Origin of the sequence: Pseudomonas sp. S35 (assembly GCF_009866765.1) — a bacterium.
GTDB lineage: Bacteria > Pseudomonadota > Gammaproteobacteria > Pseudomonadales > Pseudomonadaceae > Aquipseudomonas.
Genome location: NZ_CP019431.1, coordinates 2810000 through 2867670, shown reverse-complemented (window position 1 = coordinate 2867670; position 57671 = coordinate 2810000). Strand labels below are relative to the sequence as shown.

Here is a 57671-nt window from a genome sequence, read left to right as displayed (position 1 = left end):
ATCGCGATAAACACCAGGTTGTCGATACCCAGTACCAACTCCAGCACAATCAAGGTCAACAGGCCGAGCCAGGCCGTTGGATCCGCTAACCATTCCATTTAATAAAGTCTCTTGATTGATTTCAGAATGCCGGGCACAGCGAAGCGCGGTCAGTGGACCGGGACAAGACTGGCAGTCGGAACAAGGGGGATTTCAGCGGGAACAGCGGCAGCAAATGTCTTGGGGAAAGACGACTGGGAGGCTCCGAGAGGGTGTTCATGCAAGTCCTGTAATGAAAAACGGACTTGGATCCTACAGTCCAAGCACGGTTTTCCTTAAGCGCAAAACTATTACAAAATTTGTAACCGATCACGATCATATGTTCATCACATGAAAATAATATCGAACAACAAACCGACAAAAACCTCACAAAACCTAGAAAACTCAATAAATCATGCTTTTTTAGGCTTTTGGAGGAAAGTATTTGACTGATCAGATTTTCATTTGCTAAACATATGAACACATAGCGACATGACAGATCACGACCACAACAATAAACGGGGTTCTCATCATGAAACTGAGTACAACCTTCGCCGCCGCCGCGGCCCTTTCCCTCCTCGCCAGCAGTATCGCCCTGGCAGCCGATGGCAAGACCTACAAGGTCGGCGCTGCGGTGTACGGCCTCAAGGGCCAGTTCATGCAGAACTGGGTGCGTGAGCTCAAGGAACACCCAGCCGTAAAAGACGGTACGGTGCAACTGACCGTGTTCGACGGCAACTACGACGCACTGACCCAGAACAACCAGATCGAAAACATGGTGACCCAGCATTACGACGCCATTCTGTTCGTGCCGATCGACACCAAAGCCGGCGTTGGCACCGTAAAACAAGCCATGAGCAATGACGTGGTGGTGATCGCCTCGAACACCAAGGTCGCCGATGCGTCGGTGCCGTACGTGGGCAACGATGACGTGGAAGGCGGCCGCCTTCAGGCCCAGGCCATGGTCGACAAGCTCAACGGCAAGGGCAACGTGGTGATCATCCAGGGGCCGATTGGCCAGTCGGCGCAGATCGACCGGGAAAAGGGCGAGCTGGAAGTGCTGGGCAAACACCCGGACATCAAGATCATCGAGAAAAAGACCGCCAACTGGGATCGCGCCCAGGCCATGACGCTGACCGAGGACTGGCTCAACGCCCATCCCAAAGGCATCAACGGCGTGATCGCCCAGAACGACGATATGGCCCTCGGCGCCGTACAGGCATTGAAATCCCACGGCCTGACCTCAAAGGATGTGCCGGTCACTTCCATCGACGGTATGCCGGATGCAATCCAGGCGGCAAAAAAAGACGAAGTCACCACCTTCCTTCAGGACGCTCAGGCCCAATCCCAAGGCGCCCTTGACGTAGCCTTGCGCGCACTGGCCGGCAAGGACTACACGCCAAAATCCGTGATCTGGGAGCGCTACGCCAAGGACCTGAAATGGGCCGATGGCACTGCCAAGAACTACATCCTGCCGTGGGTACCCGTGACCAACGCCAATGCCGACGCGCTGTACCAGCAAGTCAGCGGCGCCAAATAGCCAGTGGTTGAATCGCTCCCACGCGGGAGCGATACGTTCATCTTTGCCGTGAGGTCAGTCATGTCCACCGTTCCTGAGCGCTCGCCTGAGCAACTGTCTGTAATCATCCCGAAAACCATGCAGGCCGTGGTCTGTCACGGCCCCGAAGACTATCGCCTGGAGACCGTCGACGTACCGACGCCCGGTCCCGAGGAGATTCTGACCAAGGTCGAGCTGTGCGGTATCTGCATGGGCGATATCAAGACCTACCGCGGCGCGCCTTCGTTCTGGGGCGATGCCGAGCAACCGCGCTACGTTAAACCACCGATGATCCCAGGCCATGAGTTTGTGTGCCGCGTGGTCGCCCTGGGCCCTGGCGCCGAAAAACGCGGTGTGAAAATCGGCGATCGAGTCATCTCCGAACAGATCGTGCCTTGCTGGGGCTGCCGCTTCTGCAACCACGGCCAGTATTGGATGTGCCAGAAACATGACCTGTATGGCTTCCAAAACAATGTGCAGGGTGCCATGGCCCAGTACATGATCTTCACCAAGGAAGGCATCATCCATCAGGTGCCGGACTCCATTGCCCCGGACGAAGCGATCCTGATCGAGCCGCTGGCCTGCTCGCTGCATGCCGCCGAACGAGCCAATGTGGATTTCGATGACGTGGTGGTGGTCGCCGGTGCAGGCACTCTGGGCCTGGGGATTATCGGTGCAGTCCGCATGCGCAACCCGAAGAAACTGATCGTGCTGGACATGAAACCCGAACGCACGGCCCTTGCCCTGCGCATGGGCGCCGACGAGGTGTGGAACCCAGCCGAAGTGGACGTGCTGGCCAAGATTCGCGAGATCACCGAAGGCTATGGCTGTGACATCTACATCGAAGCGACCGGCCACCACAAGGCCGTGAACCAGGGCCTGGCAATGCTGCGCAAGCTGGGGCGCTTCGTTGAATTCAGCGTATTCAACGACGAGGCCACGGTGGACTGGTCGATCATCGGCGACCGCAAGGAACTGGACGTACTCGGCTCACACCTGGGGCCCTACATGTACCCGCGCGCCATCGACTTCATCGGCAACCGCAAGATCGACATGCGCGACGTGGTGACCCATAAGTTTGCCCTGGCGGACTTCAAGGAGGCGTTTGCAGTGATGGAGCGGGGGGACAAATCGCTCAAGGTGGTGCTGGAACCATAACCCACAACACCGGCTCGATAGGGCTGCCCGTGGCGAGCAAGCGTCCTCGCCACGGGTGGTTTTTTACGTCTTAACTGACTGGCCACTCACCAGAACCGTTGCTGAGTCAACCGGCTCCACCAAGTCAAAAACACACGATCCACCGACCCACTGGCCGCAAGGCCGACGCGCTCTTGCAGGCTTTTGCGCTCGGCATAGTGCAGATGGAACACCTCGGCAGTCTTGGCCTTGGTGGCCAGGTACTCGTCGCTGGTTTGCAGCTCGTCGACCAGTTGCTTGTCGAGGGCGGCAACACCTAGCCACACCTCTCCAGTCGCCACCTCGTCAATCGCCAGCTGCGGGCGATACCGGGAAACGAAGTTCTTAAACAGTTGATGGGTAATGTCCAGGTCTTCCTGGAATTTCTCGCGGCCCTTCTCGGTGTTTTCGCCAAACACGGTGAGAGTCCGTTTGTACTCACCGGCCGTCAGCACTTCAAAGTCGATGTCGTGTTTTTTCAGCAAGCGGTTGACGTTGGGCAACTGCGCCACCACGCCGATGGAGCCGAGGATCGCGAACGGCGCGCTAATGATCTTCTCGCCGATGCACGCCATCATGTAGCCGCCGCTGGCGGCGACCTTGTCGATGCACACGGTCAAGGGCACGCCGGCCTGGCGAATGCGTGCCAATTGCGAGGACGCCAAGCCATAGCTGTGCACCATTCCGCCGCCGCTTTCCAGGCGCAGAACCACTTCGTCCTTGGGTGTGGCCAGGCTCAACAACGCCGTGATTTCATGGCGCAGGCTCTCGGTGGCCGAAGCCTTGATGTCACCGTCGAAATCCAGCACGAACACCCGCGGCTTGGCCTCGGGCTTCTTCTTGCTGTTCTTCTTTTCGGTTTTGCTTTCAGACTTGCGCAAGGCCTTGAGCTGGTCCTTGTCGAGCAACGTCGACTCCAGGCGTTCACGCAAGCCCTTGTAGAAATCATTGAGCTTGCTGACCTGCAATTGGCCGGCAGATTTGCGACGACCTTTACTGCGCAATGCCGCGAAGCTGATCAGTACCACCAGAATAGCGACCACCAGGGTGACGGTCTTCGCCAGAAAGCTGGCATATTCGGCCAAAAAATCCATGTGACTCCTTACAAGTGCATTTTCAAGAGCAGTGCGCCAGGCGCGGATTGCCCCAGCATACCGGCGGCACTGCATTCGGGCCAGTGATCAAAACACCCGCACGCAAGCCCTCCAACGAGCTTTTAAAACAAGCGTATGTTTTTTCATTGACAGCTCCCTGGCATCCTCATAACCTCGCCAGACTTTCAACGTACCGGGAATACGGACGTGGGCAGCATCTATTTGATTCGACATGGCCAAGCCTCCTTCGGTGCAGACGACTATGACGTGCTGTCTCCCGTTGGCGTGGAGCAGGCGCAAGTGCTCGGCCGCCACCTGGCGGACATGGGCCTGGTGTTCGACCGCTGCGTGGCCGGCGACCTGCGCCGCCAGCAGCACACCGCCACCGCTGCCTTCGAACAATACAGCGCCCTGGGCCTGTCGGTCCCCATGCTGGAAACCGACAGCGCCTTCAACGAATTCGACGCTGACGCGATCATCCGCGCCCTGCTTCCCGACCTGCTCACCCGCGAACCCGACGCCCTGGACATCCTGCGTAATGCCGCGCAAAACCGCAGCGAATTCCAGCGCATCTTCGCCTTGATCATCGAGCGTTGGCTGGCTGGCACCTACGACCCGCCAGGGCTGGAAAGCTGGCTGGGGTTCGTCGAGCGTGTCCAGGGTGGCTTGCAACGTATTCTTGAAGCGGCGGACAACACACAGAAAATCGCAGTGTTTACCTCCGGCGGCACCATTACCGCCCTGCTCCACCTGATTACCCGGATGCCTGCCGCCCAGGCCTTCGAATTGAACTGGCAAATTGTTAACACCTCGCTCAACCAGCTTAAATTCCGTGGTCGCGAGGTGGCACTGGCTTCCTTCAACAGTCATGCCCACCTGCAACTGTTGAAGGCGCCGCAACTCATCACCTTCCGATGAAGTGCGGCCAACCGTGACCCCAAGGTCACTGGACTCTACCCTAAAGGATCGAAACCATGACTGACGTAGCCAAAGCTGTAGAAGCAATGAAAGCCAAGTTCCACCCAGCCGCAGCCGAAGGCTTGGACCTGGTGTTTGGCTTCCGTATCGACGACACCAAGAATTTTTCCCTGATCGTCAAAGACAAGACCTGCGAACTGCAAGAAGGCGAAAACCCTGACGCCCAAGTGACCCTGGTCATGGACAGCGAAACCCTGGAAGGCATCGTCGACGGTTCGACCGACGGCATGCAGGCCTTCATGGGCGGCAAGCTGCGCACCGAAGGCGACATGATGCTGGCGATGAAACTGAGCGAACTGTTCCCAGCTTGATTCTTCACTGTGGAAGGGGGCTTGCTCCCTTCCACATTGGGTTCGCGGTGGTATTTAGTTTCTGGGCTGCAGCAACAAGGCCACTAATGCACTCCACCCTGTCTGGTGTGATGCGCCCAACCCGCGCCCGGTTTCGCCATGGAAATACTCATGGAACAGCACCAGGTCACGGCTCAGTGGGTCAGCTTCCAGTTGCGTATACCCGGCCATCGATGGTCGACAGCCATGTTCATCCCTTAGAAACAAGCCCGTCAGCCGCTGACTGAGACTGTCAGCCACTTCCTCCAGGGATGACAGATAACCACTTCCCGTCGGGTACTCCACCGAGAAGTTATCCGCGTAATACCGATGAAACTCACGCAGCGATTCAATCAGCATGTAGTTGACCGGCATCCACACGGGCCCCCGCCAATTCGAGTTGCCGCCATACAAGCGTGAATCGGACTCGCCAGGCTGGTAACGCGCACTCAGGCAATCGCCATTCATCTTCAGCGCCAGCGGCTGCTCAGCGAAAGTCTTGGACAAGGAGCGTACGCCAAACGCCGACAGAAACTCACTGTCCTCCAGCATGCGCCGCAGTAGATCCTTGGTGCGCTCGCCCCGCAACAACGCCAGCAACAGGCGATTGCCCTGCCCCGGCTCGTTCCAGCGCGAGACCAACTTAGCCAGATCCGGTCGGTGTTTCATAAAGCCCAGCAACCGCTCGCGCAACCCCTGTAGACCTTCATGCTCGTGCTGCTCCAACACCAGCACGGCGAACAGTGGCATCAGCCCAACCATCGAGCGCAGGCGCACCGGCTCGCTCTGGCCGTCGGGGCGGTGCAGCACGTCGTAGAAGAACTGGTCCTGCTCATCCCACAGGCCTTCGGCGCTGTCGTCGACGCGGTTGATCGCGCCAGCGATATACAGGAAGTGTTCGAAAAACTTCACCGCGATATCCACGTACACCCCATTGCGCTTGGCCAGCTCCAGGGCGATGCGCATCAAGTCCAGGGCATACGCGGCCACCCAGGCAGTGCCATCGGCCTGATCCAACTGATACCCCGGCGGCAATGCCGCCGAACGGTCGAACAAGGCGATGTTGTCCAGCCCGAGGAAACCGCCCTGGAACAGGTTGCGGCCCTCGGCGTCCTTGCGGTTGACCCACCAGGAAAAATTCAGCAGCAGTTTGTGGAAAATGCGCTCCAGAAAATCCATGTCGCCTACGCCCGTAAGCGCCTTGTCCTGCTGATACACCCGCCAACTGGCCCAGGCATGCACCGGCGGGTTGGCATCGTCGAAGCGCCATTCATACGCCGGTAGTTGGCCGTTGGGGTGCATGAAGCGGTCCTTCACCAGCAGCAACAACTGTTGCTTGGCGTACCCCGGATCAATCAGCGCCATGGCCACCGCCTGGAAGCCCTGGTCCCACGAGGCGTACCACGGGTATTCCCAGGTATCGGGCATCGAGAGGATGTCGAAGTTGGACAGGTGCCGCCAATGGGTATTGCGCAGATGCAGGCGTTCTGGCGGTGGCGCGGGTTGGGCCGGGTCGCCGTCAAGCCATTGGTTCACGTCGAAATAGTAGAGCTGCTTGGACCACAGCAAACCGGCCAGGGCCTGGCGCTGCACGTTGCGCGCATCGGCATCGGCGATGGCGTGTTGCAGGCTCGCGTAAAAGTCATCGGCTTCCTGGCGGCGTTGTTCGAACAACTTGCGAGCGTTGACCGCAGGCGCATCCACGGGAGCGAAACGCAGGTACACCGTTCTACTTTCCTGCCCCGCCAGTTCAAGGATGAAACGCGCCGCGACCTTGGTGCCAGTGTCCCGGCGAATCGCCGATTGCCTGCCGCTCACCACAAAATCGTTGATGCCATCCTTGAACGGCCCGCAGGCCACTTGCCCGTCCAGCTTGACGACATTGCTGTCGTTCTCGCAGAACAACCACTCCACGCCATCCTGGCCCCAGGCGCTCAGATGCCGATCTGGCAATTCAGGATGACGGGCGAGCACCCGCTCGCCGTCCAGCCACACCTGCGGCTTGGGCGCATCAAAGGTCCAGCTCCAGTCATTGCGTGCCCACAGCTGGGGCAACACGTGCAAACGGGTCGGCTGCTCCGAGCGGTTATGCACGCTGACACGCATGAAGATGTCGTCAGGCTGATGCTTGGCGTATTCGACGCTGACATCGCAATAGCGGTTGTCTTCAAACACCCCGGTGTCGAGGATTTCATACTCGGCATCACCCAGCCCGCGACGCGCGTTCTCGGTGATCAGGTCGGCATAGGGAAAGGCGGCATGGGGGTATTTGTAGAGCATGCGCATGTAGGCATGGCTCGGTACGCCATCGACGAAAAAGTACAGCTCCTTGACATCTTCGCCGTGGTTGCCCTCGGCATTGTTCAGGCCAAACAGACGCTCCTTGAGAATGGCATCGCGCTCGTTCCACAGTGCAAGGCCCAGGCACCAGCGTTGCGCCTTGTCGCTGAAACCGGCCAGGCCATCCTCGCCCCAACGGTAGGCACGGCTACGGGCGTGTTCGTGTGGGAAGTAGCGCCAGGCATCGCCGTCAGCGCTGTAGTCTTCGCGCACCGTGCCCCATTGGCGTTCGCTGAGGTAGGGCCCCCACTCGCGCCAGCGCTCGGCGTCTTCGGTGGCCAGGCGTTGGCCTTCAATCGTTTGGGTCACGGGCGTGGCCGTCATGGGTTCCTCCATCACCTACACAGTGAGGTGCAGTGTAGAACCCCTCGACGTTCGCTTGCACATGAAGACTTAGAAGGACATGCCATTCATTCATTTGCAGAATGAAGTCCAGAGGATTCTTCGTTTGCAAGCGCAGCTTGAGCCCAACAAAATCCAGTAAAAGGCCATCACCCTCTCCACCGTCATCAGGAATTTTTCTATGCCCAGTACCGCACATGTGAGTCCAGACGAGATCCGCAAGGGTTTTTCCAAGGCCATGTCCGATATGTACCGCGATGAAGTTCCGCTGTACGGCGCGCTGATGGAACTGGTGGCCGACACCAACAAGCGCGTGCTCGACAACGAGCCGGGTTTGGCGCAACAGCTGCAACGCACCGGCGAAATCCAGCGCCTGGACATGGAGCGTCACGGCGCCATCCGTCTCGGCACGGCAGCGGAACTGGCCACCATCAGCCGTCTGTTTGCGGTGATGGGCATGCAGCCGGTGGGCTACTACGACCTCACCCCAGCGGGCGTGCCGGTGCATTCCACCGCGTTTCGCGCCGTGCATGAACAGGCGTTGCAGACCAGCCCCTTTCGGGTGTTCACCTCGCTGCTGCGCCTGGAATTGATCGAGAACCTCGAACTGCGCGCCTTCGCCGAAACCGCCTTGGCCAAACGTTCGATCTTCACCCCCGGCGCCCTGGCGCTGATCGAACAAGCGCAAACAAACGGTGGCCTCAACGCCGAGGATGCCGCTGAATTTATCCGTCAGGCCCTGGAAACCTTCCGCTGGCACCACACCGCCACCGTCACTGGCGCGCAGTACCAGCAACTCAGTGACCAGCACCGCCTGATCGCCGACGTGGTGGCCTTCAAAGGCCCACACATCAACCACCTGACCCCACGCACCCTGGACATCGACCAAGTGCAAGCCTCCATGCCAGGCAAAGGCATCACCCCCAAGGCTGTGATCGAAGGCCCACCGCGCCGCCAGTGCCCGATCCTGCTGCGCCAAACCAGCTTCAAGGCCCTTGACGAAGCCATCGCCTTCACCGACGCCCGAGGCAGCCACAGCGCCCGCTTTGGCGAGATCGAACAACGTGGCGTCGCGCTCACGCCCAAAGGCCGCGCACTGTACGACCAACTGCTGAATGCCGCCCGCGACGAGCTGGGCGCGTTCCCCAACGAGGGTAATGCCGCGCGCTATACGCAATTAATGGAACAGCACTTCCAGGCCTTCCCCGACCACCACGGGCAGATGCGTGAGCAAGGCCTGGCGTACTTTCGCTACTTCACTACGCAAACAGGCCTGGCGGCACGTGGCCGCGCCGATCAGCCACGCACATTGGAAGCGCTGATCGCCGCTGGCCACGTGGACGTGGAGCCGTTGGTGTATGAGGATTTTCTACCGGTGAGTGCGGCGGGGATTTTCCAGTCGAACCTGGGCGATGCGGCGCAGAGTCACTACGCAGCCAATTCAAACCAGGCGGAGTTCGAGAAGGCCCTGGGACGCACGACCATTGACGAATTGAAGCTATATGGCGAGACGCAGCAGCGATCGATGGATGCGTGCACTGCGGCACTGCTGGCCTGAAAGACAGTGCCCACCCGGCTCACCAACGCAATCCTTGCGCTGCGATAAGTCCCCAGAGCCGGGTGGACGGGGCGCATCATAAGGATTGGTTCCCATGATGTCCCCCAGTCAAATCTGAATAAAACTCACCGCGCTTCAGGCGTCCAATCGCCCCGCGATTTCGTCTTTTAGCAACAGGCGTTTCTTCTTCAACACCTCCACCTCCATGTCGTCGGCCTTGCGTGATTCCGCCTGTAGCACCTCCCCGTCGGCAGCGTCGTATTGCGTGAGCAGCGAGTCCAAGCGTTTATCGCTCGCCCTGCGTTCGTGAACGACTTCCTTGCTCAACCCCAAATCCTGATACAGGTCGTGTTTCACTGGCATGGCGTACCTCCGCAAGTTGATCAATGGCCTACGCCTTTGAAGCTAGCCCATTGCAGCGGTTCTTGTCATGTTTACGGTCAATACAGCCCCGTTCGTCGCGGCAAAGGCAATGGGATCAAACCTTCGCGGCGCCGTGCCCTCCACACTAGATCGTCACTTGAGGGAGACCGGGTTCATGACTATTGCTGCCACCACTGTCGACACCCTATGCATCAACACCCTGCGCACCCTGGCGATGGATGCCGTGCAGAAGGCCAATTCCGGCCACCCAGGCACGCCCATGGGCCTGGCGCCAGTGGGGTACACGCTGTGGAGCCGGTTTTTGCGCTATCACCCCGAGCACCCCGACTGGCCCAACCGTGACCGGTTTGTGTTGTCGGTGGGGCATGCGTCGATGCTGTTGTACTCGCTGCTGCACTTGGCCGGGGTGGTGGAGATTGATGCCCACGGCCAGCGCACCGGGCAGCCGGCAATCAGCCTGGATGATATCAAGCAGTTCCGCCAGGCCGACTCCAAGACCCCAGGGCACCCGGAATACCGCATGACCACAGGTGTAGAAACCACCACCGGGCCCCTCGGCCAGGGCTGCGCCAACAGCGTGGGCATGGCGATGGCCGAGCGTTGGCTGGCTGAGCGTTTCAACCGCGACGACCAGGTGGTGTTCGACTATGACGTCTACACCCTGTGCGGCGACGGCGACATGATGGAAGGCATCAGCAGCGAAGCGGCGTCGATGGCCGGGCATTTGAAACTGGATAACCTGTGCTGGATCTACGACAACAACACCATCAGCATCGAAGGCCACACTGAGCTGGCGTTCAGCGAGGACTTGATCAAGCGGTTCCAGGCCTATGGCTGGCACACCTTGCACGTCACCGATGCCAATGACTTGCAGGCCCTGAGCGCGGCCCTGGAAACCTTCCAGGCGACTACCGGCGCGCCGACCCTGATCGTGGTCGACAGCGTGATCGGCTACGGCTCGCCCCACAAGCACAACACCGCCGCCGCCCATGGCGAGCCATTGGGTGACGAGGAAATCCGCCTGACCAAGGCCGCGTATGGCTGGCCGCAGGATTCTAGCTTCCTGGTGCCCGATGAAGCGCGCACGCCGTTACGCGATGCACTACACGCACGCGCCGAACCGTTGCTCCAACAATGGAACCAGACCGTGTCTCGCCTCGATCCACAACTGGCCGATGAACTGCGGCGGATGCGCGCCGGGGAGATGCCCGAGCACTGGCAGGCTGAGCTGCCGAGCTTTGCCGCCGATGCCAAGGGCGTCGCCAGCCGCGCGGCGGGTGGCGAGGTGCTGAATGCCTTCGCCCAGCAGATCCCCTGGCTGCTTGGCGGCTCGGCGGACTTGTCGCCGTCGACCAAGACCAACCTCACCTTCGACGGCGCGGGGCGCTTCAGTGCCGACGACTACAGTGGGCGCAACCTGCATTTCGGTATTCGCGAACACGCCATGGGCGCCATCGCCAATGGCATGGCGCTGTCATACCTGCGGCCGTACACCTCGACCTTCCTGGTGTTCAGCGACTATATGAAACCGCCGATCCGCCTGGCAGCGATCATGGAGTTGCCGGTGGTGTTCGTGTTTACCCACGACTCCATCGGCGTGGGCGAAGATGGGCCGACGCACCAGCCTATCGAGCACCTGACGCAATTGCGCGCCACGCCGGGGCTGCTGACCCTGCGGCCGGGCGATGCCAATGAAACCCTGGAACTGTGGAAAGTTGCCCTGGCGCAAACTTCCCGACCAAGCTGTGTGGTGCTGTCACGCCAGCCGCTGCCGACCTTGGACCGCACGCGTTATGCGACGGCATCCGGGGCGGCCAGGGGGGCTTATGTGTTGGCAGGGGCGGATGAGCCCAAGGTGATCCTGATCGGCACCGGCAGCGAAGTCAGCCTGACGGTGGCGGCCTATGAAAAGCTCAAGGGTGAAGGCATTGCCGTACAGGTCGTGTCGATGCCAAGTTGGGAATTGTTCGAAGAACAGGACCAGGCCTATCGCGACAGTGTGTTGCCGCCTGCGGTGAAAGCGCGGGTAGTGGTGGAACAGGCGGGCCCGTTAGGGTGGGACCGTTATGTGGGGCAGACTGGCGCCAAAGTGGTGATGAACAGCTTCGGGGCTTCCGCGCCGCTGGCCAAATTGCAGGAGAAGTTTGGGTTTACTGTGGAGAATGTTGTGAAACAGGCCAAGCAACAAATCCAACTGACTGGACACTGATCCCTGTGGGAGGGAGCAAGCCCCCTCCCACATTTGGACCTCTTGGGCTGTTAAATCAGCTCTCGGGCGAGGAATGGCGCGGTCCGGCTTTTCTTGCTCTTGGCAACTTTCTGCGGCGTACCACTGGCCACCACCTGCCCGCCCAAATCCCCTGCCCCAGGCCCGATATCGATCACCCAGTCACTCTGGGCTACCACGCGCATTTCATGCTCGACCACCACCACCACCGTGTGCCCCGCATCCACCAAGTGATTGAGCTGGCTGAGCAGGCGATCCACGTCCTTTGGGTGCAAGCCTGTGGTCGGTTCATCCAGCACATACAAGGTTGCGCCACGAGCGTTGCGTTGCAGCTCGGTGGCCAACTTGATGCGCTGCGCCTCACCACCGGACAGTTCAGTCGCCGGCTGGCCCAGCCGCAAGTAACCCAGTCCGATATCCCGCAGCACCTGCAACGAGCGCAACACTGCTGGCTGCTCGGCAAAGACCTCGACGGCCTGTTCGACGGTCAACCCCAGTACCTGCGCGATGCTCAAGCCCTGCCATTGGATGGCCAGCGTTTCGGGGTTGTAACGTGCGCCATGACAGGTCGGACATGGTGCATACACGCTCGGCATAAACAGCAACTCGACGCTGACAAAGCCCTCGCCCTCGCAGTTCGTGCAACGGCCTTTGGCGACGTTGAAGGAGAACTGGCCCGCATCGTACTGGCGCTTCTGCGCCGCGGGCGTGGCGGCGAACAGTTTGCGTACGTTGTCAAATAGCCCGGTATAGGTTGCCAGGTTGGAGCGCGGGGTGCGGCCGATGGGTTTCTGGTCCACCTGCACCAGCCGGCGGATGTGCTCCAGCCCCGCGCTGATGCGCCCACCGCTGGTGTACGGCGCGTCATCTTCCAGGTTTGGTTCTTCGTCGTTTTCCACCACGCGCCCGAGGCCGCTGCCCACCAATTCCAACAGTGCCTGGCTGACCAGGCTGGACTTGCCCGAGCCGGAAATACCGGTCACGGCGGTGAAGCACCCCAAGGGGAAATCCACGTTCAGATCGTTGAGGTTATTGCGTGTTACGCCTTCCAGCTTCAACCAGCCGCTGGGCTCGCGGCGCGGCGGGTTCGAGGGGCGCTGCTCGGCAAACAAATACTCGCGGGTCTGCGACGCCTGTACGTCAGCCAACCCTGCAGGCGGCCCGCTGTACAGCACTTGCCCACCATGCTCACCGGCGGCCGGGCCTACATCGATCAACCAATCGGCGCGGCGCATGGTTTGCAGGTCATGTTCCACCACAAATAACGAATTGCCCGCTGCCTTCAAGCGCTCCAGCGCGGTGAACAGCGCCTCGCCATCCGCCGGGTGCAAACCCGCCGACGGCTCATCCAGCACATAGATCACCCCAAACAGTTGCGAACCCAATTGGGTGGCCAGGCGCAAACGTTGCAACTCCCCGGAGGACAAGGTCGGCGTGCTGCGTTCCAGGGACAGATAACCCAACCCCAGCTCGGTCAAGGTACTGACTCGCTCCAACAAATCCTGGGCGATGCGCTGCGCCGCCAGGCGTTTTTCCACGGACAGTTTCATCCTGTCCTGACCCGCTGCCACCGGCCGCAGCAGCGCGGCCAATTGTGTCAACGACAGCTGGGACAACTCGCCGATGTCGACCCCGGCAAACTTCACCGACAACGCCGCCTGGGTCAGTCGTTTACCGTCGCACAACGGGCAGGCACTGCCCTGCATGAACTGCGCGACGCGCTTTTTCATCAGAGCACTTTGGGTGTGGCTGAAGGTGTGCAAGATATAGCGCCGCGCGCCGCTGAAGGTGCCCTGGTAACTCGGCTCCAGCTTGCGTTTCAACGCTTCGCGGGTTTGTTCAGGGGTGAAACCGGCATACACCGGGACGGTGGGGGTTTCTTCGGTAAAGAGGATCCAGTCGCGCTGCTTTTTGGGCAGATCGCGCCACGGGATGTCCACGTCATAGCCCAGGGTCACGAGGATGTCGCGCAGGTTCTGGCCTTGCCACGCCAACGGCCAAGACGCCACTGCGCGCTGGCGAATGGTCAGCGAGGGGTCGGGCACCATCAGCGCCTCGGTCACTTCATACACGCGCCCCAGGCCATGACACTGGGGGCACGCGCCCTGGGGCAGGTTCGGTGAAAAGTCCTCGGCATACAACATTGCCTGCCCCGCCGGGTAGCTACCGGCGCGTGAGTAAAGCATGCGAATCAGGCTCGACAAGGTGGTGACGCTGCCCACCGACGACCGCGCACTCGGCGTGCCGCGCTGCTGTTGCAGGGCCACGGCGGGCGGCAGGCCTTCGATGCTGTCCACATCCGGCACACCCACCTGATCGATCAAGCGGCGCGCATACGGTGCCACCGACTCGAAATAACGCCGCTGGGCCTCGGCATACACCGTGGAAAACGCCAGTGACGACTTGCCCGAACCCGACACACCGGTAAACACCACCAGGGCATCCCGAGGGATATCCACGTCGACGTTTTGCAAGTTGTGCTCGCGGGCGCCGCGCACCCGGACAAAACCTGGGCGCTGGGCAGTGATCGCAGGGATGTTGCGCTGTGAAGTCATGGTCAACCTTATCGTGCGGTGAGCACACTGCGCACCCGTAGCGTCAGGGCTTCGGGGCTGTAGGGCTTGCTCAGCAGATGAATGTCGGGGCTCAGCAGGTGGTTGCTGGAGAGGATGTCGCGGGTGTGGCCGGAGGTGAACAGCACCGGCACCGGAGGGGTTTGTGCGCGAGCCCAGGCCGCCAGGTCAGTGCTTTTAAACCGGCCGGGCATGACCACGTCGGTAAAAATCAGCTCGGGTTGCAGGCCGGCGTTGAGTTTCAACATGGCCTGGTCGCCATCTTCGGCGGTGATTACCGTATAGCCTGACTGTTCGAGCACATCCACCACGGTCAGGCGCACGCCTTCATTGTCTTCGACCACCAGGATGGTTTCCTGGCCGCCCAAGGAGGCGACGGGCTCGGGGGACGCCTCAAGGCATTCCTCGCCCAGGCTGCGCGGGAAGTACAACTGCACCACAGTGCCCTGGCCCTCTTTGCTGCTGACGTCGACATGCCCGCCGCTTTGACGCACAAAACCGAACACCATGCTCAAGCCCAGGCCGGTGCCGTGGCCGTCGCGCTTGGTGGTAAAGAACGGTTCGAACACCTTGGCCTGGATCGCCGGCGGCATGCCCACGCCGGTATCGGTCACCGCCAGGCGCACATATTCGCCGGGGCTGATGCTTTTGCCGATGCAATCGCCGGGGTTGAGGATGATGTTTTCACCGCTGATGCAGATCACCCCTTCGCCTTTCATGGCATCGCGGGCATTGATCGCCAGGTTGAGCAGGGCATTTTCCAATTGGTTGCGGTCGACGTTGATGTGCCAGGAATCCTGGGGCAACTGCACGTCGATATGAATGGTTTCACCCAGCGCACGCTGCAGCAGCTCGCCAAGGCCGGCATAGATGCGTTGCGGGTTGTACACCGCCGGCGACAACGGCTGACGCCGGGCAAAGGCCAGCAGTTGCGCCGACAGCTTGGCCCCTCGCTCCACCGCCGCAATGGCCGCGCTGACACGGCGCTGCACCTGGGGGTTGTCCGGCTCATGACGAGCCAGCAAATGCAGGTTGCCGGCGATCACTTGCAGCAGGTTATTGAAGTCGTGGGCCACGCCACCGGTCAGGCCGCCGATGGCTTCCAGCTTCTGCGACTGGCGCAACTGGTCTTCGGCGGCTGAGCGCGCCTGTACTTCGGCAGCTACGCGCTGTTCGAGATTGTGCGTCAGTTCCTGGCGCACCTGCTCGGACTTCACCAGTTCGGTGGTCTCCACCACAATCGCCAGCACCCCGGCCGGTTGCTGGTTGTCGCCAGCGACGGGGCTGTAATAGAGGTCCAGCCACACGGTTTCCGGCCGGCCGTTGCGCAGCAACACCAGGTCTTTGTTGTTGAACGACAAGGTGCCGCCGGCCAGGCAGGTGTCCACCACATGCCGGTTGAAATCTGCCACTTCCGGCCAGCCCAGCTCCACAGGCGTGCCCAATAGGTAAGGATGGCGGCCACCGGCAAACACCGAGTAACTGTCGTTGTAGATCATGTAGCCGGCACGCCCCCACAGCATCACCATCGGCACCGGTGATGCCAGCAGCATCTGCACGGTACAGGCCAGGCTGGTGGACCACTGATCAATGGGACCGAGGTCAGTGGTCGACCAATCGAATGCGCGAATACGCTGGGCCATTTCACCGGCCCAACCGTCACAGCCATGGGGGTTGGATAGAAATTGCATCGTTCGGCTCAGTGCAAATAGAGAGGACAGTCGCCATTTTTTGAGCTTACACGGCGCGGATGGTTTCATCTGGTATAAATTTGGGTGGGCCTCAGTGAAAATCCCGGCTGCGCACCTGCATGCCATCCAGCAACGGCGAGAGGTCGGTGAGCCGCCCCGCGATCAGGTGCCGTACTTCGCCCACCGCCTCCCAGCGCCCGTCCACCTTGAGCAGGCGCGAGCCCACCAACGCCTGGCGCTGACGTTCGGCCAAGTCGCGCCAGACCACCACATTGAGGTTGCCGAATTCGTCTTCCAGGGTGACAAAGGTCACGCCGCTGGCCGTGCCCGGACGCTGGCGCCCCGTGACCAACCCCGCGACACTCACATTGCGCCCATGCTCCACCGCCATCAGCTCGCGGGAACTGCGACAGCGCCGCTTGCGCAACTCATCGCGCAACAACGCCAGCGGATGCGGGCCAAGGGTGGTGCCGATTGTGGCGTAATCGGCCTGCAGGTCCTCGCCGACCGTGGGTTTGGGCAACGCCACCACGGCTTCGTCGGGGCTGGGCAAGCCGGCAAACAGCCCCAGTTGTTTGTGCACCCCGGCCACGTCCCAGCGCGCCTGGTGCCGGTTACCGGCCAGGGTGCGCAAGGCGCCTGCATCGGCCAACAAGGCCTGGGCGCGGGCATCCAGCCCCGCACGTTCGTCCAGGTCGGCAATATCGCTGAATTGCCGGCGTTGGCGCGCAGCTTCAATGCGCCGTCCATCCTCTTCACGAAACCCGGCAATCATGCGCAGGCCCATGCGGATCGCCGGTTGCTGGCCATCGATAGGCTCCAGGCTGCAATCCCAGTCGCTGGCCCGCACATCCACCGGGCGTATCTGCAAACGATGGCGCCGCGCGTCCTGCAGGATCTGGTCCGGGCTGTAGAAACCCATAGGCCAGCTGTTGATCAACGCACAGGCGAACGCCGCCGGTTCGTGGCATTTAAGCCAGCAACTGGCGTAGGTCAGCAAGGCAAAGCTGGCCGCATGGGACTCCGGGAAGCCATAGCTGCCAAAGCCCTTGATCTGCTCGAAAATCTGCGCGGCAAAGGCCTCGGTGTAGCCATTCTTGAGCATGCCGGTGCGCAGGCGTTCCTGATGGGGCTCCAGGCCGCCGTGACGTTTCCAGGCGGCCATGGAACGGCGCAACTGGTCGGCCTCGCCAGGGCTGTAGTCGGCAGCGACCATAGCGATCTGCATCACTTGTTCCTGGAACAGCGGGATGCCCAAGGTGCGCTTCAGTACGGCTTTCAACTGTTGCGAGGGGTAGGTTTCCTCTTCCTCTTTGTTCCGACGCCGTAGATACGGATGCACCATGCCGCCCTGGATCGGCCCGGGGCGCACGATCGCCACCTCAATCACCAGGTCATAAAAAGTCTGTGGCTTGAGCCGGGGCAACATCGACATCTGCGCCCGCGACTCGATCTGGAACACGCCGATGGTGTCGGCCTTGCTGATCATCGCGTAGGTGGCCGGGTCTTCCTTCGGGATCGTCGCCAGGGCCAGGTCAAGGTTGCGATGGCGACGCAGCAGGTCAAAGCAGCGACGAATCGCGCTGAGCATGCCCAAGGCGAGGATATCGACCTTGAGCAGGCCCACGGCATCCAGATCATCCTTGTCCCACTGGATGATGGTGCGCTCGGCCATCGCCGCGTTTTCCACCGGCACCAGGGTGTCCAGCGGGTATTCTGAAATCACGAAACCGCCGGGGTGCTGGGACAGGTGCCGGGGAAAGCCGATCAGTTGCTGGGTGAGCGTGAGCACACGGCGCAGGAGTGGGCTGTCCGGGTCGAAGCCGCCTTCGCGCAGACGTTCCAGCGGCGGCGCATCATCACTCCAGCGCCCACAGCAGTCGGCCAGGGCGTTGATCTGGTCCGGCGGCAACCCGAGGGCCTTGGCCACGTCACGGACTGCGCCAGCCGCGTGGTAACTGCTGACCACCGCCGTCAGCGCCGCACGGGTGCGACCGTAGCGCTGGAACACGTATTGCAGCACTTCTTCGCGGCGTTCGTGCTCGAAGTCCACGTCGATATCCGGCGGCTCGTTGCGCTCCTCTGACAGGAAGCGCTCGAACAGCATATTCGTCAGGCTCGGGTTGATCTCGGTGATGCCCAAGGCAAAACACACCGCCGAGTTGGCCGCCGAACCACGGCCCTGGCACAGGATCGAACGGCTGCGGGCGAAACGCACGATGTCATGCACGGTGAGGAAGTAGCTTTCGTAACCCAGTTTGCTGATCAATGCCAGCTCGTGATTGATCTGCCGCAAGGTCTGGGCGTCGATACCTTCGGGCCAACGCTGGGCAATGCCTTCTTCGGTGACGGCGCGCAGCCAGGAACCGGCGTCATGCCCCTCAGGCACCAGCTCGCGTGGGTAGTGATAACGCAATTGGCCGAGATCGAAGGTGCAGCGGCGCGCAATGCTCAGGGTTTCGTCAAGCAAGGCTTGGGGGTACAGCGCACTCAAGGCATCAAGGCTGCGCAGGTGCCGCTCGCCGTTGGGATGCAGGCGCGTACCGGCTTCGGCCACCGGTACGTGATGGCGGATGGCAGTCATGGTGTCTTGCAGGGCGCGGCGGCCGCGCGCGTGCATATGCACATCGCCGCAGGCCACTGCCGGGATATTCAGGCTGGCCGCCAACTGCAGACGCTGCTGCAGATGACGCCCATCGTCCTGGCCGCAATGCAGTTGCACCGCCAGCCACAGGCGTTCGGCGAAGGTGCGATGCAGCCATTGGATCGAGGCCTGGGTGTCACTGTCGTCGGCGACCCATAGCGCCAGCAGACCACTGAGAGGCTGATCGAAGTCTTCGTGCAGCAGGCGGTAATGGCCTTTTTCGGCACGCCGTCGGGCCAGGGTAATCAGCCGACACAGGTGCTGGTAACCGCTGAGGTCTTGCACCAGCAGCACCAGTTTCGGGCCGTTTTCGATGCGCACTTCGCTGCCGATAATCAGCGCCAGTTCCACCGCCTTCGCCGCCTGCCAGGCACGCACGATCCCGGACAAGGTGCATTCATCGGTGATCGCCAGCGCGCTGTAGCCCTGGCGCTTGGCCCGTTCGAACAACTCCAGCGCACTGGACGCGCCGCGCTGGAAACTGAAATTGGACAGGCAATGCAGCTCGGCGTAGTTCATGCAAACCAGCCTTGCAGCCACAAGCCATCGCCCTGCCCCACGCTACGGTATGCCCAGCCTTGCTGGCCGGCGCGAGTCTGGATCAAGTAATAATCGCGGCGGACATCGGCGCCGTCCCACCAGCCAGACTCAATGCGTTCCGGGCCCATGAGGATCTGCACGCCCTGCTCGGCCAGCAAGGTGGGTTCGCTGAGCAGCCAGCCGGGGCGTTGCACCTTGTTCAAACTCGGGCACACGCGACTGTCGGCCGTGGCTTGCCAGGCGCACTCGGGGCGGTGATCGGCATGAAAGCGCAGGCCCTGCACCGCCTCATCCCCCAGGCGTGCGCGCAGGCGTTCGCGCAGTTGCTCCCAGGGCAGGGTTTGTTGCGGGCGGTCGTCGAACAGGTCCTGGCGCTGCGGCACAAACACCGGCAGGTCCTGGGCCACCAGGCGAAAGCCGCGCACCGGCGCGGTGACTTGCACCTGCTCCAGGCGCCCACGGGCGAGTTCGAACAGCATCGCCGGCTCGCGCTCGGAGCTGAGCAGGCCAACCTTGATCACACTGTCGGGCAACTGCGCATGTTCCAGGTGCAGGTCAAAACGCTGCACGCCACTGTCACGGCCACACAGGAAGGCAGCTAAATCACCGGTCAAACGCCGTAGCGGAAACAGCAGCGCCTGGTGCGATTGCACGTCGAAATTCAGTTCGATACGCACATCGAACTGGTCTGGCGGCTGGTAAAACCCCAGGGCCAGTGGGCGCTGCCCGACCAACGTATCCAGGTGCTTGAGCAGGCTGGCATCAAAGCGCCGCGCCAAGGTGTGCCGGGGCAATGCCTGCACCTGGGCCAAGGTGCGCAGGCCCATGCGGGATAACGCGATAGCCGCCTGAGGCTCAAGGCCGGCGCGGTCGATGGGCAGCGCGGCCAAGGCCTGCATCAAGGTGTGATCCTCTACGGCCAGGCCATCGTAGAGATTGGCCAGCACCCGCGCCGCCGCCGGGTTGGGCGCGGCGACGATCCGGTGGCGAAAGCCCAGCTCGGCCAATTCCTTGCGCAAGCGCGCTTCAAACTGCGGCCAAGGCCCGAACAGCCCGAGGCTCGACTCGATTTCAAACAGCAAGGTGCGCGGGTAATACAGGCTCACCTGGGAACTGAACTTATAGGCCCAGGCCGCCAGAAACTGCTGCCCGCGCTCGATCTCGGCGGGGTCGTATTCGGCGCTGGCAAAGGTCTTGGCCAGGGCATGGGCCGCCGTCAGCGAAAGGCCTGGGCGCAGACCCAAGGCGCGCGCGGCGTCGTTGACGGTTTGCAGCACGCGCCGCTGCGGCGTGCCGGCCAGCAACACGAGGGGTTGGTCGGGCTCGGGGTGCACACGCTGCACCCCGTCCAGCGCCAATTGCGGGAAGACAATACACACCCAGCGCATGCCAACCTCAGGACCCGGCCAGCGCAATCGGCGCGGGGTGAGCCAAGCCGCCGCGACACTTGAGCACCCGCACTTGCGCGGGCTTGGCCTCGACCGCCAGGCGCAGGGCTGCGGGCGATGAGTTGACCGCCTCGCTCAAGGCACGCCAGGCAAACGCCAGGGTCTGGCCGGTTTCCGCCGCCACTTGCAAGCGCCGCAGCGCCCGGTCATCGGCCTGGCGCGGCCAGCACAATACGGCACCGCAACTGCCAGAACGCAGGCACTGCTCCACCGCCCACAACGCATCGCGTGCCTCGGCGTGAATCACCGACAACTGGCGCACATCCACCCCGGCGTTCTGCCACGCATGGGGGTACGGCGTATAAGGCGGCGCGACCAGCACAATGCGCTCCCCCAATGCCGACAAGCGCGCCAAGGTCGGCAGCACCAGTTGCAGCTCACCGATCCCTTCCCTGGCCATCAGGATTTCACTCAAGGCCGACTCCGGCCAGCCACCGCTGGGCAGCACCGCATCCAGCGCTGCCAGCCCGGTGGGATGCACACTGGCCGGCGGCGCGACGGGCCGGCCTTTCCACACGCGCCCGCCATTGAACAGCGCGTCCAGGGCAACGACGGCGCCCATCAGCCTTGCCTCACCAAGCCGCAAAACACCCCTTCGATGGCCAGGTCCTGGTCGGGGCCCACCACAATGGGTTGATACGCAGGGTTACGCGGCAGCAGGCGCACGCTGTCGCCATTGTGCTCAAAGCGTTTGATGGTGACTTCACCGTCCAGGCGCGCCACCACGATCTGCCCGTTCAAGGCCTCGGCACTGCGGCGCACGCCCACCAGGTCGCCGTCGAGGATGCCGTCTTCGATCATCGAATCGCCCTGTACCCGCAGCAGGTAGTCCGGGGTTTTCGCGAAGGTGGCCGGGTCCAGTTGCAGGCGGCTGTGGATTTCGGCGTCGGCACCGATGGGCAGGCCTGCGGCGACACGGCCGAGTACCGGCACATCCAGCCATTGCGGGCGTGCGGCTTGGTTGAGCAGGCGAATGCCACGGGCCTGGTTGGAGTTAACCTCGATGTAGCCGGCCTCGGTCAGCGCCACCACGTGTTTACGCGCGACGCTGCGCGAGGCAAAGCCAAATGCCTCGGCGATCTCGGCGAGGCTGGGGGACTGACCATGCTGCGCGATACGCTCGCGGATGAAGGTCAGGATGGCAGTGCGGCGGGGAGTGAGAGTCGTCATGGAGTACATTTGTACTCCTGTGGGAAATTTCTGACAATAGCCACCAGTCGGCGACCTCGCCTACAGGCTGGGCAGACCGCATCATCCAGGCAATGGAATCACCCGCAACGGCCTCACCGACTTATACGAAAAGCTCGAATAAATCTCTTTGACGCAAGGCAGCGCCTGCAACACCTCTCGTGCAAACTCCCCAAACGATTCAAGGTCTTTGGCCACCACTTCGAGCAAAAAGTCATAGCGCCCAGACACGTTATGGCACGCCACGATTTGCGGAATCGCCAACAAACGCTGCTCAAATGCCCGGGCGATTTCCTGGGTATGGCTCTGCATCATGATGCTGACAAACGCCGTCACCCCATACCCCAGTGCCTTGGGCGAGAGGATCGCCTGGTAGCCGCTGATCACCCCGCTCTCCTCCAGGTTGCGCACCCGTCGCCAGCAGGGCGAAGTGGTCAGGGCTACGCGGTCGGCCAATTCGGCCACGGTTAAACGGGCATTGCCTTGCAGGGCGTTCAATAACGCTTTGTCGGTACGGTCGAGAGTGACGGGCATGGTTTGCCTCTGTTCATTGTTTTTAGAGTTTTTTCATCCCAACACACGGGATTTATCGGCAAAATTTGGACGTTTCAATCGCGGTTATGAGCATAGCATTGTAGGAAATAAGGAGCGCCCCGACATGAACAATAAACACAATGCATTCGGCTTTTCCACCCGCGCCATCCACCACGGCTATGACCCCAAGGACCACCACGGCGCGCTTGTACCGCCGATCTATCTGTCGGCCACGTTTGCCTTCCCGACCGCGGAATACGGCGCTGCCTGTTTTGCCGGTGACGCCAACGGCTACTTCTATACACGCATTTCCAACCCGACCCTGGCGCTGCTGGAGTCACGCATGGCCACCTTGGAGAACGGCGAGGCGGCGGTGGCATTCAGTTCCGGCATGGGCGCGATTGCCGCGACGTTCTGGACCCTGCTGCGCCCAGGCGACGAAGTGATCGTCAGCCAGACGCTCTACGGCTGCACCTTCGCCCTGCTGCATCATGGCATCGGCGAGTTCGGCATCAAGGTGCGCCACGTCGACCTCACCGACCTTGCCGCCCTGCAAGCAGCGCTCAGCCCCGCCACCCGCATGATCTACTGCGAAACCCCGGCCAACCCCACCCTGCAACTGGTGGATATCGCCGCCGTGGCCGCCCTTGCCCATCAACAGCCGAATGTGACCGTGGTGGTCGACAACACGTACTGCACGCCCTACCTGCAACGCCCCCTGGAACTGGGTGCCGATGTGGTGGTGCACTCGGCCACCAAATACCTCAGCGGCCACGGCGATATCACCGCCGGCGTTGCCGTCAGCAACCAGGCCCTGGCCCAGCGCATTCGCCTGCAAGGCCTCAAGGACCTGACCGGCGCGGTGATGTCGCCCCAGGATGCCGCGCTGTTGATGCGCGGCCTCAAGACCCTGGCCCTGCGCATGGACCGCCATTGCAGCAACGCCCAGGCCGTGGCTGAAGCCTTGCAGGCACATCCGGCCGTGGCCTGGGTGACATATCCGGGGCTGCGTTCTTTCCCACAATATGAACTGGCCGCACGGCAGATGAGCCAGGCCGGTGGCATGATTGCCTTCGAACTCAAGGGCGGGCTCGACAACGGTCGGCGCTTCATGAACGCCCTCAAACTGTTTACCCGCGCCGTCAGCCTGGGGGATGCCGAGTCACTGGCCCAGCACCCTGCGAGCATGACCCACTCCACCTACACCCCGGAAGAAAGGGCCCACCACGGCATCAGCGAAGGTTTGGTGCGTTTATCGGTCGGGCTTGAGGACGTTGCCGACCTGCTGGCGGACGTGCACCAAGCCCTGGCCAAATGCACCCGCGCCTTGCCGCGCCAGGCGGTGATGGCCGCCCATCCGCTGAGATAAAGCTTAGGCTCGGCGTTATCCTTTCCCACAAACGGTAGTCGGACGGGTCCGACTACTGTTATGCGTTTTTAATCTGGATTTTTCCGCATTGGATCCCCCTGGCGTGCCCAGGCTGTACTAGCATACGTCCCTGCACTCGACACTCATGGACGAACTGATGAACTCACACCTGTTCCCACATATAGGCAAGGTCATCGCCAGCACCGGCAGTCGCCATTTCCCACGCATGCTGCATGACCTGATCCTCACCCAACTGGCAGTGGACGCCACCCATATCACCCAATTGCACGTCAACCCCGAAGGCCACACCCGCCGCAAGATCAGCCCGGTCTACACCGATTCGGTGGCGGCCCTGGGCGAAGCGCAACCCGCCGCACAACTGCACCTGACGCGCCGCAAGGATGATGTGCGCTACGTGCTGTCGGTGTACCGCTCGCACCAGTCCGACAGCTTTTCGCCCCAGGAACGCAGCATGTTGCAGGACTTTTCCACGCTGTTGCTGCCGATGGTGGAAAAACACATCGCCGCGATCCAGCCCTGCCGCCAGGACACTGATCTGGAGATGCCGGAAAACCAAGGCTTAGAAACCCTGCGCCGGCGGATTGAAGAACGCCTGGTGCAATCGGGGTTGACCTTGTCCAACCGCGAGTTGGAAGTGTGCGTGGGCCTGCTGGCCGGGCGTACCGCGCCGGAGTTGGCCGAGCAGTTGGCGTTGAAGGTCAACACGATTGAAAGCTACCTCAAGCGCGCATCGATCAAACTGGGGATCAGCGGACGGCATTCGTTGTTGCGGTGGATGTATTCCACGGACGACATCGCCAGCTAAACCGGTGGGAGGGGGCAAGCCCCCTCCCACACGTGATCGTCACCGGCCAACAGAAATCAGTCCCTGGCCAGTGCCTCGATCGGGTCCAGCCGCGCCGCATTTCGTGCCGGCACAAAGCCAAACACAATGCCGATCATGGTCGAACAGGCAAACGCCGTGATGATCGAGCCCAGCGAAAACACCATCTCCCACTCCTTCACAAACAACGAAAACAGATAGCCGATGGCAAACGACAGCGAGATGCCAATCATCCCGCCGATCAGGCACACCATCACCGCCTCAACCAGGAACTGCTGACGGATATCCGACTGCCGCGCGCCCACCGCCATGCGAATACCGATCTCGCGGGTACGCTCGGTGACCGACACCAGCATGATATTCATCACACCAATCCCTCCCACCAGCAATGAAATCACCGCGATCAACGACAACAACAACGCCAGGGAGCGGCTGGTCTTTTGCACCGTCTGCATGATGCTGTCGAGGTTATTGGTGAAGAAATCCTTGGTGCCGTGGCGTTGCAGCATGAGCTTGTTGACGTTGTCTTCCACCACTTTGCTCGGCTGGCCGTCCTTGATGCGCACGGTGATGCTGTCCAGATGACGCTGGCCCAGCAGGCGCCCCGCCGCCGTTTCGTAAGGCACCCACACGTTGAGTGCCTTGCTCGCGGCGAACATGTTTTTATTGTCGGCCGTCACGCCGATCACCGTGCACGGCAGGTTGCCCACCAGGATCACCTGGCCCAACGGGTCGACGTTAGGCCCGAACAAGCGGTGCCGGGCATTGTGGTCGATCACCACCACCTGGGCCTGGCGCCGTGCATCGCTTTCGCTGAAGGCAATACCGGCCTCGAGCTTCAAACCCTTGACCTTGAAGTAGCGGTCGCTGACGCCATTGACCTGGGCATCCACGTCGATATTGCCAAAGCGCAACAGCAGGTTGCGGCCCACCACCGGTGTGGCGCTGTCCACGTAGTACAGTTGGTTCAACGCCTCCACATCCGACGGCATCAGGGTTTCGATGGCCGAGGCGCGGCTGTCGCCGAAACTGGTGCCGGAAAAGATGTCGATGGTGTTGCTGCCAATCGCCTGGATGTCCTTGAGCACATAACGCTTGGCGCCCTCGCCGATGGCCGAAATCGACACCACCGAGGTGATGCCGATGACAATGCCAAGCATGGTCAGCAAGGTGCGCATGCGATGGGACACCAGCGCAACCCAGGCCATATTGAACGCTTCCTTGAACAACCCCAGGCTCGCCACCAGGCGCCGTGCACCGGCGCGCCTGGGCTCGATGGGCACTTCGCTGGTCGCGTCCAGGCCAACACAGTCGTTGGCCTTGTCACTGATGATCTCGCCGTCGCAGACCTCGACGATGCGCTGGGCGTTGGCCGCCACCTTGGGGTCGTGGGTGACAATGATCACCGTGTGCCCCGCCGCATGCAGCTCGGCGAGGATGCGCATGACCTCCTTGCCGCTGTGGGTGTCGAGGGCGCCGGTGGGTTCGTCCGCCAGGATCACTTCACCGCCGTTCATCAAGGCGCGGGCGATGCTCACCCGCTGCTGCTGGCCGCCGGAGAGCTGGCTGGGCCGATGCGTGGTGTGGCTGGCCAGGCCCAGGCGCTCAAGCAACTCCCGCGCGCGACTGTGCCGCGCAGTTTGCGGCGTGCCGGCATAGATCGCCGGCATCTCCACGTTGTGCAAGGCGCTGAGGTGCGCCAGCAAGTGGTAGCGCTGGAAGATGAACCCGAAGTAGTCGCGGCGCAGCTCCGCCAGTTGTTCATCACCCAATGAACGGGTTTCGATGCCATTGATCGTGTAACTGCCGGCGGTGGCGTAATCCAGGCCGCCGAGGATATTCATCAGGGTGGATTTGCCCGAACCGGAAGCGCCGATAATCGCGAGCATTTCCCCGGCATGAATCGTCAAATCGATGCCCTTGAGCGCAATGAACTCGCGCTCGCCGGCCATGAAACTGCGGGTGATGCCCTTGAGCTCCAACAGTGGCTGGGTCATCGGTCAATTCCCCGCCACAGCGGGCGACGCATCGCCGATCACCACCTTATCGCCCTCGGCCAGCCCCTCGAGGATCTGCACCTTGACGTTGTTGTTGATACCGGTCTTCACCTCACGCGGCACCGCCTTGCCCTTGGCATCCAGCACCCGCAGCGCGTAACGGCCATCCTTGTTGCGCGCCCCGAGCGCTGCCACCGGCACCATCAACGCGGCCTCGGCAGTGTCCAGCACGATGCGCACCTGGGCGGTCATGGCGATGCGCAGGCGATGGTCGGGGTTGGGCACATCGAACAGCGCGTTGTAGAACACCGCCGTATTCTGCTTGGGCGTGCCGGCGGTCTGGGTTTCGAGGAAGTTCTGCGGCGCCGGCTCGGTGCCGCGCAGCTTGGCGTAATAGCGTTTGTCGGCCTCGCCGAGGATGGTGAAATACACCTGCTGGCCGGGGCTGATATGAATCACATCCGCCTCCGACACTTGGGCCTTGACTGTCATCGTGTCCAGGTCCGCCAGCTTGAGCAGTACCGGCGCCAGTTGGCTGGCGATCACGGTCTGGCCTTCCTGGGTGACGATGCCGACCACATCGCCGTCGATGGGTGCATTGATGCGGGTGTAATCCAGGTTGATCTTGGCAGTGTCGATCTGGATATGCGCGCTTTTGATCTGCGCATCCAGGGCCAACAGATTGGCTTGCTGTACCTGGAAGGTCGACTCGGCGTCTTCGAAATCCTGGCGCGATACCGATTCGTCATCCTGCAAGCCCTTGTAGCGCTCATACACCGACTTGGCCTGCTTGAGCTGCGCCGCCGTGGCGCGACGCTGGGCCTGGAGGTTTTCTTCGTCCACCTGGGCCTTGCGCAGGGTGTTTTGCAGGATCAACGGGTCGATCTCGGCCAGCCACTGGCCCTTCTTGACCTTGTCGCCGACCTTGACCTTGAGCGACTTCAACTGCCCTGAGACCTGGGCGCCGACGTCGACCTGCTTGATGCCTTCGAGCAGGCCGGTGGCTAACACGGCGTTTTCGATATCACCGCGTTCGGCGCTGGCGGTGAGGTACAGCGGCGCGTCGGCCGGGGCCTGCACCGTGTAGATGATCAGGCTGATGGCCACGGCCAGTACGCTGAATAGGCCGATTTTGCGGAGTTTAGAGTTTTGCATAGGTGACCATATGATGTATGGAGATCAAAATGTGGGAGGGGCGGTGCGACGTTTCGACTTGCCCCCGATGAGCATGGCTATCTACACAACAAGCCTTCCCATCACGACACCACCTCCACCGCAACGCCTTCCAACCACCACGCAGCCAACCCCTGAACATTCGGCGCCTTGAGCAACGTGAAATGATTCCCCCAGCCATACCAAACCTGCAACCCACTGCCCTGGCGCTTCCAGCCCTCCACCATGCCCCCTTGCTCGCGCTGATTGCCTGCCGCATCCAGCGCCGGATCCTCGGCCAACACCAACCGCACCACCCCGCGATAGCGTTGTGCCGGGCGATACACCGTACGCAGTGCGACCGCGTAAGTGCGCGCCGGCCCCGCCATCGCGTCCGCACTGGCACGGAACGGCAATAACCCGGCCCCAACCATCCCGGTATGCAAGCCTTGGCGTTGCGCCACTTCATCGCTTGCGGCGAAAGCGTCGCGGTCGATGCCCAGGGACTTACCCGCCGCCAACTGCATTGCCTCGATCAACCTCAACAACGCCGCCGTCGTCGTATACGGCTGCCCCGCGCCGCCCGGCGCTTGACTGTCGATCACCGTCAACGACGCCACTTCCCGCCCAGCCGCCTGCAACCGCAGCGCCATCTCCAGCGCGACCCAACCGCCAAACGAATGCCCGACCAAATGCACCGGCCCGGTTGGAAACTCCTGCTCCAGCGCGGCCAGATAACACCGCGCCGCCGCTTCAACCTGGCTGTGGGGCACCGCTTCGCCATCCAGCCCTCGCGGTTGCAGGCCGAACAGCGGCCAGTCGCGCCCCAGCGCTGCGCTCAAGCCCACAAACCCGGTGACGCTGTCGCCCGCCCCCGGTACGCAGAACACCGGCGCATACCCGCTCTGGCCGCTCTGGATGCGCAACAACGGCTGGTGCGTCGCCTGCGACACCGCTGAACACACCGCCAATGCCTCTGTCATCGCCGCACCCAATGCACGGATATGCGGCGCCTGCATCATGCTCTGGTGATCCCCCGGCACCTCCACCTGGCGCAGTTGCCCAGGCGCCAGGGCCTCATCCCAACCCAGCGACACACTGCGCCGCGACAACTCGGTCGGCCGTTCCCGGGCGCTGAACAGATGCACCGCAGTCGGCAACGGGAACAGGCTGTAATGTGCCAGCGCATGCCCATGCCCGACTTCCCGCTCGATGAAACTCAAGAGGTCCGCATCCGTAGCCGCCGCCATTTGCGCGTATAGCAGACCTTGATCGCGACAGCGTTGCAGCAGACCTGCAACGTCCAGCTGTCCAATCTGCGCCTCCAACTGTTCAATCCTCGCCAGCTCATCCACGCCTCCCTGTGCGTTCCAATAGGCGCGGCACTGCAACAGCAAATGCCGCTTGAGCGCATCCGGCCCGCTCCAACGCGCCCTGCCCTGGTCGGTCAGGCGCGGCACGTAGCTGTCGATCAAGCCGAGGAACGCCACCGGCTCATCCTGCCCCAGCAACTGCATCGCCACTTCATAGGCCAGCACACCGCCAAATGACCACCCCGCGAGGCGATACGGGCCATGGGGCTGCAGGCCGCGAATCAGGCCGACCATCCGCGCAGCCAGCCCTTCCAGGGTGTCAAGGTGCGACTCACCGAGTGCCACACCCGGGAGGCCATAGATCGGGTAATCACCCGGCAGATGCTGGCCCAGCGCCGGGAAGTACACGTCCATGCCGCTGAACTCATGCACCAGAAACAGCGGCGCTTGCGAGCCGCTGCTGCGCACGGTGATCACTGCGCTGTCGCCCACCGGTTCATCCCCACGCTGGCGCAGCATCGCGGCCACGGCGGCCACGCTGGCGTGCTGGAACAGCTCGGCCAGGCTTACCGCCAGCCCCGCCCCGGCCATCAGGTTGACCAGGCGAATCGCCAACAGCGAATGCCCGCCCAGTTCAAAGAAACTGTCATGTCGGCCAACCTGTTCCAGCTTCAGCACCTCGGCCCACAGGTGCGCCAACGTCTGCTCCAGCGCGTCGGTCGGTGCTTCGAAAACACGACTGACCAGCGCGTCCAGGGCCGGCACCGGCAAGGCTTTGCGGTCGACCTTGCCGTTGGCCGTGAGCGGCAAGCGGTCCAGCGGCACATAGGCCGATGGCAGCATGTAGTCCGGCAATTGCCCGTGCAGATGGGCACGTACGCGGTCGATCCCGACGGGTTCGGCGGCCCAGGTGAAATACGCCACCAAGCGCTTGTCCCCCGGCGCATCTTCACGCGCCAACACCACCGCATCCTGAATCCCCACGCAGGTCATCAGGCGCGCTTCGATCTCTCCCAACTCGATACGGAAACCACGGATCTTCACTTGGTCGTCATTGCGCCCGATGCATTCGAGCAGGCCATCCACCGTCCAGCGGCCGAGGTCGCCGGTGCGGTACATCAGGGCACCTGGGTTGAACGGGTCTTGCACAAACTTTTCGGCGGTGAGGTCCGGGCGATTCAAATAACCCAGGGCCACGCCGTCACCACCGATGCAGATTTCGCCCGTCACGCCCTGGGGCACGGGTTGCAAGTACGCATCCAGCACATGCACCTGGGTGTTGGAGATAGGCCGCCCCACTGGCACGCTGTCGGCGTCGTCGGCCATCGCACGTACTTCATGGGTGGTGGCGTAGGTGGTGGTTTCCGTCGGACCGTAGCAATGCACCAGGCGCAACGTCGGCGCCTGGGCCAACAGGCTGCGAAACGCCGCAGGGTCGGCACGCTCGCCGCCGCACAGCAAGATACGCAAACTGGCCAGCGCGTCAGGAATCAGCTGCACGTACTGGTTGAACAGCGCCGTGGTAACGAACAGCACCGTCGCACCACGCAACGCCGCGCCGAATGCCGCAGGGTCGAGCAAGGTGGCGTGATCGACGACCTGCACCTGCCCACCGTTGAGCAACGGGCCCCATACGTCCATAGTGCTGGCGTCGAACGCCGGGTTGGAGGCGAACGCCACGCGGTCGCTGGCATTGAAGTCGGCGTAGCCGTTGTTGAGCACCAACCGCGTGATGCCGCGATGGGGCACCAGCACGCCCTTGGGTATACCGGTGGAGCCGGAGGTGTACATGATGTACGCCACGCTGTCCGAGGCTTGCGACAGATCCGGGTTATGGCTCGGCTGTGGATCGAGGGCCAGGGTGTCCAGGTCCAGGCGTTGCACCGCGTAGTCGATCACCGCATCGCTGCGGGTCAACAACCAGCGAGCAGCGCTGTCCTGCACCATGAACGCCTGACGCTCAGTGGGTGCGTTGATGTCCAGCGGCACATAGGCGGCCGCGCACTTCAACACTGCCAGTTGACCGATCAGCAGTTCGACAGAACGCGGCAGCAGGATCGCCACGTTATCGCCAGGATTCACGCCCAGGCCCAACAGGTAATGGGCCAGGCAATTGGCGCGGGCATTCAGCTCGCCGTAGCTCACGCGCTGCTCGCCATGCACCACGGCCAGTGCGTCGGGACGCGCCTGGGCCTGGGCTTCGAACAGGCGCTGCACCGTGTGTTCACGGGGGAAGTCACGGCTGCTGGCGTTGAACCCGATCTGCAACATGTGCTGTTCGGCGGCGGGCAGGATCGGCAAGCGGCTGATGGCGATGTCGCTGCCCTGTTCCAGCGCCTGCACCAGTTGCCCAAGGGCCACATTCAAGTAATCACACAGGCGTCGGGCGCCCTGCCCCGAGGCTTTCAAGGTGAAGCCATCGCCCAGGTCATCCACGCTCATCGACAGGCCGTAGTTGCTGTGCTCCTCGGCCTTGAGCAGTGCAATTCCCTGCCATGCCTCGGCGACGCCACCGGCCTGCGGCGCGCTGTGCCGATAGTTGAACAGCACGCTGAACAGCGGCGTGGCCACCGGCACACCGCTGCAACGCTGGGCCAATGCCAGCGGCGCGTGTTCATGGCTGAGCAGTTGGCTCAGGCGCGCATGGGTGGCGCGTGCGGCGTTACGGGCCGAGTGCTCGCCCAGGTCGACCCGCAACGGCAAGGTGTTGATAAACACGCCCATGGCCCGTTCGGCACCTTCACCGCCTTGCAAGCGGCCGAGCATCACGGTGCCGAACACCACCTGTTCACGGCCGGACACCTTGCCCAGCACTTGGGCCCATCCCAAGTGCATCAGGCTGGCGGCGCTGACACCCGACTGGCGCGCCTGGGTACGCAGGCGCTGGCTCAATCCGGGATCAATCGTCAGGCAGACCTGTTCATCAAGACCCAGGTTGGCCACTTCAGTGGGCTCGTCGATCTGGCCGAGCATGTCGCGGAAAAAACCTGCGTGATCGTCCCCGCCCAAGCACGTCTGCGCCACGTAGTTGCGATACGGCACAGGCATCCCCAGACGGTGTTGAGTGCCGAGCAGAAACGCCTGCATCTCGTGTTGCAGGATCTCCAGGGCGATGTGGTCCATGACCAGGTGATGGAACAGCAAGGTCGCCACCACACGCGGGGTTTCTTCACTGCACACCAGGCGCATCAACGGCGCCTGGGACAGGTCGAGGCGGTGTGGCAACGGCCCGCTTTCCACCCGCAGCGAAGCGTCGCGCCATACCACTTGCACCGGTTCTTCCAGGCCGTCCCAGTGGAACGACGAGCGCAGGATGTCGTGGCGCTGGATCACCGCCTGCAAGGCCAGGGCGAAGGCGTCCAGGCGCGTGATGGAATCAAAGGCAAACTGCGCCCGCAGCACATAGGCGTCCGCGCCCTGCTCGGCGCGATGGTGATAGAGCATGCCGGCCTGCAACGGCGCCAGCGGGTAGATGTCCTGCACATTTGCCGCACCACCGGGGATGCCGGCGACGATACGGTCGATGGCGGCTTGCCCCAGCGCGATCAGGGGCAGCATGTCCGGCGTGATCACGCTGCAACCGTCAACAATGCCATTGGCCGGCACCGCCACTTCGCGGCCACCGCCCAACGCCGCCGCCAAGGCCGACAGGGTCGGCTGACCGAACAGCACTTTCACATCCGCCGACAACCCCAGGCGGCGCATACGCCCCATCAGGCTCACCGCCAGCAACGAATGCCCGCCCAGTTCGAAGAAGTTGTCGTGACGCCCCACGCGCTCCACCTTGAGCAACTCGGCCCACAGGCTGGCCAGGGCGATTTCCGTATCGCCCTCGGGCGCCTCGTATTCGCGTACCGCCACCGAATCCAGGCCCGGCGCGGGCAGCGCCTTGCGGTCGAGCTTGCCGTTAGGGCCCAGGGGCAACGCGTCGAGGTGGACGAAGATGGCCGGCACCATGAACTCAGGCAGGTGCTGCAGCAAATGACTGCGCAGCACGTCAATGTCGCTGAAGGCTCCGGTGTAGTAAGCCACCAGACGGTGTTCGCGGGCGATCACGGCGGCCTCGCTGACCGCTGGGCACTCGGTCAGGCGCGCCTGGATCTCGCCCAATTCGATGCGCAGGCCACGGATTTTCACCTGGTCGTCGTTGCGCCCCAGGTACTCAATGTTTCCATCGGGCAAGTAGCGGCCGACGTCGCCGGTGCGGTACAGGCGGCCGCTGGTAAAGGGGTCTTGAAGAAAGCGTTCGGCGGTCAGTTGCGCACGGTTCAAGTAACCCCGCGCCACCTGCACACCGCCAATAAACAGCTCGCCGACCACGCCCAGCGGCACCGGCTGCAACTGCGCGTCCAGCAGGTACATGCGCGTATTGGCGATGGGTTTGCCGATCGGCGTGTTGTCCGGCGTCACCGCGCCGGTGCAGTTCCACGCGGTCACATCGACCGCCGCTTCGGTCGGGCCATACAGGTTATGCAGTTCACTGCCCGGCAACTGCTGCTTGAAGCGCCGCACCAGGCTGCCCGGCAGGGCTTCGCCGCTGCATATCACGCGCACCAGCCCCGCCGCCTGGCTCACGTCGCCATGGGCCAGGAACACGTCGAGCATCGACGGCACAAAGTGCAGCGTGGTGATGTGTTCGGCTTCAATCACCTCGCACAGGTACGCCGGGTCTTTATGCCCGCCGGGACGCGCCATCACCAGGCAGGCTCCGGTGAACAGCGGCCAGAAGAACTCCCAGACCGACACATCGAAGCTGAACGGGGTTTTCTGCAAGACCCGGTCCTGGGCCGTGAGCCCATATTCGTCCTGCATCCACAACAGGCGGTTGACCACACCGTCATGGTCGTTGATCACGCCCTTGGGCTGCCCGGTGGAGCCGGAGGTGTAGATCACGTAGGCACTCACCCCCTGCACCGCAGGGTTAGCCACAGGTTGCTGGTGCCAACTTGGTTGGTCCAGATCGACCACCGGCACCGCGCCCACCAGCGCACGGGTGGCGCCCTGGACCAGCACGACGGCAGGCGCGCTGTCCTCCAGCATGTAGGCGATGCGCTCCAGCGGGTACGCCGGGTCCAGCGGCACATAGGCCGCGCCGGCCTTGAGGATCGCGTACAGGCCGATGACCATGTCCAGGCCTCGCTCCACGCAGATCGCCACTCGCGCATCGGCCTGTACGCCCAGTTCCAGCAAGTGATGGGCCAGTTGGTTGGCCTGCGTGTTCAGGTCAGCGTAAGTCAGTTGCTGCTCGCCGGCCTTGAGCGCAATCGCGTGGGGCGTGCGTGCCACCTGGGCCTCGAACATCCCGTGCAAGGTCTGGTCGAGGTTGTAATCCACCTGGGTCGCATTGAAGTCGTACAACAGGTGCTGGCGCTCGCGCTCGTCCAGCAGCGGCGCATGCTCCAGCACCGCCTGGTCGTTATCGACCATGGCCTGCAACACGCGGGTGAAGTAGCCGACGTAACGCTGCACGGTGGCCTCGTCGAACAACGCCACCGCATACTCCAGCGCGCCGACAAGCGTGCCCTGCACTTCGCCCAGGTTCAGCGACAGGTCGAACTTGGCAAAGTGGCTGTTCTCCACAATCCCTTCCAGGGCCAGGTCGCCCAGGGCCAGGGTCGGCGCGCTGCTGTCCTGCCAGCTCAGCAGCGTCTGGAACAACGGGCTGTGGGCCAGGCTGCGCACTGGGCGGGTGAGTTCCACCACTTGTTCAAAGGGCAAGTCCTGATGGGCCTGCGCCGCCAAGGTCAGCGCCTTGACCCGCGCCAGCAACGCTTCGGTGCTCAGCGCGCCCGAGGTATCGATGCGCACCGCCAGGGTGTTGACGAACAGGCCGATCAGCCCTTCCACCTCACTGCGCGTACGGTTGGCCACCGGCGAGCCGATCACCACATCCGCCTGCCCCGACAGCCGCGCCAGCAACGAGGCCCAGGCGGTCAGTACGGTCATGTACAACGTGCTGCCGTGACGCTGGCTCAACGCTTTGAGCCCGGCGGTAAGGCGCTCGTCGAGGCGGATGTCCACGCTGCTGCCGGCGTAGTCCTGCTGCGCCGGGCGCGGGCGGTCGGTGGGCAAACTGAGCAACGCCGGCGCACCGGCCAGGGCCTGCTGCCAATAGCTGCTTTGGCGCTGTAGCACTTCGCCGCTGAGCCACAAGCGCTGCCACACGGCGAAGTCGCCGTACTGGATCGCCAGCGGCGGCAACGGGTCGGGCTGGCCGTGGCTGAACGCCTGGTACAGCGCCATCAGCTCGCGGGTCAGCACGCCCATCGACCAGCCGTCGGAGACGATGTGGTGCAGGGTCAGCAACAGCACATGGTGCTCGTCGGCCATCACCACTAGGCGCCCACGCAGCAGCGGGCCGCGCTCCAAGTCGAACGGCGCCGAGGCTTCGCCGTGGATCAACGCATCCAGCGCCTGCTGCGGTTGCGGGTGGCGGCGCAGGTCCTGCACTTGCAGTGGCAGCACGTCGTCGGCGGCGACGATCAGCACATGGGCATCGTCACCGTGCTGGGCGAAGCGACTGCGCAGGGTTTCATGCCGCGCCACAATCCGCGCCAGCGCCCGTTGCAAGGCCTGCACATGCAAGTGCCCACGCAAGCGCAAGCCAATGGGAATGTTGTAGGCCGTGTTGGCGCCTTCCATCAACGCCAGGAACCACAGGCGCTGCTGGGCAAATGACAACGGCACCGGCTCATCGCGGTTGGCCGCCACGATCGCCGGCAAGGTGCTGCGACCGGCCTGGGCCAGCACGTCGGCGACGGCGGCCAGTTCGGCGTTGGCAAACAGGTCGCCGAGCAGCAGCTCCACGCCCAGGCGCTGCCGCACCTGGGACACCATGCGCATGGCCAGCAGCGAGTGCCCGCCCAGTTCAAAAAAATGGTCGTGACGCCCAACGCGTTCGACCTGCAACACATCGGCCCAGATCTGCGCCAGGCTGCTTTCGATCTCGCCCTCGGGCGCCGCGTATTCGCGGGTAAACACGGCGGCCATGTCCGGCACCGGCAAGGCCTTGCGGTCGAGTTTGCCGTTGGTGGTCAAAGGCAGCGCGTCGAGCTTCATGAAGGCGACCGGCACCATGTAGTCCGGCAGGTGCGCCACCAGATGGGCGCGGATATCGCCGACTGCCAACGCATCCAGTTGCGGGTTCTCGGTGTAGTACGCCACCAGGCGCTCTTCGCGCACCAGCACTACCGCCTCCTGAACGCTTGGCAGGTGGTTGAGCTGGGTTTCGATTTCACCCAGCTCGATGCGTACGCCACGGATCTTCACCTGATCGTCGTTACGCCCCAGGTACTCGATATTGCCATCGGGCAACCAGCGCGCCAGGTCGCCGGTGCGGTACATGCGCCCGGCATTGAACGGGTCGTCGAGAAAGCGTTCGGCGCTCAGCTCTGGACGGTTCAGGTAGCCACGCGCCACGCCCTTGCCGCCCACATACATCTCGCCCGCCACGCCCAGCGGCACCACGCGTAGTTGCTCGTCCAACAGATACACCGTGGCATTGGCGATGGGCTTGCCGATATGCAACGCCTGCCCGGCCTCGACCTTGCCGGACGTGGCGACCACCGTGGCTTCGGTCGGCCCATAGTTGTTGATCAGCTCAAAACGCTGCGCCCGCCCGAACTGCCGCAGGCGGTCGCCGCCGATCAGCAAAGTGCGCAGGGTCGGGTGTTCGATGTGCTGGCTGAAGGCGTACTCGGCCACGGGCGTGGGCAGGAAGCACACGTCCAACGGCTGCGCGCACCACCAGGCCAGCAGCGCGTCGATGTCTTCGGGGCCGTCATGGGCCGGTGGCAGGTGCAGGGTCGCGCCGGCACACAGCGCCGGCCACACTTCCCAGGCCATAGCGTCAAAGCCAAACCCAGCAACGCTGGCGGTGTGGCGCCCGGCGCACAGGTCGAAGGCGCGGCAATGCCAGTCCACCAGGTTGGCCACGGTGTGGTGTTCGACCATCACGCCTTTGGGCAAACCGGTGGAGCCGGAGGTGTAGATCACATAGGCAAGGTGTGCCGGGGTCACGGCCACCGTGGGATTGTTCGCCGCATGGTGCTGCCAGGTGTAGCGGTCCAGGTTGATCACCGGCACGTCCAACTCCGGCAGGCGCTCAAGCAACGCGTGCTGGGTCAGCACCGCCACCGGGGCGCTGTCGCTGAGCAGGTAGGCCAGGCGCTCGGCCGGGTGGGATGGGTCTACCGGCACGTAGCAGGCGCCGGCTTTGAGGATCGCCAACAACCCGGCCAGGGTGTCCAGGCCACGGCGGGCGACGATGGCCACGCGGTCGTCGGGTTTGACGCCCAGCGCCAGCAGGTGATGGGCCAGCAGGTTGGCTTGCCCGTTGAGTTCGGCGTAGGTCAGTGAGTGCTCAAGCTGCACCGCCGCGATGGCATGGGGTGTGAGGGCGGCCTGGGCTTCGATGCGCCCGTGCAGGGTGGTGCCCTGGGGAAAATCAACCTGGGTGGCGTTGAACTGTTCCAGCAACAATCGCTGCTCGACGGCGGGCACCACTGGCACGTGGTTGAGCGCGGTGCCCGGCGCTTGCTCCAGGGCCGTCACCAGGTTTTCCAGGGCGGTTTGCAGGTAGGCGCAGACGCGCTGCGGGTCCACCTGGGTGCTGGCCAGCAGGCTCAGGCCGAAGTCTTCGCCCAGGTCATCCACGCTCAAGGTCAACGGGTAGTTGGTGCGTTCTTCAGCACTGAGGGCGGCGATGCCCTGCCACGCCGACACGGCTTCGGCACTGGCGGCGGGCGCGCTGTGGCGATAGTTGAGCAGCGCACTGAACAACGGCGTCGGCGCGACCACCCCGCTGCAACGCTGAGCCAGGGCCAACGGTGCATGCTCATGACGCAGCAGAGTGGTCAGCCGCGCGTGAGTCGCCTTGACCCCGGCGCGCACGTCCCGGCCGTCTACGTCCACGCGAAACGGCAAGGTGTTGATGAAGATGCCCAAGGCGCGGTCAGTGTCATGGCTGCCTTGCATGCGGCCCATCAGCACGGTGCCGAACACCACCTGTTGCTTGCCGGCCAATACGCCCAGCACCTGTGCCCAGCCCAGGTGAAACAGGCTCGCCGCGCTCACCCCCAACTGTCGCGCCTGGGTGCGTAAACGGCGGCTCAGCGTGGGCGCGAGCGGCAGGCTCAGCTCGGCAATACCGCGCGCATCGCCCTGCACATCCTGCAAGCCAAATGGCAAGGTCGGCTCGCTGATATCGCCGAGCATCTGGCGGAAGAAGCCCTCGTGTTCCTGCTCGCTGATGCCCAGCCGCGCCTGGGCCACATAGTTGCGAAACGGCACCGCCTGGCCCAACGCCGCGCCCTGCCCCAGCAGGCACGCCTGCATTTCATGGCACACCACTTCCAGGGCGCTATGGTCCAAGGCCATATGGTGAAACAGCAAGGTGGCGACGATACGCCCATTCACCGGGTCGTCGGCACGCACCAGGCGCAGCAGCGGCGCCTGGGTCACGTCGAGGCGATAGTGCCGGGCATCGAACAAGGCCTGCAGTTGGGCGGCGATCTCACCATTGGCCGGGTCCAGTTGCAGGGCCTGCACCGGCAGGCGCGCCGTGCGCCACACCACTTGCGACGGCTGTTGCAGGCCTTCCCAGACCACGCCGGTACGCAGGATGTCATGGCGGTCCATCACCGCTTGCAGTGCCTGGGCGAATGCCTCGAAGCGCGCCAGGCTGTCGAACGCGAACTGCGATTGCATCACGTACGGGTCGCCCTGCTCGGCGCTGACATGGTGGAACAGGATGCCTTCCTGCAACGGCGCCAGCGGGTAGATGTCCTGGATATTCGCCACGCCGCCGTCGACCGTGGCGACGATGTGGTCGATGTCGTCCTGGCTGAGGCTGGACAGGGTCAGCATGGCCGGGGTGATGTGTTCGGCGCCGGCCGCGATGCCATTGGCCGGCACGTCGACTTCACCGGCCTTGGTCGCCGAATACTCGCCGGCCTTGATCAGCGCGATCAGCCCCGGTTTGTGCTCGCGCAAGGCGGCGAGGATCGCCGGGTCGCTCAAGGCTTGCTTGTTGCCTTGCACCGACAACTGCTCGCCCTTGAGCGCCAGTTGGATGTCTTTGGTTTTCAGGGTTGCCAGCAGCTCAAAGAGGCTCACAGGACGATCTCCATTCGTTCGGTCATTGCGGCGTAGCCGGCCAGGGTCGGCTGTTCGAACAGCGCCCGCACATCGGCTTCCATGCCTTCCTGGCGCAAGCGCCCGATCAAGCTCACGGCAAGCAAAGAATGCCCGCCCAATTCAAAGAAATTATCCTGGCGGCCGACCCGCTCTACGTTGAGCAACTCGGCCCACAGGCTGGCCAGCAGGATTTCGGTGTCGCCTTCGGGCGCTTCGTACTCACGCACATTCAGCGCTTGCAGGCCGGGCACCGGCAGGGCCTTGCGCTCGAGTTTGCCGTTGGGGCTCAGGGGCAGCGCGTCGAGGTGCACGAACAGCGCGGGCACCATGAAGTCCGGCAGGTGTTGCAGCAGGTGGGCGCGCAGTGCCTCGATCTCGGTGTGCGTACCGGTGTAGTAGGCGACGAGGCGATCTTCACGGGCGACCACCGCCGCTTCGCTGACCTGGGGATGCTCAAGCAGTCGCGCCTGGATTTCCCCCAGTTCGATGCGCAGGCCGCGGATCTTCACTTGGTCATCATTGCGGCCCAGGTATTCGATATTGCCGTCGGGCAGGTAACGCCCAAGGTCGCCGGTGCGGTACATCCGCCCCTGGATGAACGGGTCATCAAGGAAACGCTCGGCGGTCAGCTCAGGGCGATTCAGGTAACCCCGCGCCACCTGCACGCCGCCGATGAACAATTCGCCGACCACGCCCAGTGGCACCGGCTGCAACTGGGCATCCAGCACATACATGCGCGTATTGGCGATGGGCTTGCCGATGGGGGTGTTGTCCGGCACGTCGGGGCGTGCGCAGTTCCAGGCGGTCACGTCCACCGCGGCTTCGGTGGGGCCGTACAGGTTGTACAGGCCGATCCCCGGCAACTGCGTTTTGAAGCGCCGCACCAGGCTGCCCGGCAGCGCTTCGCCGCTGCACATCACGCGCGCCAGCCCAGCCGCCTGGGTCACGTCGCCATGGGCCAGGAACACATCGAGCATCGACGGCACAAAGTGCAGCGTGGTGATCTGTTCGGCTTCGATCACCTCGCACAGGTACGCCGGGTCTTTATGCCCACCGGGACGCGCCATGACCAGGCGTGCGCCGGTGAACAGCGGCCAGAAGAACTCCCACACCGACACGTCGAAGCTGAACGGGGTTTTCTGCAACACCGCGTCATGGGCCTTGAGGCCATAGGCGTCCTGCATCCACAACAACCGGTTGACCACACCGGCGTGCTCGTTGATCACGCCTTTGGGCTGGCCGGTGGAGCCGGAGGTGTAGATCACGTAGGCCTGGTGCCGGGCAGTCAGGCCAGGGACCTCGGGGTTGCTCGCGGGCTGATGCTGCCAGGTGGACGGGTCCAGATTGAGCAGCGGCACGTCCCCCAGCAAGGCCACGGTAGCGTCCTCGGCCAGCACCACCACGGGCGCGCTGTCGTGCAGCATGTAGGCGATACGCTCCAGCGGGTACGCCGGGTCCAGCGGCACATAACCGCCACCGGCCTTGAGGATCGCGAACAGGCCGATGACCATGTCCAGGCCACGCTCCAGGCAAATCCCCACCCGTGCATCCGGCTGCACGCCCAGTTCGCGCAGATGATGGGCCAGGCGGTTGGCCCGCTCATTGAGGTGTTGGTAGGTGAGGTGTTGCTCGCCGGCCTGCACCGCAATGGCGTGTGGCGTGCGCTGGACTTGCGCCTCGAACATCCCGTGCAGGGTCTGGTCGAGGTCGTAGTTCACCTCGGTGGCGTTGAACGCTACCAATAGTTTGTGCCGCTCCTCGGCCCCCAGGATCGGCAGGCGATTGAGCGCCTGGTCCGGTGCCTGCTCCAGGGTTTCGACCAGGCCGGCCAGGGCCACTTGCATGTACCCGCAGACCCGTTGCGCATCCACCTGGGCCAACGCCGTCACCACATAGCCATCCCCCAGGTCATCCACGTTCAGGGTCAGCGGGTAGTTGGTGCGTCCGTCGTTGACTAGGGTCTGCATACCCTCCCAAGCCTGTTGCGCGGCCTCGGAACGGGTGGCGGCGCCGCGATGGCGATAGTTGAGCATTGAACTGAACAACGGCGCGGGGGCGGCCACACCGCTGCAACGCTGGGCCAGGGCCAGGGAGGCGTGTTCATGGCCGAGCAACGCAGTGAGCCGGGTGTGAGTGGCACGCACCGCCGCGCGGGCGCCCTGATCGTCGATATCCAGGCGCAAGGGCAAGGTATTGATAAACACGCCCAGCGCACGGTCGGCCCCTTCGCCGCCTTGCAGGCGGCCCACCAGCACGGTGCCGAACACCACGCTGTGGCGCCCGGACGTCGCCGCCAGGACTTGGCCCCAGGCCAGGTGGAACAAACTGGCGCTGCTCACCCCAAGCAAACGCGCCTGGGCACGCAGGCGGCGGTTGAGGTCGCTGCCAAGGTGCAGGCAGTGCTCCTCGATGGCGTTGCCGTCGCCGCGCACGTCGTGCAGGCCGAATGGCAGGGTCGGCTCGTCGACATCGCCGAGCATGGCGCGAAAGAACGTTTCGTGCTCCTGCTCACTGACCCCCAGGCGCGCCTGGGCCACGTAATTGCGGTACGGCATCGGTGCAGCGCTCGGCGCCGGGTGCCCCAGCAGGTAACCCTGCATTTCCCGCAGCACCACGTCGAAGGCGGTGTGGTCCAGGGCGATATGGTGATAGAGCAGCACCACGACCACGCGCTGGTTGGCCGGATCTTCGGCATAGGCCAGGCGAATCAACGGCGCCTGACTGATGTCCAGGCGGTAGCGCCGCGCATCAAAACGAGCATGCAGGCCGGCCAGTACATCGCCTTCAAGGTGCAGCTGTTCAAGGGGCAACCGAGCCTTGCGCCACACCACTTGCAGCGGTTGCACAAGCCCTTGCCACACCACGCCGGTGCGCAGGATGTCGTGGCGGTCGATCACCTGTTGCAGCGCCTGGGCAAAGGCCTGCAGGCGCTCGATGCTGTCGAACGCCAGGTGCGATTGCAGCAGGTACGGATCACCCTGCTCGGCCGTGAGGTAGTGGTAGAGAATGCCTTCCTGCAACGGCGCCAATGGGTAGATGTCCTGCACATTGGCCGCGCCGCCGGGCACCTGGGCGACCACTCGGTCAAGGGTGGATTGGTCGAGTTGCACCAGCGCCAACAGCTCCGGGATCAGGCGCTGGCAGTCGACCGGGATGCGGTTGACGGGCACCTGCACTTCACGCCCACTGCCCACCGCCGCCGCCAGCGCGGCCAGGGTCGGCTGGCTGAACAGCACGCGCACATCGGCACTGAGGCCAACCTGGCGCATACGTTCGATCAGGCTGACCGCCAGTAACGAATGGCCGCCCAGCTCGAAGAAATGATCGTGGCGCCCCACCTGCTCGACCTGTAGCACCTCGGCCCAGATCCCGGCCAGGGTGGTTTCCACCTCGCCCTGCGGTGCTTCGTAGTCACGGTTCAGCAACGCGGCCTGATCCGGTGCCGGCAAGGCACGACGGTCGAGTTTGCCATTGGCGGTCAGGGGCAGCGCGTCGAGTTTCACGTAGGCCACCGGAACCAGGGCCTGCGGCAAGTGCGCTTGCAGTTGCTCGCGCAGGCTTTCGATCAGCAGCGGCTGTTGCGCGGTGAACCACGCGATCAGGCGGCCGTCGCGCACCAGCACCACGGCTTCGCCAACGCCTGGCAGTGCCGCCAGGCGGCTTTCGATTTCGCCCAGTTCGACGCGCACGCCACGGATTTTCACTTGGTCATCGTTGCGCCCCAGGTACTCGATATTGCCATCGGGCAACCAGCGCACTCGGTCGCCGGTGCGGTACATGCGCCCTGCCTTGAACGGGTCTTGCAGGAAGCGTTCGGCAGTCAAATCCGCACGATTCAGGTAACCCCGCGCCACGCCGCTGCCGCCCACATACAGTTCACCGGCAACCCCCACCGGCACCGGTCGCAACTGCGCGTCGAGCACATAGACGCTGGCATTGGCGATAGGTCGACCGATATGCAGCGCCTGCCCGGCACGCACGCGGCCCGAGGTGGCGACCACCGTGGCCTCGGTAGGGCCGTAGTTGTTGATCACCGCAAAGCGCCGCTCCTGGGTGAACTGGCGCAGGCGATCGCCGCCGATCAGCAGGATGCGCAAGGTGGGGTGATGCAGGTCCTGGCTGAACGCGTATTCAGCCACCGGTGTGGGCAGGAAGCTCACGTCCAGGGGCTGCGCCAGCCACCAGGCGAGCAGCGCGTCGATGTGTTCATTGCCTACGTCGGCCGGCGGCAGGTGCAGGGTGGCGCCCACGCACAGCGCCGGCCAGACCTCCCAGGCCATCGCATCAAAGCCAAACCCGGCGACGCTGCTGGTGTGGCTCACGGCGCTCAGGCCGAAGGCTTCGCAGTGCCAGTGCACCAGGTTTTCCACGCTGCGGTGTTCCACCATCACGCCTTTGGGCTGGCCGGTGGAGCCGGAGGTGTAGATCACATAGGCCAGGTGGGCCGGGGTCAAGGCGGCGCGCTGCGGATTGCTGACAGGGTGGTGCCAGGTTGCATGCACGTCGATGCTGGCGACGCCGCCCAGCAGGTCGCGGGTGCTCGCTTCGGCCAGCACCGCCACCGGGGCGCTGTCCTGCAACAGGTAGGCAATGCGCTCGGCGGGATAGGCCGGGTCAATCGGTACGTAGCCGGCGCCGGCCTTGAGAATCCCCAGTAACCCCACCAGCATCTGCGGGCCACGCCGGCAGCACAGGGCGACGCGGTCGTCCGGCTGCACACCCTGTGCAAGCAGCTGATGGGCGAGTTGGTTGGCGCGCTGGTTGAGCTGCTGATACGTCAGCGACTCGCCGTCCTGCACCACGGCGATGGCGTGGGGTTGGCGGTCGGCCTGGACTTCAAAGGCGCCATGCACCGTGTGGCCGGTCGGGAAATCCGCCGCCGTGGCGTTGAACTCGCGCAGCAAGGTTTCGCGTTCGCTGGCGGGGAGAATATCCAGCTGATTGAGCGGGCTATGCGCGGGGTCTTCCAGGCTATCGACCAAGCGCTCGATGGCATTCGCCATGTACGCACACAGGCGCTGGGCGCCGATGCGGGGCAAGGCCAGCACGTTCAGGCCGAAGCCGTCACCCAGGTCGTCGACGCTCAGGGTCAGCGGGTAGTTGCTGCGTTCTTCACCGCCCAGCAGGTGCACGCCCTCCCAGATCCCCTGGCCGTCGCGGGCCATTGCGTCGGGGTCGCTGTGACGGTAGTTGAGCAACGCGCTGAACAGCGGCGTTGCCGCCGGCACGCCGCTGCAACGCTGGGCCAGGGCCAGGGACGCGTGTTCATGGCCGAGCAAGGCGCTCAAGCGTGCATGGGTGGCCTTGACGGCGGCGACCGCGCTGGCGGCGGTGTCCACCCGCAGCGGCAAGGTGTTGATGAACATCCCCAGCGCGCGGTCCGCGCCATCGCCAGCCTGCATACGGCCCATCAGTACGGTGCCGAACACCACCTCGTCACGCCCGGATACGCGGCCCAGCACCTGGGCCCAGGCCAGGTGCATCAGGCTCGCCGCGCTCACGCCGAATCGACGCGCCTGCTCACGCACGCGCCGGGCCAATGCCGCCTCCAGGTGGTGTTCGGCCTCCTGGATATCACGGCCGTCGCCCTGCACGTCCTGCACGCCGAAGGGTAAGGTGGGCTCATCCACCTCGGCGAGCATCTCGCGAAAGAACTGCTCATGTTCCGCCTCGCTCACACCCAGGCGTGCCTGGGCCACGTAGTTGCGAAACGGCGCAGCCTCGGGCAAGTCCTGAGACCGGTTGAACAGGAACGCACCCATCTCCTGGCCCACCACATCCATCGCGGTGTGATCCAGCGCCAGGTGGTGAAACAGCAGGATCGCCGCCACACGTTCATTCACTGGGTCCAGGGCGTAGACCATGCGCAAAAGCGGCGCCTGGGTGATGTCCAGACGGTAATGCCGCGCATCAAAGCGGGCGTGCAGTTGTTCGAGGATGTCGCCGTCGGCGGGATCAAGGTTGACCGCCTGCACCACCAACTGCGCCTCGCGCCAGACCACCTGCACCGGGCTGTCCAGGCCTTCCCAGACCACGCCGGTGCGCAGGATGTCGTGGCGGGCCGCGACCTGTTGCAGCGCGCCCATAAAACCGTGCAACCGCTCAAGGCTGTCGAAGGCCATGCGCGATTGCAGCAGGTACGGGTCGCCCTGCTCGGCGCTGAGGTGGTGGTACAGGATGCCTTCCTGCAACGGCGCCAGCGGGTAGATATCCTGCACATTCGCCGCACCACCGGGGACGTTGGCAATGATGCGGTCGATGGCGCCCTGGTCGAGTTGCACCAGGGTCAGCATCGCTGGCGTGATGTGGGTGCAGCCCGCGGCAATACCATTGGCCGGCACCACCACCTCCCGCCCACTGCCCACCGCCGCGGCCAGCGCGGCCAGGCTTGGCTGGCTGAACAGCACCCGCACATCCGCGCTCAAGCCCGCCTGGCGCATGCGTTCGATCAGGCTGACCGCCAGCAAAGAGTGCCCGCCCAACTCAAAGAAATGGTCATGCCGGCCCACGCGGTCGAGCTTGAGCAGGTCCTGCCAGATCTGCGCCAGCTGGCGCTCCACTGCGCCTTCCGGCGCTGCATAACCACGGCTGAGCAGCGCGCTTGCATCCGGCACCGGTAGGCCTTTGCGGTCCAGCTTGCCGTTGGCGGTCAGCGGCAGCAGCTCCAGCCAGACATACGCCGATGGCACCATGTAGTCCGGCAACTGGCCTTGCAGATGGGCGCGCAACGCCTCAATCGGCAGCGGCGCGCCAGCGGTGTAGTAGGCCACCAGGCGCTTGTCGCCGGGTTCGTCCTCACGCACCCGCACCACGGCGTCGTTCACACCGGCGAAGGTCGTCAGGCAGGCTTCGATTTCACCCGGCTCGATGCGAAAGCCGCGAATCTTCACTTGCAGGTCGTTGCGCCCCTGGTACAGCAAGGTGCCGTCGGGCTGCCAGCTCGCCAGGTCGCCTGTGCGGTACAGCACGCCCTCGCCAAACGGGTTCGGGATAAATTTTTCGGCAGTCAGTTGCGGCTGGTTCAAGTACCCCTTGGCCACGCCCGCACCACCGATGTACAGCTCGCCGATCGCACCCAAGGGCAACAGTTGCTGGCGCGCATCCAGCACGTAGGCCTGGGCATTTGCCATTGGCCGGCCTATCGGAATGCTGCCCTCGCCCACCTGGGTGATTTCATAGGTGGTGGAAAAGGTCGTGGCTTCCGTCGGCCCGTAGCCGTTGAGCAGGTGCTGGGGCTTGCCGTGCTGGAGCACGCGGCCGATCACCTGCGGGTCGAGCACATCGCCGCCGACGATCAGGTAACGCAACTGCGCGAATACCGGCAGCAGCGCTTCGGCGTACTGGTGGAACAGCCCGGCGGTCATCCAAAGCACGCTGACGGATTGCTCCTGCAACAGTGCGGCAAACGCGGCCTGGGACAGCAGCACCGCATGCTCGACCACCACCACGCAGCCACCATTGAGCAACGGCGCCCACACATCGAGGGTGCTGGCATCGAACGCCGGGTTGGAGGCGAAGGCTACGCGGTCCTGCGGGGTGAACGCGGCATAGCCGTTGTTGAGCACCAGGCGCGAGATTGCCCGGTGCGGCACTTGCACACCCTTGGGCGCGCCCGTGGAGCCGGAGGTGTAGAGGATGTACGCCACGCTTTCGGAGGAAAGGACGACTTCGGGGTTGCGCGGCGACAGTGCGTCCAGGTTGAGGTCGGCCAGGGTGTTGAGCACGCGCCGCGCACCGCTGTCCTGCACGATAAACGCCTGGCGCTCCAGTGGCGCGTTGACGTCCAGCGGCACATACACGGCGCCGCACTTGAGGATCGCCAGTTGGCAGATCAGCAGGTCGAGGCAGCGCGGCAACGCAATCGCCACGCTTTCCCCCGGTTGCACGCCCTGGTTGATCAGGTGATGGGCCAGGCGGTTGGCGCGGCGATTGAGATCGCGATAGCTCAAGGACAGTTGGCCGTGCACGGCCGCCACGGCGTCGGGACGCGCCAGGGCCTGGGCCTCGAATAACTGGTGCACGGTCAGGTGCGATGGGTAATCGCGGGCGGTGGCGTTGAACGCCACCAGCAATTGGTTGCGCTCGGCCGGCGGCACAATCGACACGCCGTGCACGGGCGTGGTCGGTGCCTGTTGCAACGCAGTCACCAGATGGCGCAAAGCGGTGAGCATGTAATCGCCGACGCGTTGCACGTCCAGGGTGGCCACGCCTTGTACGGTCAGCGCGAAACCTGTGCCCAGGTCGTCGACGTTGAGCACCAGCGGGTAGTTGCTGCGCTCTTCGGAACTCAGGATCTGGATGCCGGAGGCGGCAAACGGACTGTCACCCGGCGCTTCGTCCGGCGCGCTGTGGCGATAGTTGAGCAGCGTGGCGAACAACGGCAACGAACCCGGCACCCCGCTGCAACGCTGGGCCAGAGACAACGGCGCGTGCTCATGCCCGAGCAACTGCGCCAGGCGTGCATGGGTGGCACGCACGGCGGCTTGTACACCAACGGCGCCGACGCTGACCCGCAGCGGCAAGGTGTTGATAAACATACCCAGCGCCCGGTCGGCGCCCTCGCCACCCTGCATGCGGCCGAGCAGCACGGTGCCGAACACCACGTCCGGTTGGCCGCAGACTTGCCCCAGCACCTGTGCCCAGGCCAGGTGCACCAGGCTCGCGGTGCTCACGCCCAATTGCCGGGCCTGTTCGCGCAGGCCCTGGCTCAGTGCCGCGTCCAACGGCAGATGGGCGTCGACAATGCCGCTGCCGTCGCCATGCACGTCCTGCAAGCCGAAGGCCAGGGTCGGCTCGTCGATATCGCCCAGCATCTCAGTAAAGAACGCTTCATGCTGCGCCTGGCTGACCCCAAGGCGCGCCTGGGCCACGTAGTTGCGGTACTGCACCGCGTCGGGCAGTTGCGCGCTGCGCCCGGACAGGCTGGCGCTCATCTCTTGCACCAACACCTGCAAGGCAGTGTGGTCGAGCAGGATATGGTGCAGCAGCAGGATGCCGACGAAGCCGCCTGGCGCTTCGGCGTAGGCCAGGCGCATCAAGGAGGCGCGGGACAGATCGAGGCGGTGGTGGCGTGGGTCGAAGCGTTGTTGCAGGTGAGCCAGGGCGTCCACGTGTTGGGTTTCGAGCCGTTCAACGGCCAACGGCGCCTGGCGGCAGACCACTTGCACCGGTTCGTCCAGGCCTTCCCAGAGGATCGCGGTGCGCAGGATGTCATTGCGTTCGATCACGCTGTGCAGCGCCTGGATAAACGCATCCACTGCCGCTTGATCGTCGAAGCCCAACTGCACCTGCAACACGTAGGGGTCGCCGTCGGTGGTTGCCAGGTGGTGATACAGAATGCCGGCCTGCAACGGCGCGAGGCCGTAGATGTCCTGCACATTGCCGATGCCACCGGGCACCTGTTGCAGGATATGGTCGATGGCGGCCTGATCGAGATCGACCAGCGCCAGCATGTCCGGGGTGATGACGGCGCTGCCTGCGTGGATCCGGTTGACCGGCACCTGTACTTGCCGTTGCCCGCCCACTGCGGCGGCAAGTGCGGCCAGGGTGGGTTGGCCGAACAACACGCGCACATCGGCGCTGAGGTCGACCTGGCGCATGCGTTCGATCAGCTTGACCGCCAACAGGGAATGGCCGCCCAGTTCAAAGAAGTTGTCGTCGCGGCCAACGCGGTCGAGTTTGAGCAGGTCTTGCCAGATCGTCGCAATCGCTGTTTCGACGGGGCCGTGTGGCGCCTCGTAGCCACGCCGCGCCAACGCGTCGGCATCCGGCACGGGCAAGGCCTTGCGGTCGAGTTTGCCGTTGGCGGTCAGCGCGAAGGCGTCCAGCAACACGAAGGCGCTGGGCACCATGTGCTCGGCCAAGCTCAAGCGCAAGTGATCGCGCAGCGCCGCGACGCTGATGTGGCCCTCGGCGATCACATAAGCCACCAAGCGCTGGTCACCCGGCGCGTCTTCGCGGGCGATGACCACCGCGTCGCGCACACCGTGGGCAGTGGCGAGGCGCGCCTGGATTTCGCCCAGTTCGATGCGAAAACCACGGATTTTTACCTGGTCGTCGTTGCGCCCCAGGTATTCCACGCTGCCATCGGCCAACAGGCGGCCGAGGTCGCCGGTCTTATACAAGCGCTGGCCGGTGGTCGGGTCGATCAGGAAGCGCTCGGCGGTCAATTCGGCACGGTTCAGATACCCCCGCGCCACGCCGGCGCCGCCGACGTACAACTCGCCGACCACACCCAGTGGCACCGGCTCGCGGTACGCGTCCAGCACATACAGTTGCAGGTCGGGGATGCGCACGCCAATCGGGCTCACGCCCACCAAGTGCGCATCCGCCGCGTGCAGTGCGCGATAGGTCACGTGCACGGTGGTTTCGGTGATGCCGTACATGTTCACCAGTTGCGTGCCGGCATTGATCGCACGGGCGTACCACGGCTTGAGCATGCCCGGCTCCAGGGCTTCGCCGCCGAAAATCACCTGGCGCAGGGAATGCGCCTGGGGGCTGTTGCCCTGGGCCGCAATCAACTGGCGGAACGCGCTGGGCGTCTGGTTCAAAATGCTCACGCCGGCTTCGCACAGCAGCGTGTAGCACTCGTCCGGCGAGCGGCTGACCAGTTGCGGCACGATCAGCAACTGGCCGCCGTGCATCAAGGCGCCCCAGATTTCCCACACAGAGAAGTCGAACGCGAAGGAATGGAACAGCGCCCACACATCGTTGCCGTTGAAGCCAAACCAATGCTCGGTGGCGGTGAACAAGCGGGCGACCTGGCGGTGTTCGATCATCACGCCCTTGGGCTGGCCGGTGGAGCCGGAGGTGTAGATCACATAGGCCAGGTGTTGCGGGCTGACCGCGACACGCGGGTTGACCAAGGACTCGCCGCGCAGGCCATTGAGGTCAATCTGCGCCAGTTCGCCGACCAGGTGGCGGGTGTTGGCCTGCACCAGCACCGCCAGCGGTTGGCTGTCTTGCAGGGTGTAGGCGATGCGTTCCAGCGGATACGCCGGGTCGATCGGCACATAACCCGCGCCGGCCTTGAGGATGCCCAGCAGCCCGATGATCATCTCCGGGCCACGCTCCACGCAGATCGCCACGCGGTCGTCGGGGCGCACGCCCTGGGCCAGCAGGCGATGGGCGACCTGGTTGGCGCGTTCGTTGAGTTGGCGATAGCTGAGGCGTTGCTGCTCGAAACGCAGGGCGATGGCTTCAGGGTGGGCAGCGGCGTGGGCTTCGACCTGCTGGTGGATCAGCGCGGTGTCGGCGTAGGTGCGAGGGGTATTGTTGAGGCTGTGCAGCAGGTGGTGACGCTCGGTCTCAGGCAGGATATTCAGGCCGCTCAGCGGCATCTGCGGTCGGTGCTCAAGGGCATCGGCCAGGCTATGGAGCGCTGTGTGCAGGTAACTCGCCACACGCGCTGCGCCAATGGAGGCGTCCACCATCACTGTCAGGGCGAAGCCTTCACCCAAGTCATCCACATTCACCGTCAGCGGGTAGTTGGTGCGCTCCTCGGCGCCTAGCACCTGGATGCCTTCGGCGACCTCGATCACCTCGGCCATGTCGGTAGCGGCGCTGTGGCGATAGTTGAGCATCGCGCTGAACAGCGGCGTCGGCGCGGCCACACCACTGCACCGCTGGGCCAGCGCCAGTGAGGCATGCTCATGATTGAGCAACGTGGTAAGCCGCTCATGGGTGGCCTTGACCCCGGCGCGCACGCCCTGCCCGCCCACATCCACACGCAGCGCCAAGGTGTTGATGAACATCCCCAGCGCGCGCTCACCGCCCTCGCCCGCGCCCATGCGACCGAGCATCACCGTGCCGAACACCACCGCCTCACGGCCGGACACTGCGCCCAATACCCGCGCCAACGCCAGGTGCATCATGCTCGCCACGCTGACACCCAATGGCCGCGCCAGGCTGCGCAGGCGATGGCCCAGATCGCTGTCGACCGGGGTACGCACCTCCTCAATCCCCTGGCCATCGCCCTGCACGTCCTGCAAGCCAAACGGCAGGGTCGGCTCATCGATATCCGCCAGCATCTCGCGGAAAAACGCTTCATGGGCCTGCTCGCTGACGCCATGCCGCACTTGGGCGATGTAGCTGCGAAACGCTACCGGCTCAGCAGCCTGCGCTTGCTGCCCGGCCAGGTACAGCTGGATTTCATGGCGCACCACATCCAGCGCGGTGTGGTCGAGGATGGTGTGGTGGAACAGCAGCATGGCCACGACACGCTGATTGGCGAGATCGTCGGCAAACACCAGGCGCAGCAACGGCGCCTGGCCCAGGTCCATGCGGTAGGTGCGGGCGTCGTAGCATTCGATCAGTTGAGCCAGGGCATCGCCACCGCTGAAATGCGCCTCCTCGCAGGCCAGGGTTGCCTTGCGCCACACCACTTGCAGCGGCTCGTCCAAACGCTCCCAGATCATGGACGAGCGCAAAATATCGTGACGGTCGATCACCCATTGCAGCGCCTCGGCAAAGGCATGCAGGCGTGTGCGGCTGTCGAACACAAACTGCGCATGCAGCACGTAAGGATCGCCCTGCCCGGCCGAGAGGTGGTGATACAGCATGCCCTCCTGCAACGGCGCCAACGGGTAGATATCCTGCACATTCGCCGCGCCACCGGGGATGGCCGCGACGATACGGTCGATGGCCGGTTGCTCGAGATTGACCAAGGGCAACATGTCCGGCGTAATACGGTAGGCCGGGCTCAGCCAATCCCCGCCATGCTCCGCCACCAGCGCCAGCAGTTGGGGTTTGTGGGCGATCAACTGATCCCACAGCCCGTCATCCAACGCCTCATCGTCGCCAAGGATGATCAGGTCGCCGTCTTCCCGTTGCAGACGGATCGCGTGGGTGGAAATCGCTGCCAATAATTCGCTGAACTGCATGGGGGTAACCTGCCTGGTAAGTCACGGTGGAGACGAAAGTCCGTTTTCAACTGCCGTTTGCATCGGATGCGCTGGGCGCCTCGCGTTAAAAAAAGCGGGCACAGCCGGGGGCCTGGAGAGGCTTGCGGTAGGGTTGGAAAATTAAGGGATTTGGCGGGTGGGGGGTGACATGGGAAGCGGGGACAAGGGGGATGGAGGGTTGGTTCACTTTATTCCAGCGTCGACGTGACCTCTTCGCAGGCCCCCACCTGCGGCACTAGATGAATATCGACACGACGGTTGGCGGCGCGCCCCTCCTCTGTGCCATTGCTGGCGATTGGCTGACTGGCCGCGAAGCCCTGCACGGCAAAGCAACTGTCGGCAATGCTCCCCATGCGTTGCATCCAGTCACGTACAGCAGACGCACGGGCGTGTGACAGCGCCAGGTTCTGCTCGACAGGGCCGGTTGCGTCGGTATGCCCGGCAATCACGATCAGCCAGCCCGGCTGGGCTTTGATGCCGACCAAGGCCTTGACCAACACCTTGGTGGAGTCCGGTTTTAGCGTTGCGCTGCCCGTATCGAACAGCGACAGGCTGTCCAGTCGCACCGGTTCGGGCAGCACGGTTTGAGGCTCAGGAACCATCAGCCACGCGCGCCAAGCGAACCCGGCAAACAAGGCAGCGAGAAGCCCCGAGGCCAACAGCCAGGGCACTATGGGATGCCGCCGCGGTGGCGCTTCAGGCGGCGGCAGGATCACGACAGGCGCCATCAATGCCGTAACCATCTGCCTCGGCGGCAGCGTTTGGCTGGAAGAACCGAGCTGTTCCAAGCGCAGGCCGACCTGTTGACGCAACGCCTGGAGCCCCCGCAACGGATGGAGCGGCAACCCGCTAGGCTGCAGCCGGCCCAGCCCGGTGTGTAGGTGAGCCAAGGCAGGCGCACTGTAGGTCGTGATTGTCGTGCGCCGCAGCAGCACGTGCAGTTGATCGAACAGCCACCCCAACAAATCGAGCCGGGAGGACGCCATTGGCGGCCATACCCTTGACCACTCGCCGACCAACGCCTCAATAAGCGCAATGCCCTGGGCCATCCCCTCCACGCCCTGGCGCTGGGCGCACGCCAGGGCGTAACAGCACGCGGTCTGCAGGTCTGCGCCGTTCTGCTCGAACAGCCTCAAGCACCACTGTTCGACCTTCACCCAGTCCACATCCGGGCAGGCAGGATGGCTGAGCTTGGCCAACTCATCGCGCAAGGCCGTAAATTCGCTGAAACTGCGCGGGTCACCACCGACTTGAATACGCATCTCAAACACTGTCGTCATCGCATTTCCCTTGCGTTATCGCTCAAGGCCTGGACAGGTACTGCTGGCGCTTCAAGTGACGCACCAACACTTTGCCCTCGGGACCCAGGGTGGTGCCGAAGTTCACGCGCGGCCCCTCTTTCAATTGCATGTCCAGGGCATATTCCAGATGCCCCGGCAGCGTCTGGGGCAGCAGTTCGATCACCACCGCCGCCAGACGCGGTTCGTACCTGAGCAAAGTGGCGGTCATGGTGCTGATCAATCCATGGGCGGTGGCGGGCAACCCTTGCAGGATCAGGCCCATGTCCGGCAGCCCGTAATCCGGCAGATGGCTGAGCGCACCCGCGCGGCTGTTAAGGATGCGTTGCACGTTGTCCAGCACGGACAGGGTGTGCTGGTCCTCCTCGCTGACGCGATGCAGTTCTAGCTCTCCCTCGAAGTTTTGCAGCAGCATTTCGTAGAGCGAAGGGTTGTGCTCGGTCATGGCTCAGTCCTTCACCAAGGGCCGTAGCGTCAGGCGGCTATCTCCCAGCTCGATCACCCGCGCCCGATCCGGCTCCAGGTCGTCGCGCGCCAACGTCAGGCGCCACGTGTTGAGCCGGGTATCGGGGTTGCGGAACAAAGCCACCACGGTGACGAACTGTGCATCTTCGTGCATCGGCACGTTCAGTTGCGCCCCCTCCTCCGGCCTCAGCACTACCGAGCGTTTGTCCAACAATGCGCTCGCCAGCAGTTGATCGTCATTACCCAGTAACCCGTCGTAGGTGGCCAGTTCCACCGCCTTGTTGTCGCGCAGTTGGTAAACCCGTATCAAGGTCGGCACCGACAACGCCCCCATGTCGCTGGGCTGGGTGTTCAGCGCTGCGCGCGCGCTGAAATCCAGGTGCAGGGTTTTGATCTGCTTGTAGAAGATAGCCCTGGCAGTGGATGCCGTGCCATCCGAAACGGTCTGGGCCAAACCACAACCCGTGAGCGCCAGCGCAGTGACCGCCAGCATCAATAACTTAAAAACGGTACGCGACATGCTGCGTCTCCCTGTTGCGGGGGTTAATCGAAAGGCCCTGGTAGTGGCCGAGGTTGATCGTGAGGTTGTCGTCGGTTGGCGCCGGCCAGGCATCACCGCCCCAACCAAGGACACCGGTCATGCCGAGCCGGATCTGCGCTTGCCCCAATACCGCTGCAGGCAGGCTCTGCACCGGCAGCGACAGCTGCAATTTCACCGTGCACCGCCATCCCAGGTAGACACGTAGCAGCACCTGCAAATCGCAGTAAAAATCGCCATCGGGCAGCCAGCCACGGGCTTGCAGGGGGTCAGCGGTATAGAGCAGCAGGCGTAATTGGCTGTTGGCGTCCTGGCCGACGCTGCCCAGCGGCATGCCCTGGGACAAGCTCACCGGACGGTGCCGGGAAAGGCTGGCCGGGTGCGCCAATGCAATGCGCTGCGGCCAATGCGCAGTCACCTGCGCCAGGGTCTCGGGGGCCAGCAACTTGACCAATGCAATGATGCCCTCGGCATTGCGCGTGGGCAGGCGCATCACACTGAGCAAGGCCAGGAAACGCGAGACCGGCGTAGCGATCTGCCGCGCAGTGCCGGGAATGCCCAGGCCGATCAGGCCCAACAAGCATTGCGACGTCGCATCGGTGCCCCCGGCTTCGAATGTTGCCGGGTAGGAGTATTTGCGCCAGATCCGGTAGTGCTGGGTGAACAGCCGATGATTGAACATATCCAGGAACGCTTGCAGCGCTGCGTGCCCTTCGCGACGCTGCGCAATGTCATCCAGAAACACCGTCGGCATCGGCGAGTCGACCCCATACAAACCGAGCAAGCGGGTGCGTACCGTCGCCGGGTGCTCCGGGCGAACCTCATCGGTTTCGATCGCCTTCAACTCGCTGGCCGCAAACCCCATGCCCGGATCAGGCCGAAAGCGCACGGCGTCGTCGGCGGGGTGCGCAGTGCTGCCCAACGGCGGATGCCCCGGTAACGCCTGCTCCAACAACTGGCAAAACCGGTACAGATTGGCCTCGGTCACTTTCGGCTGCAGGGCGTCCAGCAAACCAACGGCTTTCAACCGGGTATACGCTGACTGTGGTTCTCGTTCCATCGCAGGCACTTTCCAGTAGGTTGCAGAATCAGCGTGAGCTGGGTGTACACATGAATGTCGGCATACAGGGCAAAGAAACGGTTGAGCATTTCGCCGAACAGGCTGATGTCGCCCTCCCCTGAAAAGCCATGGGCATCCAGGGTGATTTCGATATCGACCCCGCGCAGCAAAAAGCCTTTTTCGAAACGCTGGACCAGGTGATGGCTGACCTCGACAATCGCGGCCAGGCGACGACGGTTCAGCTCGCTGTCAGTCCAGTCATAGAGCGCAAGCGTCCCCCTGAGCACCTCGGCATTGCTCAGCATCGGCAGGAAGTTCGAGCCCAGGTGGCTAAGCACCCGCCAGTGAAATCGGTCACGATTCGGCGGGTAGCAGGGCAAGGTCGGCGCACACAGGTTGCGCACGCGCACAGCGGCTTGAGTGGACTGCACCGCGGTATCGAGCATCGTGCTTTGCAGCGCCTTGCGCGGTAACTGGCCGTGAGTACCAGTCAGGCGCAACGACAGGGTTTCCTGCTCAAGCACTCGGTCTTTGTCGAAGCCTTCGCCCCCCAGGACCAACCAGGTGTCGTGCAGGCCATTCGCCGCGCGCTTCAGACGCGTGTGGAAATAGCGCTCAGGCGCCTCATCGCGCAGCAGGCCGCCCTTGTGGCGAAAGCTGGTGAACGGCACGTAGTCCTGGCGCTCGCCGTTTCTCGATGCGGTCACGCGGTCCACTGAATAGATCTCCATATGGCCATCCTGCAAGCGCATGGGGCGCAGCAGGTACTCGGCTTGCAGCGGCGCCAGGGTCAGCGGGTCGGCCTCCAGCGGGAACAGGTTGATCACCGGCACGGCGTGCAGGCGGATATGCTCGCGGGTTAGGTCGAAAGTCGTAGGCCAGGGTTCACGCAACACCACCTCAAGTTCGAACCACTCGGTGTCGGGGGCAAGCTGCAACTGCTCCAACCCACACAGGGTTACGAACATGAATTTTTCGCGGAAGCTGAAATACTCCAGCAATAGCTGATAGCCGCTGAAGGCGCTGTCGCCCTTGGGCCACAGCCGGTCCTCTTCAGCAAAACCCTTGGGCGTAAAGTAACCGGTGAAGGGCTGGCGCTCGGTGTGGCCGGCCCAGCGTACATACAACGCCTGGGTGTTGAGGGTCAGTGCCTGATGCAACGCACTGGCCAGGGGCGCATCGGCGTTCAGGTACAGAGGCAGCCGGCTGAGGTCGATCTGGCTCCAGTCGGTCAACGCCCCGCAGGCAAAACGCAGGCGCAACACCGAGCGACCGTCCGGCTCAAAACCCCGCCCGACCGAGACGAGTGCCAGTGGTCGCAGGGTCAAGTCCTGGGTGGTGGTGTAACGGCAACGGGTGCGTTGTGGCCCGATGGGTTGCGACAGCACTTCGAAACCCTGGGCGATCAACTCGCTGCTTTTCATCAGTGCCAGTTCCGGCACCAACTCGACCACCGACAGCGATGGAATGGTGCGCAGGTAATGCGGCCATAGCAGGCTCACCAACCCTTCGGTCAGCTCCGGCAGGTCATCGTCGAGTTTCTCGCGCAAGCGCCCCATCAGGAACGCGAAGCCTTCGAACAGCCGCTCCACATACGGGTCCTGCGCGCCCGGTTTGTCGAGGTTAAGCTGCGCGGCCCGATCCGGGAATGCCTGCGCGAACTCCTTGCCGGCCTCGCGCAAGTAGCGCATTTCGGCGTCGAAGTAGTGCAGCGTCAGATTGTCCATGCTCACAGAAAAACTCCTGGTGTATGAGGGTTAGCCGCAGAGCACTGCGGCGCGTACCGGGTCGATGGCCACCAGTGCCGCCAGCAAGGTTTCCATGCGCCGCGCCAAGCTGGGTTTGTCGGCGTCGTTGCGCTGGGCTTTCACGCGCAAGAGCTTGAGCAGGCGCGCCTTGACCTCGAAATTCAGCTCGGGCTCCCATTCGGCCAGGGCCTGGCGTTGCGCGGTGGCGTCCAGCTCCCCGAGTAGG

Annotated in this window: 29 protein-coding genes (2 of these 29 running past the window's edge); 8 read left to right on the top strand and 21 right to left on the bottom strand. The window is 63.5% G+C overall.

Annotation, left to right across the window (positions count from 1 at the left end; all coding sequences use genetic code 11):
• Window positions 1–98, bottom strand: partial view of a TerC family protein gene (locus tag PspS35_RS12720; protein WP_159934956.1) — the 5' portion only. Its footprint begins 1471 nt before the window's first position; the window shows 98 of its 1569 coding nt (coding positions 1–98); the start codon lies at window positions 96–98; its stop codon lies beyond the left edge, outside the window.
• 452 nt (window positions 99–550) lie between these two features.
• On the opposite strand from PspS35_RS12720, the gene PspS35_RS12715 reads away from it, so the two are divergent.
• Both PspS35_RS12715 and PspS35_RS12710 read left to right on the top strand, forming a co-directional pair.
• A complete protein-coding gene (locus PspS35_RS12715; RefSeq protein WP_159934954.1) occupies window positions 551–1558 on the top strand; it encodes a substrate-binding domain-containing protein in 1008 nt (335 codons plus the stop codon).
• 60 nt (window positions 1559–1618) lie between these two features.
• The gene (locus PspS35_RS12710) at window positions 1619–2734 is read left to right on the top strand and encodes an alcohol dehydrogenase catalytic domain-containing protein (RefSeq protein WP_159934952.1); all 1116 of its coding nucleotides are present in this window, start codon (window positions 1619–1621) and stop codon (window positions 2732–2734) included.
• Window positions 2735–2820: 86 nt separating this feature from the next.
• Here PspS35_RS12710 and sohB read toward each other — a convergent pair whose 3' ends face one another.
• Window positions 2821–3846, bottom strand: coding sequence for a protease SohB (gene sohB, locus PspS35_RS12705; protein WP_159934950.1), 1026 nt, complete (start codon window positions 3844–3846; stop codon window positions 2821–2823).
• A gap of 207 nt (window positions 3847–4053) precedes the next feature.
• Here sohB and PspS35_RS12700 point away from each other — a divergent pair, with 207 nt between their 5' ends.
• Together PspS35_RS12700 and PspS35_RS12695 are read left to right on the top strand one after the other, a co-directional pair.
• A complete protein-coding gene (locus tag PspS35_RS12700; RefSeq protein ID WP_159934948.1) occupies window positions 4054–4764 on the top strand; it encodes a histidine phosphatase family protein in 711 nt (236 codons plus the stop codon).
• A 56-nt stretch (window positions 4765–4820) separates the two neighbouring features.
• Window positions 4821–5135, top strand: coding sequence for an SCP2 sterol-binding domain-containing protein (locus PspS35_RS12695; RefSeq protein ID WP_159934946.1), 315 nt, complete (start codon window positions 4821–4823; stop codon window positions 5133–5135).
• Window positions 5136–5189: 54 nt separating this feature from the next.
• Here PspS35_RS12695 and PspS35_RS12690 read toward each other — a convergent pair whose 3' ends face one another.
• Entirely contained in the window at window positions 5190–7817 is a 2628-nt protein-coding gene (locus tag PspS35_RS12690) for a glucosidase (RefSeq protein WP_174244806.1), read from the bottom strand.
• 199 nt (window positions 7818–8016) lie between these two features.
• On the opposite strand from PspS35_RS12690, the gene PspS35_RS12685 reads away from it, so the two are divergent.
• Complete coding sequence (locus PspS35_RS12685) at window positions 8017–9393, top strand: VOC family protein (RefSeq protein WP_159934942.1); 1377 nt, start codon at window positions 8017–8019, stop codon at window positions 9391–9393.
• 135 nt (window positions 9394–9528) lie between these two features.
• Here the strand turns inward: PspS35_RS12685 and PspS35_RS12680 are convergent, their stop codons facing one another.
• Window positions 9529–9756 (bottom strand): DUF465 domain-containing protein, encoded by a 228-nt coding sequence (locus tag PspS35_RS12680; protein WP_159934940.1) that lies wholly within the window; start codon window positions 9754–9756, stop codon window positions 9529–9531.
• A gap of 175 nt (window positions 9757–9931) precedes the next feature.
• On the opposite strand from PspS35_RS12680, the gene tkt reads away from it, so the two are divergent.
• Window positions 9932–11986, top strand: coding sequence for a transketolase (tkt, locus tag PspS35_RS12675; protein WP_159934938.1), 2055 nt, complete (start codon window positions 9932–9934; stop codon window positions 11984–11986).
• A 50-nt stretch (window positions 11987–12036) separates the two neighbouring features.
• On the opposite strand, the gene uvrA is transcribed toward tkt, so the two are convergent.
• The 7 genes from uvrA to PspS35_RS12640 form a co-directional block, all read right to left on the bottom strand.
• On the bottom strand, window positions 12037–14559 hold the full coding sequence (gene uvrA, locus PspS35_RS12670) for an excinuclease ABC subunit UvrA (protein WP_159934936.1): 2523 nt from the start codon (window positions 14557–14559) through the stop codon (window positions 12037–12039).
• A gap of 8 nt (window positions 14560–14567) precedes the next feature.
• Entirely contained in the window at window positions 14568–16268 is a 1701-nt protein-coding gene (locus PspS35_RS12665; RefSeq protein WP_159934934.1) for an ATP-binding protein, read from the bottom strand.
• A gap of 91 nt (window positions 16269–16359) precedes the next feature.
• Window positions 16360–19452 carry an error-prone DNA polymerase gene (locus PspS35_RS12660; RefSeq protein WP_202982129.1) on the bottom strand — a complete coding sequence of 1031 codons (3093 nt, stop codon included), beginning with the start codon at window positions 19450–19452 and terminating at the stop codon, window positions 16360–16362.
• Window positions 19428–20840, bottom strand: a complete 1413-nt coding sequence (locus tag PspS35_RS12655; protein ID WP_159934930.1) for a DNA polymerase Y family protein — start codon at window positions 20838–20840, stop codon at window positions 19428–19430. Before PspS35_RS12655 ends, PspS35_RS12660 begins: the two co-directional genes overlap by 25 nt.
• A gap of 7 nt (window positions 20841–20847) precedes the next feature.
• Window positions 20848–21462: a translesion DNA synthesis-associated protein ImuA gene (gene imuA / locus PspS35_RS12650; protein ID WP_159934928.1), complete on the bottom strand. Its 615-nt coding sequence runs from the start codon at window positions 21460–21462 to the stop codon at window positions 20848–20850.
• Window positions 21462–22079: a transcriptional repressor LexA gene (lexA, locus tag PspS35_RS12645; protein WP_159934926.1), complete on the bottom strand. Its 618-nt coding sequence runs from the start codon at window positions 22077–22079 to the stop codon at window positions 21462–21464. Before lexA ends, imuA begins: the two co-directional genes overlap by 1 nt.
• Window positions 22080–22151: 72 nt before the next feature.
• Window positions 22152–22622, bottom strand: a complete 471-nt coding sequence (locus tag PspS35_RS12640) for an Lrp/AsnC family transcriptional regulator (RefSeq protein WP_159934924.1) — start codon at window positions 22620–22622, stop codon at window positions 22152–22154.
• Window positions 22623–22746: 124 nt separating this feature from the next.
• On the opposite strand from PspS35_RS12640, the gene PspS35_RS12635 reads away from it, so the two are divergent.
• Together PspS35_RS12635 and PspS35_RS12630 are read left to right on the top strand one after the other, a co-directional pair.
• Entirely contained in the window at window positions 22747–23991 is a 1245-nt protein-coding gene (locus tag PspS35_RS12635) for a methionine gamma-lyase (protein WP_159934922.1), read from the top strand.
• A 157-nt stretch (window positions 23992–24148) separates the two neighbouring features.
• Complete coding sequence (locus PspS35_RS12630) at window positions 24149–24817, top strand: helix-turn-helix transcriptional regulator (RefSeq protein WP_174244805.1); 669 nt, start codon at window positions 24149–24151, stop codon at window positions 24815–24817.
• A 56-nt stretch (window positions 24818–24873) separates the two neighbouring features.
• On the opposite strand, the gene PspS35_RS12625 is transcribed toward PspS35_RS12630, so the two are convergent.
• From PspS35_RS12625 to tssA, 10 genes are all read right to left on the bottom strand, one after another.
• Window positions 24874–26832 carry a MacB family efflux pump subunit gene (locus PspS35_RS12625; protein WP_159934918.1) on the bottom strand — a complete coding sequence of 653 codons (1959 nt, stop codon included), beginning with the start codon at window positions 26830–26832 and terminating at the stop codon, window positions 24874–24876.
• Between the two features lie 3 nt (window positions 26833–26835).
• Entirely contained in the window at window positions 26836–27987 is a 1152-nt protein-coding gene (macA, locus tag PspS35_RS12620) for a macrolide transporter subunit MacA (protein WP_159934916.1), read from the bottom strand.
• Between the two features lie 101 nt (window positions 27988–28088).
• Entirely contained in the window at window positions 28089–39413 is an 11325-nt protein-coding gene (locus tag PspS35_RS12615; protein ID WP_159934914.1) for a non-ribosomal peptide synthetase, read from the bottom strand.
• Window positions 39410–52315, bottom strand: a complete 12906-nt coding sequence (locus tag PspS35_RS12610) for a non-ribosomal peptide synthetase (RefSeq protein WP_159934912.1) — start codon at window positions 52313–52315, stop codon at window positions 39410–39412. The genes PspS35_RS12615 and PspS35_RS12610 overlap by 4 nt, the downstream gene beginning before the upstream one ends.
• Window positions 52316–52524: 209 nt before the next feature.
• Complete coding sequence (locus PspS35_RS12605) at window positions 52525–53616, bottom strand: OmpA family protein (RefSeq protein WP_159934910.1); 1092 nt, start codon at window positions 53614–53616, stop codon at window positions 52525–52527.
• A gap of 22 nt (window positions 53617–53638) precedes the next feature.
• On the bottom strand, window positions 53639–54079 hold the full coding sequence (gene tssE, locus PspS35_RS12600) for a type VI secretion system baseplate subunit TssE (protein ID WP_159934908.1): 441 nt from the start codon (window positions 54077–54079) through the stop codon (window positions 53639–53641).
• Window positions 54080–54082: 3 nt separating this feature from the next.
• Window positions 54083–54619, bottom strand: coding sequence for a type VI secretion system lipoprotein TssJ (tssJ, locus tag PspS35_RS12595; RefSeq protein WP_159934906.1), 537 nt, complete (start codon window positions 54617–54619; stop codon window positions 54083–54085).
• Complete coding sequence (gene tssG, locus PspS35_RS12590; RefSeq protein ID WP_159934904.1) at window positions 54600–55697, bottom strand: type VI secretion system baseplate subunit TssG; 1098 nt, start codon at window positions 55695–55697, stop codon at window positions 54600–54602. The genes tssJ and tssG overlap by 20 nt, the downstream gene beginning before the upstream one ends.
• On the bottom strand, window positions 55661–57430 hold the full coding sequence (gene tssF, locus PspS35_RS12585) for a type VI secretion system baseplate subunit TssF (protein ID WP_159934902.1): 1770 nt from the start codon (window positions 57428–57430) through the stop codon (window positions 55661–55663). The genes tssG and tssF overlap by 37 nt, the downstream gene beginning before the upstream one ends.
• Window positions 57431–57454: 24 nt before the next feature.
• Window positions 57455–57671, bottom strand: the 3' portion of a protein-coding gene (gene tssA / locus PspS35_RS12580; RefSeq protein WP_159934900.1) for a type VI secretion system protein TssA. Its footprint extends 1370 nt past the window's final position; the window shows 217 of its 1587 coding nt (coding positions 1371–1587); the start codon falls outside the window, past its right edge — the gene reads right to left on this strand; its stop codon occupies window positions 57455–57457.

Excerpts from the sequence above, each read along its gene's own strand:
- imuA (WP_159934928.1), bottom strand. The coding sequence starts at position 21,462 with ATGGGCGCCGTCGTTGCCCTGGACGCGCTGTTCAATGGCGGGCGCGTG.
- uvrA (WP_159934936.1), bottom strand. The coding sequence starts at position 14,559 with ATGACTTCACAGCGCAACATCCCTGCGATCACTGCCCAGCGCCCAGGT.
- PspS35_RS12610 (WP_159934912.1), bottom strand. The coding sequence starts at position 52,315 with ATGCAGTTCAGCGAATTATTGGCAGCGATTTCCACCCACGCGATCCGT.
- PspS35_RS12640 (WP_159934924.1), bottom strand. The coding sequence starts at position 22,622 with ATGCCCGTCACTCTCGACCGTACCGACAAAGCGTTATTGAACGCCCTG.
- tssJ (WP_159934906.1), bottom strand. The coding sequence starts at position 54,619 with ATGTCGCGTACCGTTTTTAAGTTATTGATGCTGGCGGTCACTGCGCTG.
- lexA (WP_159934926.1), bottom strand. The coding sequence starts at position 22,079 with ATGTACTCCATGACGACTCTCACTCCCCGCCGCACTGCCATCCTGACC.
- PspS35_RS12605 (WP_159934910.1), bottom strand. The coding sequence starts at position 53,616 with ATGACGACAGTGTTTGAGATGCGTATTCAAGTCGGTGGTGACCCGCGC.
- sohB (WP_159934950.1), bottom strand. The coding sequence starts at position 3,846 with ATGGATTTTTTGGCCGAATATGCCAGCTTTCTGGCGAAGACCGTCACC.
- PspS35_RS12710 (WP_159934952.1), top strand. The coding sequence starts at position 1,619 with ATGTCCACCGTTCCTGAGCGCTCGCCTGAGCAACTGTCTGTAATCATC.
- PspS35_RS12680 (WP_159934940.1), bottom strand. The coding sequence starts at position 9,756 with ATGCCAGTGAAACACGACCTGTATCAGGATTTGGGGTTGAGCAAGGAA.
- PspS35_RS12695 (WP_159934946.1), top strand. The coding sequence starts at position 4,821 with ATGACTGACGTAGCCAAAGCTGTAGAAGCAATGAAAGCCAAGTTCCAC.
- tkt (WP_159934938.1), top strand. The coding sequence starts at position 9,932 with ATGACTATTGCTGCCACCACTGTCGACACCCTATGCATCAACACCCTG.
- PspS35_RS12630 (WP_174244805.1), top strand. The coding sequence starts at position 24,149 with ATGAACTCACACCTGTTCCCACATATAGGCAAGGTCATCGCCAGCACC.
- PspS35_RS12685 (WP_159934942.1), top strand. The coding sequence starts at position 8,017 with ATGCCCAGTACCGCACATGTGAGTCCAGACGAGATCCGCAAGGGTTTT.
- PspS35_RS12665 (WP_159934934.1), bottom strand. The coding sequence starts at position 16,268 with ATGCAATTTCTATCCAACCCCCATGGCTGTGACGGTTGGGCCGGTGAA.
- PspS35_RS12625 (WP_159934918.1), bottom strand. The coding sequence starts at position 26,832 with ATGACCCAGCCACTGTTGGAGCTCAAGGGCATCACCCGCAGTTTCATG.
- tssE (WP_159934908.1), bottom strand. The coding sequence starts at position 54,079 with ATGACCGAGCACAACCCTTCGCTCTACGAAATGCTGCTGCAAAACTTC.
- PspS35_RS12635 (WP_159934922.1), top strand. The coding sequence starts at position 22,747 with ATGAACAATAAACACAATGCATTCGGCTTTTCCACCCGCGCCATCCAC.
- macA (WP_159934916.1), bottom strand. The coding sequence starts at position 27,987 with ATGCAAAACTCTAAACTCCGCAAAATCGGCCTATTCAGCGTACTGGCC.
- PspS35_RS12690 (WP_174244806.1), bottom strand. The coding sequence starts at position 7,817 with ATGACGGCCACGCCCGTGACCCAAACGATTGAAGGCCAACGCCTGGCC.
- tssG (WP_159934904.1), bottom strand. The coding sequence starts at position 55,697 with ATGGAACGAGAACCACAGTCAGCGTATACCCGGTTGAAAGCCGTTGGT.
- PspS35_RS12655 (WP_159934930.1), bottom strand. The coding sequence starts at position 20,840 with ATGCGCTGGGTGTGTATTGTCTTCCCGCAATTGGCGCTGGACGGGGTG.
- PspS35_RS12715 (WP_159934954.1), top strand. The coding sequence starts at position 551 with ATGAAACTGAGTACAACCTTCGCCGCCGCCGCGGCCCTTTCCCTCCTC.